Annotated in this window: 27 protein-coding genes; all 27 read left to right on the top strand. The window is 42.5% G+C overall.

The genetic code is table 11. The features are described 5' to 3' along the window. Nucleotides 1-162: 162 nt before the first annotated feature. The 27 genes from U2P89_RS12730 (at nucleotide 163) to U2P89_RS12600 (ending at nucleotide 46131) form a co-directional block, all read left to right on the top strand. The gene (locus tag U2P89_RS12730) at nucleotides 163-1290 is read left to right on the top strand and encodes an alpha/beta hydrolase (protein ID WP_322191578.1); all 1128 of its coding nucleotides are present in this window, start codon (nucleotides 163-165) and stop codon (nucleotides 1288-1290) included. After that, nucleotides 1287-4049, top strand: a complete 2763-nt coding sequence (locus tag U2P89_RS12725) for a family 78 glycoside hydrolase catalytic domain (protein WP_322191577.1) — start codon at nucleotides 1287-1289, stop codon at nucleotides 4047-4049. The genes U2P89_RS12730 and U2P89_RS12725 overlap by 4 nt, the downstream gene beginning before the upstream one ends. Before the next feature lie 102 nt (nucleotides 4050-4151). Continuing rightward, nucleotides 4152-5345, top strand: coding sequence for a FecR family protein (locus U2P89_RS12720; protein WP_322191576.1), 1194 nt, complete (start codon nucleotides 4152-4154; stop codon nucleotides 5343-5345). A gap of 186 nt (nucleotides 5346-5531) precedes the next feature. Beyond that, entirely contained in the window at nucleotides 5532-9023 is a 3492-nt protein-coding gene (locus U2P89_RS12715) for a TonB-dependent receptor (RefSeq protein ID WP_322191575.1), read from the top strand. 28 nt (nucleotides 9024-9051) lie between these two features. Then, nucleotides 9052-10659 (top strand): RagB/SusD family nutrient uptake outer membrane protein, encoded by a 1608-nt coding sequence (locus U2P89_RS12710; RefSeq protein WP_322191574.1) that lies wholly within the window; start codon nucleotides 9052-9054, stop codon nucleotides 10657-10659. Nucleotides 10660-10768: 109 nt separating this feature from the next. Beyond that, nucleotides 10769-12250, top strand: coding sequence for a glycoside hydrolase family 30 beta sandwich domain-containing protein (locus U2P89_RS12705; RefSeq protein ID WP_322191573.1), 1482 nt, complete (start codon nucleotides 10769-10771; stop codon nucleotides 12248-12250). A gap of 40 nt (nucleotides 12251-12290) precedes the next feature. Beyond that, the gene (locus U2P89_RS12700; protein WP_322191571.1) at nucleotides 12291-13217 is read left to right on the top strand and encodes a hypothetical protein; all 927 of its coding nucleotides are present in this window, start codon (nucleotides 12291-12293) and stop codon (nucleotides 13215-13217) included. Between the two features lie 61 nt (nucleotides 13218-13278). Continuing rightward, nucleotides 13279-14442: a glycoside hydrolase family 5 protein gene (locus tag U2P89_RS12695; protein WP_322191570.1), complete on the top strand. Its 1164-nt coding sequence runs from the start codon at nucleotides 13279-13281 to the stop codon at nucleotides 14440-14442. A gap of 23 nt (nucleotides 14443-14465) precedes the next feature. After that, nucleotides 14466-15944, top strand: a complete 1479-nt coding sequence (locus U2P89_RS12690) for a glycosyl hydrolase family 28 protein (protein WP_322191569.1) — start codon at nucleotides 14466-14468, stop codon at nucleotides 15942-15944. A 27-nt stretch (nucleotides 15945-15971) separates the two neighbouring features. Beyond that, nucleotides 15972-17708, top strand: coding sequence for a family 16 glycoside hydrolase (locus U2P89_RS12685; protein WP_322191568.1), 1737 nt, complete (start codon nucleotides 15972-15974; stop codon nucleotides 17706-17708). Between the two features lie 121 nt (nucleotides 17709-17829). Then, nucleotides 17830-19257 carry a right-handed parallel beta-helix repeat-containing protein gene (locus tag U2P89_RS12680; protein ID WP_322191567.1) on the top strand — a complete coding sequence of 476 codons (1428 nt, stop codon included), beginning with the start codon at nucleotides 17830-17832 and terminating at the stop codon, nucleotides 19255-19257. A 4-nt stretch (nucleotides 19258-19261) separates the two neighbouring features. Continuing rightward, nucleotides 19262-21289, top strand: coding sequence for a six-hairpin glycosidase-like protein (locus U2P89_RS12675; RefSeq protein ID WP_322191566.1), 2028 nt, complete (start codon nucleotides 19262-19264; stop codon nucleotides 21287-21289). A 110-nt stretch (nucleotides 21290-21399) separates the two neighbouring features. After that, nucleotides 21400-23172, top strand: coding sequence for an SGNH/GDSL hydrolase family protein (locus tag U2P89_RS12670; RefSeq protein ID WP_322191565.1), 1773 nt, complete (start codon nucleotides 21400-21402; stop codon nucleotides 23170-23172). A 44-nt stretch (nucleotides 23173-23216) separates the two neighbouring features. Further along, the gene (locus U2P89_RS12665; protein ID WP_322191581.1) at nucleotides 23217-25514 is read left to right on the top strand and encodes a glycosyl hydrolase family 95 catalytic domain-containing protein; all 2298 of its coding nucleotides are present in this window, start codon (nucleotides 23217-23219) and stop codon (nucleotides 25512-25514) included. A 33-nt stretch (nucleotides 25515-25547) separates the two neighbouring features. Further along, on the top strand, nucleotides 25548-26684 hold the full coding sequence (locus U2P89_RS12660) for an acyltransferase family protein (RefSeq protein WP_322191564.1): 1137 nt from the start codon (nucleotides 25548-25550) through the stop codon (nucleotides 26682-26684). A gap of 263 nt (nucleotides 26685-26947) precedes the next feature. Further along, nucleotides 26948-27595 carry a carbohydrate-binding family 9-like protein gene (locus U2P89_RS12655; protein ID WP_313381852.1) on the top strand — a complete coding sequence of 216 codons (648 nt, stop codon included), beginning with the start codon at nucleotides 26948-26950 and terminating at the stop codon, nucleotides 27593-27595. A gap of 166 nt (nucleotides 27596-27761) precedes the next feature. Further along, nucleotides 27762-28847 carry an aminoglycoside phosphotransferase family protein gene (locus U2P89_RS12650; RefSeq protein ID WP_322191580.1) on the top strand — a complete coding sequence of 362 codons (1086 nt, stop codon included), beginning with the start codon at nucleotides 27762-27764 and terminating at the stop codon, nucleotides 28845-28847. A 342-nt stretch (nucleotides 28848-29189) separates the two neighbouring features. Then, complete coding sequence (locus U2P89_RS12645) at nucleotides 29190-29762, top strand: DUF177 domain-containing protein (RefSeq protein ID WP_322191563.1); 573 nt, start codon at nucleotides 29190-29192, stop codon at nucleotides 29760-29762. Nucleotides 29763-29902: 140 nt separating this feature from the next. Beyond that, nucleotides 29903-30088, top strand: coding sequence for a 50S ribosomal protein L32 (gene rpmF, locus U2P89_RS12640; RefSeq protein WP_076929590.1), 186 nt, complete (start codon nucleotides 29903-29905; stop codon nucleotides 30086-30088). An 85-nt stretch (nucleotides 30089-30173) separates the two neighbouring features. After that, entirely contained in the window at nucleotides 30174-31172 is a 999-nt protein-coding gene (locus U2P89_RS12635) for a beta-ketoacyl-ACP synthase III (RefSeq protein WP_322191562.1), read from the top strand. Between the two features lie 134 nt (nucleotides 31173-31306). Further along, the gene (gene era, locus U2P89_RS12630; protein WP_091909574.1) at nucleotides 31307-32200 is read left to right on the top strand and encodes a GTPase Era; all 894 of its coding nucleotides are present in this window, start codon (nucleotides 31307-31309) and stop codon (nucleotides 32198-32200) included. Nucleotides 32201-32260: 60 nt separating this feature from the next. After that, complete coding sequence (gene der, locus U2P89_RS12625; RefSeq protein ID WP_076929597.1) at nucleotides 32261-33574, top strand: ribosome biogenesis GTPase Der; 1314 nt, start codon at nucleotides 32261-32263, stop codon at nucleotides 33572-33574. Between the two features lie 203 nt (nucleotides 33575-33777). Continuing rightward, the gene (locus U2P89_RS12620; RefSeq protein ID WP_322191561.1) at nucleotides 33778-36000 is read left to right on the top strand and encodes a DUF349 domain-containing protein; all 2223 of its coding nucleotides are present in this window, start codon (nucleotides 33778-33780) and stop codon (nucleotides 35998-36000) included. Nucleotides 36001-36423: 423 nt separating this feature from the next. Then, on the top strand, nucleotides 36424-39447 hold the full coding sequence (locus U2P89_RS12615; protein WP_322191560.1) for a TonB-dependent receptor: 3024 nt from the start codon (nucleotides 36424-36426) through the stop codon (nucleotides 39445-39447). A gap of 20 nt (nucleotides 39448-39467) precedes the next feature. After that, nucleotides 39468-41033 (top strand): RagB/SusD family nutrient uptake outer membrane protein, encoded by a 1566-nt coding sequence (locus U2P89_RS12610; protein WP_313381856.1) that lies wholly within the window; start codon nucleotides 39468-39470, stop codon nucleotides 41031-41033. A gap of 98 nt (nucleotides 41034-41131) precedes the next feature. Beyond that, entirely contained in the window at nucleotides 41132-42043 is a 912-nt protein-coding gene (locus tag U2P89_RS12605) for a glycoside hydrolase family 43 protein (protein ID WP_322191579.1), read from the top strand. Between the two features lie 80 nt (nucleotides 42044-42123). Next, complete coding sequence (locus U2P89_RS12600) at nucleotides 42124-46131, top strand: hybrid sensor histidine kinase/response regulator transcription factor (protein WP_322191559.1); 4008 nt, start codon at nucleotides 42124-42126, stop codon at nucleotides 46129-46131. Nucleotides 46132-46241: the final 110 nt, after the last annotated feature.

Genomic DNA, 46241 nt, shown 5'->3' with positions numbered 1-46241 from the left:
ATTATTTTAGTTAAAAACCCTGCTTAGACGGTACAGAGAATAGGGAGTATTAAAATATGCGAGTCCCATACGACCAGAGTGTAAGAAATTTAATATTATCGTATGCAAAGTATCTTTAAATATAAACTTATTTGTTTGTTTTCAGTACTGTTGTTTATTCAGATGATAACTGCACAGTCTGATAACTCCTTTGTACCTGCCGCTTCCAATATTGACGGGGCAGAATTCCCAAAAATATCGGACGACCTGAGGGTCTGGCTTCAAATTAAAGCGCCTTCGGCGGCGAGGGTCCAGGTTGCAGGAGCCCTTTTGCCGTCGCCCGATCCTGTCGACCTGGAAAGAGATGCGGAAGGCAACTGGACGATGATCACCCCTCCGGTGGTCCCCGGATTCCATTATTATTGGTTTCTGGTCGACGGTGTCCGTATGAATGATCCGGGATGTGATACTTATCATGGTTGGGCCAGGCCCACCAGTGGAATAGAGATCCCGACAGGAGATGAAGACTTCTACATGCCCAAAAATGTCCCTCATGGCGATGTCAGGGAGCATTGGTACTATTCGGATATTACCGGGAAATGGAGACGAGCATTCGTATACACCCCGGCAGAATATGAAACCAGTCCCGATAAGGAGTATCCGATCCTCTACCTGCTCCATGGCTCCGGTGAGAACGAAAGGGGATGGTCGCTGCAAGGGCATATGGGCTTTATAATGGACAATCTGATTGCCGCCCGGAAAGCAACACCTATGGTCGTGGTGATGGACAATGGCTATGCTGTTGCAAAAGACCCGGCGGCATATCCGCAGTCTACTTCCAGGAGTAACCGTTCATCTGTGCTGGCTGATGTGTACCTTAAAGAGATTATCCCTGAAATGGAATCGTTTTACAGGATCGCCCCGGGCAAGGAGAACAGGGCCATGGCCGGTTTATCGATGGGCGGTGGCCAAACTGCTTTTATCGGTTTTAATAATCCCGGGCTTTTTTCTTCACTGGGGTTCTTCAGTGGCGGCGGGGTTGCTGCAGATGCTTTCAACGACCCGTCGGCATACGGTGGACTATTTTCCGATGCAGCATCCGTCAACAATAAGTTCGACGTGCTTTGGTTTGGGGCAGGGACCGATGAACCTTCTTTTGCAGAAAGGAATGCCTACATAAAGAAAGAATTTGAGAAGGCAGGAATAAAAGGGACTTTCTACGAGTCGCAGGGTACTGCCCACGAATGGCATACCTGGCGCAGGTGCCTGCATGAGTTTACCCAGTTATTATTTAAAAAAGGAACAAAATGAAAATAAAGAATTTTTTATACTGCATTTTGGGGTTGGCCTTCCTCGTGTCATGTGGTCATCAGAGCAAACCGGATCAATTACAATGTGAATACCTGGCAAACCCCATGGGGGTTGATGAGCCTAATCCCCGGTTTACATGGAACATAAATGCGACCGGAAGGGGAGTATATCAAAGTGCTTACCGCATTATTGTCGGTGACTCCGAACGTGATGTCGATAACAGGAAGGGAAATATGTGGGATTCCCAAAAGGTAGGATCTGCCAACACCGTCAATATAGAGTACCAGGGATTACCGCTCGAAAGCAACCGGAAATATTACTGGCGTGTGTGCGCTGTCATTGACGGAAAGGAAGAGTGGAGCAGTACAGCTCATTTTCATATGGGATTGCTGGAACAGTCGGACTGGAAGTCAGACTGGATAACTACTAAAGAGGATTTGTTGAACGAAAGCCCATTGTTCCGCAAGCAGTTCGCTATCGGCAAGGAGATAAAAGATGCCTATGTCTATGTGGCGACAGCCGGATTTTATGAACTCTACCTCAATGACAGCAAAGTAGGCGATCATGTGCTGGATCCTTCAATTACCGATTATCGTAAGACGGTTCTCTATTCTGTTTTTGATGTTACCCATGAGTTGCTGAGAGGTGAAAATGCTTTTGGCGTGATGTTAGCTAATGGGGCATATAATCTGACCAAAAGGACCGGAGAACGCTATGCCTGGGCAGACGGAGGAACCCGGCTTGGCAACCCCAAGTTTATGCTGCAACTCCAGATTAACTACAAAGACGGCAGTAGCGAGAGGGTGATCTCGGACGATTCGTGGAAATATACACAGGGTCCCGTTACTTTTAATAACCTCTATGGCGGTGAAGATTATGATGCCCGCAAGGAAGTGGACAGATGGGCATCGGCCGGATTGGACGACTCGAATTGGAACGGGGCGGTTATAACCCAGGGTCCGGGAGGAAAGCTGAAAGCACAGATGCTGCCTATACGGGTAACGGACACATTGGTGCCTGTGGCGGAAACAAATCCGGCGGAAGGGCTTTACCTTTTTGACCTGGGGCAGAATATGGCCGGATGGTGGCGCATCGAAGTAGCGGGGGATCCCGGGCAAATCATCCGTGTCAGGGGTGCGGAATCACTCAATCACCAGCCGCCTAAGAAGCTGGAAGCAGCAGACCGCCTGACGGAGGATCGCAGGAGCGGTGCTATATGGACGGACTATACACTGAAAGGTAGTGAAATCGAAATCTATGAGCCGCGCTTCTTCTACAGTGGTTTCCGGTATATCGAGGTAAAGACCGGCGATGAAAAAAATCTGAAATCCCTGAAAGTCGAAGGGCGTGTAGTTCGTTCTGACCTTGCTTATAACGGGACATGGGACTCTTCGGATACATTGCTCAATAAAATACACAAAGCCGGCATCTGGGCCCAGATGAGCAACCTGGTGTCATACCCTACCGATTGCCCGCACCGTGAAAAGGGAGCCTATACCGGCGACGGGCAGGTTATAGCCGAAACCTCGATGCATGACTTTCATATGGCTCCGATGTATATAAAATGGCTGAACGACATGCGCGATGCACAGGAGCCTGACGGCAGGATACCGAATACGGCTCCTACGCTTGTCGGAGGTATGGGCGGCGGCGTGGGATGGGGCAGTGCCTATATATTGATCCCCTGGTGGATGAATCACTGTTACGACGATACCCGTATTCTTGAGGAGCATTATCCCACCATGAAAAGATATATTGAATATCTGCGGAACCTGGCCCGGATTGATGAAAAACCGGAAGAACCCTATATTATTAATTTTTTTGAAGGATTCTGGTATTCCCTCGGGGAATGGCAATCTCCGGGCATGAGCGACTGCCCTAACCACGATGTGGTCAATACTTTTTATTATTATTACGACACATGGCTGATGTCACAGATAGCAGATATGCTTGGACATAAAGAGGATGCAAAACAATTTATTGCGTTGAGCGATACTATAAAGCAGGAATTCAATACTAAATTTTTCAATCCCGCAACAAATCTCTATGGCCTCGATTCTACCTACCAAACGTACCAGTTAGTTGCACTGGTGGGGGATCTGGTTCCTGAACCACATCGCGAAGGTGTGCTGAAAACAATAACCGATGATATTCAGGCACGGGGCAATCATCTGAATACAGGCATCATCGGTACGAAGTATTTATGGCCTACACTGGCAGATGCCGGATATAACGACCTTGCATTTGAAATTGCCACGAAGGAAACTTATCCCGGTTACGGCTTCTGGATAATGAATAACTCGACAACACTTCTCGAAGCGTGGCGCAGTACTACGGGCAACCACCAGATGTTCGGGTCGGTCGTGGAGTATTTCTATAAATATCTGGCAGGTATTCAATCCCCGATGGAAGGTAAAACTACAAAAGGATATAAGCATGTACATATCCAACCCTATGTTCCCGATAAGCTCGAAGCTGCAGCGGCATCGGTCAGCACAGTTTCCGGAAAGATAGTATCTGCCTGGGAAAAGGGGACAGGAGAATTCCGGATATCGGTGACAATCCCGGCAAACACCACTGCCTCATTGGTTATACCCTGTGGAAATGGAAATGTTACCATAGCGGAGAATAATACCTTGGTCTGGGAAAATGAAGGTTACAAGACCCGGATAGAGGGAGTTACCAAAATAGAGAGAGATGCTGATCAAATAGCCCTCTCGTTGCTTTCCGGAAGCTACAGTTTTAATGTGGTTTTTTAATACCACCTTTCCCATAGGTGTCAAAAGTTAAATTTCTTATTTTTTTATTTATTTATGTCCACATAATGGAAACAGATCCGTCATTACTATAAAGTCGTTACTGTGGACAATAGAGAGGATAATAAAAACCGGTCATTTCAACACGATTACAACTTCCTTCGCGATGAAGACTTTATTCGATGGAGACTCTTTCAAACGAAGGAACTGGATGAATATTGGAACTCTTTTCTGATCGAACACCCGCATCTGGAAAAAGTGCTCCATGAAGCAATTTTGCAGTTTGATGCCGTAAAAATCAATCGGGACCAATTACCGGAAAAGGAAAGAAAAAATATTTACCAGGCTGTTTGGGTAGATATACAGCGGTATAAGAGACGTAGGTTGGTTAGGAGAATTAGTTCGGCAGCTGCGGTTTTAATGATAGCCATCCTGTCTGTTATATTCTTTACCCGTAAAGAGAACATCGGTCCGAACGATAGCCCAGGAGGAGAAATTATTGTAGGAGAAACGCTTCCCGAAGAGGATATATATATTATTTCTGGAGGAGAGAGAATTAATATAGCCCATAAATCCCATATTGGCCTCACCGGGGACGGTAAAGCGTTGGTAACGGATAGCACTGATTCGCGGAAAGAATTGCTGTTGGCTACCGCAGAACTCAACAAACTAGTTGTTCCTTACGGCAAACGAACGAATCTTACTCTTCCCGACGGCACAGAGGTTTGGTTGAATTCAGGAACCCAACTCGATTTTCCTACTGAGTTTACGGGAAGCAGGAGAGAAATAAGTGTAAATGGCGAGATATTTATCAATGTTGCCCACAATCCGGAAATCCCGTTTGTTGTGCATGCCCGGGATATGGATATTTATGTACACGGTACTTCTTTTAATATCTCGGCTTACCATGACGACAACAGGAAAACCGTTGTGTTGGTAGAAGGGAAAGTAAAAGTGAAAATGGCTGATAACCACACGGCAGAGTTACTACCCCATGAGAAATTAGAGATAACGGATAGCGATATAACAAAAGAGTCTGTCAACGTATCGGAATATACCAGTTGGACAAAAGGGATACTGGAGTTTGATGAAACACCTATATCAGAGATACTCAAAAAAATAGGGAGATATTACAATGTTCATTTTGAGAGCAGTCAGGAAATAAAACTCAATGATAAGACCTGTTCCGGTAAACTGTATCTCTCGCATAACCTGGACAGTGTCATGACCTCCGTGTCCGTACTTTCGTCCACCGTTTACCAAAGAGAAAACAATAATATTTATATCACTAAAAAATAAAATGCCTATGAGATAAGGAGTCGAATGAAATAAGAATCGGACAATGCTGCCACATTGCCCGATCATGCGAAATTAATTTACCAGTAAATCTTTAATCACGTAAACTAAATTCATAACAAATGTATGAAAGAAAAAATTAAATCTAACCTGATTGTATATAGAAAATGCAACAGAACCCTAAAAATCATGAAGATTTCAACTTTATTATTTTTTCTCTGTCTGTTTTCTTTAGTAGCGGAAAACGTATATCCGCAACAGACGGAACTTTCGTTGGATCTGAGAAATGTGACCATTAAAAAGGCCATTTCGGAAATTGAGAGGACAAGCGATTATGTTTTTCTTATTACTGATGAGGCACAACTCGAACTCAATAGGAGAACCAGCCTCCGGGCAAATAAAGAATCCATCCATGCTATTCTTGAAATTCTCCTGAAAGATACAGCGTTGGGATATACCGTAGTGGAAAGACAGGTGTCGGTATATAAAAACGCCTCATCAAAGGCAATAGAAAAGACTGAAAGTCGAAAGGTGGAGGTCGAACAACAGAAAAGAACTCTCACGGGAAAAATTATAGACGAACAGGGAGAACCGGTTATAGGAGCCAATATCCTGGAAAAAGGTACTTCCAACGGAACGATAACCGATGTGGATGGAAACTTCTCTTTGCAGGTGGAAGAGAATGCCGTATTACATATTTCCTATATCGGATATTTGACGCAAGAGGTCAATACTGCAGGCCGGAATACAATTCAGATCAGTTTGCAGGAGGATATGCAATCATTGGAAGAATTGGTTGTAATAGGATATGGGACAAGGACTCAGAGAGACATAACATCTGCGATCTCCAATATCGGATCGGAAACGATCAGCAAATCCGTAACGATGAGTGCTGAAAATGCCATGCAGGGAACCATGAGTGGTGTGCAGGTTACGGGGACTACAGGAAACCCAATGGGGCGCCCGTCCATCCGTATCCGTGGAACCAACACGTGGGGAGTCTCTGATCCGTTATATGTGGTTGACGGTATTCCCATTACAGAGATGGGTGCCGGTATAGAAGGGGAACATGCCCGCATTCAGGATGTGCGAGGCCCCCTTAATATAATGACCATGATAGATCCCAATGATATTGAATCAATCTCTGTATTGAAAGACGCTTCGGCAGCTGCAATTTATGGTGTGCGCGCAGCGAACGGGGTGGTATTGATCACTACAAAGAAAGGACGGCAGGATAAACCGTCGGTTGATTTCAGCAGTCGTTTTGGGGTACAGAATATTACGCAGGAATTAGACTGGCTGTCTACTCCCGAATATACCCGGTTTGTGCAGGATGTTTTTGCTTCTGATCCGGAGAGAAATCCAAATGAGGCCAATATAGGGCGTTTCGATCCTTCCAGTCCGCGCTATCTCGGAAATTCCCCTACCTATAACTGGGAAGATGCCGTACGAAATAAAAACGCTGCCACACAGGATTATTCCGTAAAAGTATCCGGAGGAACGGACAACACCGACTACTATGTGTCATTGGGGTACAGTGATACCGAAGGAACAATATTGGTAAATAACCTGCAAAGGTATTCCGGCGCTGTAAAAATCAATACTAAAATAAACGATTGGATCAGAACCGGAATAAATTACCGTCTGGTAAATGCTGCCGGAAGAGCGGCTCCGGATGACTATTTTGATCTTATAAGGAGTGCTCCATGGCAACCTATTTATGCTGCAGAAGGGATCCCCGGTTATAACGGGTATGCTTATGCTGTCGGTGGTATTCAACCTGACGGTTCCTATGACAACCAAAAATTGTATGGGGCAGGCACGCGCATCAACGAGGTGGGAAGAAGTAATACCAATGATCAACGGTATGATTCCTGGCGGAATATGGGGAATATTTACCTCGAGTTAACACCTTTGAAAGGATTGACGCTGAGAGGAACGGTCAGTCTTGACAGGTATATCACAACCAGATATACATTTTCCGACTATGATGCCAATGGTTTTGACTATACATCCGGAGATCCCCGTGCATTGGGAGGCGGTAAATCAGTCGGCTCATACGGAGAAAGAGATACATACAATAATAACCTGGTACAGGAACTGATGGTCAATTATGCGAACAGTTTCGGAGACCATAACTTTGATTTTCTGTTCAACTTCTCCAATCAGAAGTATGATGCAAAGTACCGGATCACAAGTACCGAGTACATGACTACCAAAAAAGACTATTTGCGCAATTTGGGAGGTGAAAGGAACTATACAAGTGTAGGAAGCGAACAGTTGCGCTGGGCATTACAAGGGTATTTATTTCGTGTAGGATATAATTTTGCTCATACATATTACCTCGATGCTACAGTACGCAGGGATGGTAGTGCCCGTTTCGCACCGGAGAACCGATGGGGTACATTCCCCTCTTTATCCGCCGCCTGGCGTATAAAGAGTGAACCTTTCATGGAAGATATCCTATGGATAGACGATCTTAAACTAAGAGCCGGTTGGGGGCAATTGGGAAATCAGGAAGTGAGGGATATGGCCTATTTATCGGCTATATCAAAAGCGCCTCATTATGCAATGGGGAATACCTCTCAAAGCGACCGTCCCGCATCAGGCGCTTTTTATGAAGGAGCCACCATTTTCGGTATTCCAAACAGAGACCTGACATGGGAAAAAACAGAAACATTCAATATCGGATTCGACTCTCAACTGTTCAGGGGATTATCCCTTTCAGCCGAATATTACTACAAGAAAACGCACGGTATATTACAGGCTATAGATATTCCACCCAGTGTCGGGGTAGTAGAAACACCTGTAGCCAATGTGGCGAAAGTGCAGAATCAGGGTATTGAGATTACAGCTAACTGGCAAAGCAGAATAGGACAATTGAATTATGCAGTCGGTGCTAATTTAACTACCACCGCCAATAAGGTACTGGAAACCTATAAGCATATTCCTACCTCCGGAGGGTCAGTGGAAGAAGGTTATTCCATGTTTTATCACAAAGCGTACAAAGTGGCCGGTATTTTCCAGACAGACGCAGAAGCGCAGGAATGGATGCAAAAATATGAAGATGTCAATTACATATCGGGTAAAGTGGGGGCAGGTGATTTCTATTTTGAAGACCTGAGAGGGGCGCCCAAAGAGGAAGGACAATTCTATTCTGAAGGAGCTGACGGTAAGATAGACTCTTATGATATGGTGAAAGTTGGAAAATCTATTCCCGGATACTTCTACGGTATTAATCTGAGTGCAGAATACAAGGGATTTGATTGTAGTGTACAGTTTTCAGGAGTCGGTGATGTGGTAAAGTATAACAGGATAAAAGCACTGACTTTTATGCCGACCGAAGGTGACAATGTGACTAAAATTGTCTATAATGCATGGACCCCTGAAAACAAACAGAATGAATACCCCCGTCTTGTTTTTGGTGATCCTGCAGCCAATCTGAGATACTCCGATTTCTTTTTCGAAAGTGGTGCTTATTTCAGGCTCCAGAATATTCAGATCGGATATACTTTGCCACAGTCCGTATATAATGCATCAAAAAACTATATACGTAATATAAGGATCTTTGCCGGAGCATCCAATCTTTTCACGGTCACACCTTATACCGGGCTTGATCCTGAAAGTGATGCATACCCCGCACCCCAGACATTTTTTATGGGGCTAACTGCTAAGTTTTAATTATGGCTATCTTTAAAACACATTGAATATGAAAATATATAGATATATAGGTATTGTAACTTTGATGATAATATGTTTTACCGGAATTTTTTCCTGTTCCTCAGAACTTGATATCAAACCCACGTCAGAGTTGGAAAATGAATATTTTGAGAGTGAATTACGTATTCAGGAAGGTGTCGGTGCCTGTTATGCTGCAATGGCGAATATGTACGGAGCTTTACTGAATGACGGAGGAGGAGTACATGAAATCCTGTTCCTTCCCGGTGATGATATTACCCATCAGGATGCAGGAAGGGCTGCTATGGAAGCTTTTTCCGGCTTAAACAGTACCAACGGTCAGGTTAGCACCTTGTGGACACGTCTCTACCAGATGATATACCGCTGTAATTTTATTCTTGAAAAGATAGAAGAAGAGGAGGTACAGGCTGTCTATGTAACTCCCGGGTTGTATGAGATAAACAAAGGAGAAGTATTATTTCTCCGCTCATGGTGTTTTTACCGTTTATGGGATTTCTTTCGCAAAGCGCCTCTGCAGGATAAGCGTATCCGTACTATTTCGGAAGCTCTTCTGCCCCCTTCCGAAGGTTTCCAGATGCTGGATAAAGCCATTGAAGACCTGGAGTTAGCGGCTACTCTGTTACCGGAAGAAACCTACTGGCCTTTGCAAACAGAGCGTGGACGGGCTTTCAATGAAAGTGCTTACGGTTTATTGGTAAAATGCTATTCGCTTCGTGCAAGGTATAATAGCGCCAACTCTGATGATTACCGGAAGGCAATCACCGCTTTTGAGAAAATCAAAACACGTGAACTGGTGCATTTTGCCGACAACTTCGACTATCATCACGAGAACAATAAAGAATCCCTGTTCGAGTATCAGGCAAGCCATGCCACCGAACAGGACAATGCCTGGCTGGATAATAATTTTGGCGGAGGCGTAGGTCAAATGGGTGCCATGTATCATTACAGTACCAACCATTGGGGTAATTATATGTCAGGAATCTACGGCCCTACTAAAAAATTAATAAGTGCTTTCGAGAACGGTGATCCCCGTAAGGAATTCACTTTTGCTAATTATACGACCAATGTATATGGAGATGTTAATGTGCCGGCAGAACCCTGGGAAAAGTTCGATAATCAGCAACTGATGAAATATGTATTTCCGGGACGTTGCTGGTTTGAACCGGTATGGGGGATCAATTCTACCAATAATCCCCGTTTGATTCGTTATGCCGATATAAAGTTACTGGCAGCCGAAGCCTATTTGCAGACAGGAGATCAGGCGAAAGCGCTCCAACAGGTAAATGATATCCGCGAACGGGCCCGGCGATCTACCAAAGACGGAAGTGTATCTGCCGTTCCTGCTGATTTTACATCCGTAACTATCCAGGATATCATGGATGAACGGTTTGTGGAATTGGCTGCCGAAGAAGGTATCCGTTGGACGGATCTGCGCAGTTGGCATGCCGCAGGATTTATTAATCTGGCAACATGGACTGCAAGAGATTTTGGTTATAATTACGATGTACAAAATTTCGAGTTCGAAGTGGCCAAGCACCTGTTATTCCCTATACCTCAAAGGGAAATGGATACGAATCCTCTGATGGCGGCAGCAGGAAATAATCCTGGTTATGAATAAATAAATGTGTAAATTAAGGCTAAAGCCTATACAAAAGCTTTAGCCTTAATTTTTAATGGTGTGATCATGCAGTCATACAGACACTATTTGTATTTTTAAACTGTTTATTATGATTCAGATGATAGTAAGGAAAGCGGTATTATCAATGATACTATCGGTCATCTTCCTGCAATGTACAAAAGGTGACCCGGCTGTACCGGAAACTCCCGATCCAACAGAGGATTATGAAAAGGTAACTGTCCGGATTGATCAGGGACAAACTTACCAGGTCATAGACGGATTTGGTTTTTTCGGTGCCCATGATGTCTGGTGGGGAAACGCCGCCGATATGTGGAATGATGCGTGGGGAGAAAAGATAATTACCGATCTCGGTATCACTATATGGCGAAATGAGATATACCCTCCTGCCATACAACAGGCACAACAGGATGCCGACTGGAATAAACAGCTGCCTGTAGTACGTGGGCTCAAAGCGAAGGCTGATCAGCATGGTGTGCCGCTCAAATTTGTTGCTACCGTCTGGAGTCCCCCGGCAGATTTAAAGTGGGCAGCTCAAATGGCGTGGGCCGGCGATACCGAAGCCACCCGTTGGGAAGATCCCAATGTAACCACTAAAAACGGTGGAACCCTTAGTCCTGATAAATATCCTGATTATGCGGACTGGCTTAACAGCCATATCCGGTTGTATGAAGACGAGGGAATAGATCTGTATGCACTCAGCCTGCAGAACGAACCGGCTTTTTCTCAATATTTCAACTCTTGTCAATATACTGTTGCCTGGTATAACGATTTGCTTATCAATGTGGTTCCGGGTATCAAGTCCGCTTTTCCCGGAATAAAGATATTCGGCTCGGAGAATATGCTGTTGACCGAGGGTCAGGATGAGAACTGGCGCTGGTTCTATCACTCAGGCATCAAAGCAAATACGGAAGCTGCGGCAAACCTGGATATCCTGGCCGTACATGGATACAACGATGGAGTATTACCTACATCCGGATCGGAGCTTGTTAAGATGTGGACTAATCATACCGAACAATTTGCAGAGCCTATGGATAAGAAAGTCTGGATGAGCGAGACTTCCGGATATACAGAATCGTGGGAAACAAAAGATGGGAAACCCGGGGCATTTGGTCTGGGACTGGATATAATGACTGCCCTTAATTACGGGAATATCTCAGCCTGGATATGGTGGCAGGGAAGCCAGTCGGACGGTATCGGCGAATATAATCTGATGAAGGGTATAACACCCGGTAATAAATATTTTGTATCGAAACATTATTACCGCTACATCCGTCCGGGTGCCGTGAGAGTAAACGCTACCGTTTCCACAGAAGAAGATGATCTGTTCACTACTGCTTTTACACATGACGATAAAGGGACATTTACCATTGTAATTGTCAACGCAGGAGAGACCAGATCCGTATCAATACAGGGAAATAATCTTCCGGATGAATTTGTAATGTATCGTACCAATGCATCGGGTTCAGAGAAATGTAGTTTGATTGAGACGGTTAAGTCGGGGAATGATAAGAGTTTTGTGCTGCCGCAAAATGCCATCGTGACCTTACAGGCGGGAGGGGACCCTTTGTAATGGTCACCGTGAAAGAATAACAAATAAAACAATCGAATAAGTGAAAAATATTTTTTTATTAACCGTTTTTCTTACAACCGTTTTACTGCAAGTCGGGTGCAGACAACAAAAGAAAAGTGAGTTCCAGGTTGCCGATAATCAGGGGGTTAAGGATATTCGTGCATTTTATATCGGGCATAGCCTCAGCAATCCCATTGTCGGTCGTGTCCACTCGCTCGCACATCATCACGAAAAGGCAGAGTTCAGTATCCGCTACCAGACCAATCCCGGATCATCGCTCCAGCAGAGTTGGGAAATCAGGAACGAAGGATATACCGCTATCGAACCCTATTATGCAGGGTATTACGATACCCGGTACGGGCTACCTGCAGGAGGATTTGATGTGCTGGTATTGACCGAATCCGTGCCGAGGCACCTGGGTGAAGGGATAGGCAGAACCTATCAGTATGCCGATAGTTTGTACCGTTTCGCTGTTGAATATAATCCAGATATACAGGTTTACCTCTACGAGATATGGCATTGTATCTATAGCGGTACACCTACCGGATGCTACTACGATATCGACGCTAATCCGTGGCGACAACGCCTTGACGATGATTTGCCCATGTGGGAAAGTGTGGTCGATACGCTGAACAGCCGGTTCAATCCTGCCAAACCTGTTAAGTTGATCCCGGGAGGGCAGGGAATGGCGGCATTATACGACGCGGTTATGGCGGGAGATCTACCGGGTGTATCTACTTTGGAAGATCTTTTTATCGACGATATTCATATCAGTGGTATATCCGCTTATTTGGTGGCGTGTATTCATTTCGCGACAATCTACGGAGAATCTCCGGTAGGACTGCCCAATGTGCTGACAGACATGTGGGGAAATCCTTATAAAGATAATCCTACTCCCGAGCAAGCGGCGATACTACAGGAAATCGCATGGAAAGTGGTAAGTGAATACACACCGGATCCTTTATGATACCCCCAAAAGAAGAGGATAACAGTTCCATGCACCCGGGATATAAAAATAAAACAATTGTATGAAACGACGTGATTTTTTGAGAACAACCGCCGTAGGAGCCGGTATAATGGCAATAGGCAGTCATGAGGATATTTTTGCGTTGCCAAACTATCCATTGGAAAAGAATAAGTTGCCTCGCTGGCGTGGATTTAATATTCTCGACTTCTTTTCCCCTCAACGGTATGTGGAAAATCCTCAGCGGTTTGCCGCGACGGAACAGGATTTCAAATGGATGGCCGATTGGGGATTCGACTTTGTCCGTATTCCCATGGCCTATCCCAGCTACCTGAAGTATGATCCGGCCACGGGAAGGGATATTACTCCCGAAGAAACGGTTGGATTCAGGGAAGAAGCGATTGAAGCTATCGAACAGATAGTCTATACGGCCAATAAATACAATTTACATGTAAGCCTCAATTTACACCGGGCTCCCGGTTTTTGTATAAATGCCGGATTCCATGAACCCTTTAACTTATGGAAAGATGAAGAGGCACAGCAGGCTTTTTACCAGCACTGGGATATGTGGGCGAAACGTTTTAAAAATGTTTCCCCTGAATTATTAAGTTTCGATCTGGTCAACGAGCCTTGTTTCAAAGAAGATATGAACGATCAGTTCGCTCCGGCCACCGCTATTCCCGGTAGTATTTACCGTAAAGTGGCTATCGGATGCTTAGACGTTATTCACAGGCAGAATGCCGACAGAATGGTGGTCGCTGACGGGAATAACGGAGGTGCCCTGGTGATTCCCGAACTGACGGACCTTCCCATAGGGCAGAGCTGCAGGGGATATTATCCGCATTATGTATCCCATTATCGTGCCGGTTGGGTATGGAAAAATCCCGATGATGCACCGCTGCCTGTATGGCCGGGTATTATCAATGGGGAAAAATTTGACCGTAAGGTACTCGAAGATTTTTATCGCCCCTGGACCGATCTGGTGAAACAAGGTGTGGGTGTACATTGCGGTGAATGCGGATGCTACAGTGAAACACCCCATGATGTTTTTCTCGCATGGTTTGAAGACCAACTGGATATATTGACAACCCACGGAATAGGGTGGGGATTATGGAATTTTCGCGGGACTTTCGGTATACTTGACTCAGGGAGAAAGGATGTGGCCTATGAAGACTGGTACGGGCATAAACTGGATCGTAAACTCCTGACTCTGCTTCAGAAGTATTAATAATTATAAATATCCATTCAATTATGAGGAAATATATTTTTTTGATTCTGATCCTGTTTTCCCCATCGATATTTGCTTCCATACGGACTTATTCCTATCCGGCAGAAATAAAGGCTTCCGATAGTTATGCGCTTACAGTGGATGGTGTTCCGGTTCATGTGATAGATAATCCCGTACCTTGTTCATTTGCCGCTTTTGAGATGGAGCAGGCTGTTTCTGTTGAAATTGAAAGTAAAGTAACGGTCAAATGGGTAGATGTCCGTCCGCTAAGTGCCGGGATTAAACCAGTGATCAAAGAGGATAAAATCTGTTTTACTATCACTGAACCGGGTAACTACAGTGTGGAGATCAACGGGAAGCTGAGTCATCCTCTTTTTATTTTTGCCAATCCGAAAGAGGTGAAACCATCCAAAGACGATCCGAATGTTCTCTTTTTTGAAGCCGGGAAAGTACATCGTCCGGGTATAATACGGCCTGAATCCGGTCAACACGTCTATATTGAAGGAGGAGCTTATGTTATAGGCGCTATTGCAGCCACAGGAGTGGAGAATGTAAGGGTTTCCGGTCATGGTATAATGGACGGTAGTTTGAACAACCGGTTGACCCGGGAGCAGACGGCAGCCATTTTCTCCGTAGACAATGGATACGGGTCGGCAGGGAAATACCAGCGGTTTATTGAGTTTATCGACGCTAAAAATATTTCAATTGAAGGACTTATCTTACACAACAGTACTACCTGGCAGGTCGTACCCATCAATTGCGAGAATGTCACTATCTCAGGGTTGAAGCTGGTCAGCGATAATCCGAGCGATGATGGTATTGATATTGTCCGTAGCCGGAATGTGCATGTGAAGGATTGTTTTGTTCGGGTGAAAGACGATTGTGTTGCTGTGAAGGCGCATCTCGATTATCCGGATAATGTGATTGTCGACAGTGTACTGGTCGAGCAATGCGTGTTCTGGAATGCAGCATGGGGGAACGGACTGGAGATCGGTTTCGAACTACATGCCGCGGAAGTAAAGAATATTACTTTTCGCGATTGTGATATTATTCATGTAGAATCCGGGGCTGTGTTCAGTATTCACAATTCGGACAAAGCCATCGTCAGCAATGTGTTGTATGAAGATATCCGGATTGAAGATGCGCGACATAAACTGTTCGACCTCGGTATTTTCAGGTCGAAGTTTTGTACGGACGGATCGTCCGATGAAGCCTATTTGGCCGAATTTATTACCCATGACGTATGGGATAACGAATTAAGAATACCGGAAGGTAAAAGAGAGGAGCATGCAAAATACAGGGGACAGATTAAAAATATAACTTTCAGGAATATTCAGGTATTGGAAGGGATTTATCCGTTTTCAATCTTTATCGGTTACGATGATCAGCACGCAATCGATGGGGTAACGATTGAAAATCTGCAACTCTATGGAAAGAGGATCAACTCCTTGGAGGAACTCAAACTGCATACCGAATTTGCCCGAAATATCCGTGTAGAATAGTATAAAACTTATCCAAACCGTCTCATTATGATACTCTTGAAAAGAAGTAATATCGCTGTACTTGTATTGGTCTTTATTTTATTTTCATGTAAAAAGGCTGAGAATGAAGAATGGGTCGATCTGTTGAATTATACTGACTTTTCGAACTGGTCTCACTTTGTCCTGAAACCGGAACAGAAAGGTGTGGAGGAATCGGAAATGCAGTATCCGCCCGAATGGTTGATACCCAAAGTCTATCTCTCTGATAATCCCGATTCAACCGTTTTCAGTTACCAGATGCATGAAGGTAAGAAAGTGCTTCATATATCGGGTGAATTGATTGGGTTTTTGACTTCCAAAGAAGAATACGACAATTATCATTTGAAATATAAATTCAAATTCGGAAAGAAATGGCAATGGCTGGGCGATCGTCCACGGGATGGCGGTATCTTCTACCATGTTGTAAACCCCGCTTCGGATAAGGAACGATCACCCCATGAATTTAATATCCATGATGGAGATATCGGAAGTTACTGGAGTTTCGGAGGCTATGGAGATATACCAGGTAAGGTATCCACTGATTTGCCGGAGAGTATTACTTCGATTATTCCGATCCTGAAACCTGTTATTCCCAGTCTGAAAGATACTATGTACCTTTTTGATCCTGCCGGAACGCCAAGCACATTCAGTTCCTCGATTACCGATATGCAGATAGCTGTCGCAAACCCGATAGCGGATAATCCTCTCGGGGAATGGAATGAACTCGATCTTATCTGTCTGGGAGATACCATTATTCATGCTGTCAATGGAAAAGTAGTCACTGTGCTCTATAATTCACGATATGAAGCGGAGGGAGGCGGATTGGTACCGCTTACCAAAGGAGCAATAAAAATACAGAGTGAAGGAGGGGAACAGTTTGTTGAATATATAAGAATCAAAAAGATCACTGAAATACCCGAAGAGTTCAGAAGTAGTCTGACAAGCTTTGAAACTCCGGCAGATGCTGTGGCATCTTCTCCCTCTACACCTGTGGAGGAAGAAGCGGACACCGAAGTAAAATGGGTGAATCCCGAAATAACACCGATGCCAGGGTTGAGTCATCACGTGTTGCAGAGCGAAGCGTTAGGCAAGGAGGTAGGCTATGTGGTATGGACTTCGGAATATTATCAAAAAGAGCGTAGCGAAGGTTATCCGGTACTATATTTCCTACACGGTGTAGGAGGGACAGAGTCTGCCGATGCCGCATCCTTTTCCCATTGGGTGTCGAAAGCCATCGCGTATGGTTTCCTGCCTCCATTGATTTGCGTGTTCCCGAACGGGGGAGTAAGTTATTACCGGGGAGAGGTGGAAAAAATGATTGTCGACGAACTGGTCCCTTTGATAGATAAGAATTACAATACTATTCCGCGGGCAGAATCCCGTGCATTGGCCGGTTTCTCGATGGGTGGGGAGGGCGCCGTATATCTTTCGGTGATGCATCCCGGACTTTTTTGTGCGGCAGGTAGCATGGGCGGAGAATTAAAACTCGACGATCCGCAACTGAAGGCTGCCATCGAAAAAGCGATTCCTCAATGGAAAAAGGTCAATTACGGATTTTATCTGGTCAATGGCGATGGTGACCAACCTGACGCATTCAAGGACTTTACCACTATTCTCACAGGGGAAGGTATTGACCACCGTGGGGTGATTCTTCCCAATACAGACCATAACTTAGGGCATTATTATGAACGCTCAATCGGTGGTCTGCTGGCGTTTCTCGCAAATCATATCAAAGATCATAATTAAATTCATATGAAACGAGCATAACACCTATTCTCAACCGAGTTCATAATTATCGCGAAACAACGTTCGACGACCGAATGGGAGTCAATTCCATACACCGACAAGAAAAAAATAAAATAATCGTATGAAAACTACATATTATCTGCTTTCTCTCTTTTTATTGTGTTTTACCCCGTATATATCAGCAAAAGAATACTTCGTTGCCCATTATGGGTCTGATAGCGCACGAGGAACAATATCGGATCCATTCGCTACTATCCAGAAGGCCTGCTCGGTTGCCCAGGCCGGGGATACCGTTACTGTGCGCGGAGGCGAATATTATATCGATGAACAAATTATCCCTCAGAGATCGGGTAAACCTGGTGCGTGGATACTTTACAGGGGAATGCCGGGAGAAAAGGCGATTATCGACGGGCAGCATGTAATTGTTGCCAACGAAAAACCGTTCTCATCACAGTCTGCGGGATTGTTCCAAATCACGGCGAAAGAATATATCCATGTGAAAGACCTCCATTTCAGGAACTCCTATTCCGTGGGAATACTTGTGGGATATTCTTCCAATCTTCCGGAAGCTGCCCCGGAGGAAAAGCGCAATACCAGATATATCACGGTGGAGGGATGTAGCGTAGACAGGAGTTTTAATTCGGGCATATCGGTCTGGTACGCCGATTCGGTCATCGTAACCGGTTGTGAGGTGATCAGGGCCAATGATATTGAGTTTCGTTTGCCCGAAACAAGGAAAGGACATGAAGCGCCTCATGAAGCGATATCGATATGCGGGGCTCGATATTTTGAGATCAGCTATAATCACATACATCATTGCTACAAAGAAGGAATAGATATCAAAGAAGTATCATCGCATGGTGTAGTACATAATAACCTGGTGCATAATGTACCGCGGCAGGCTTATTATGCCGATGCGTGGTTCGGATTGCTCGAGGATATCGAGTTCCGCGATAATATTGCCCATTCATCCGGCTGGGGATTCGCGGTCAGTGTAGAAGGTAAAGGATCGGAAGTACGTAATATCCGTATTCATCATAACCTGGCCTATAATATCCAGGGAGCAGGAATGTTATTTGGATTATGGGGTGAAAACCTCATGCGATCCGATATACATATCTATAACAATACCTTCTATAATTGTGGTTCGGATGGCTGGTTTAGCGGCAATGTAGGAAGTATCGATATTCTGTCGATGAATTGTAAAGATGTATATATCTATAACAATCTATGTGATAAAGGATTCGATTATGAAATAGGATTTGGTTTCGGCAAAGATGAATTACCCGAAGCTTTGGAAAAGCAGAATATTGTCGTGAAGGATAATCTTGTATCGGGAATTAAAAATAAGGAGATCCGGGTCGGCCAATTCGAGGCTAAAGTGGTCGAGTACATTCCCGAAGGAAATAAGATAGCTACGCCGGAATACAGGAACAGCCAACTTTTTGATTTCGTTCCGGTTTCATTGCCAAAACCGGATAATAAGAATAAATGGAAATATGCACCTTCTCCCTGGTATGGGGCATATCGTCCAGTTACAACAAAATAATTGTATGAGATATTTACCCGTTATATTAATGTTCCTGATAATGGCATTTGTTTTTTGTCAGGTTGAAGCACAAAGTGGATCACAGGCTATACCCGATCCCCTGTATTGGAATATTTCACCGGATCAGGATGCCATTACATGGAATGTGGCAGAAGAGAATAAACTCCCGCACGCGGATGATATTGAGATGTCAGGACAAAGGCTTTCGGCTATTGTCAGGTATGAAGTGGATAAGCAGAAGAACCTTACCATAAACCGTGATATCATTTTCCCGCAATTAAGGAGATTTGTCGGCTCATCGGAACCGGACTGGTATAATTACCGCGCCTATCTCCGCCGGAGTTTCGATGATCGTTTTTTACCATCGATCGTTTTTGAGGATATCATTCTCCAGCCGAAACTCGATTCGGTGAGGATAGACGGTATATTGACATTCTTCCATTCTCCTATTGAAGGGATGATCATAGAACGAGCGCTGTTCCCGTCCATGACACAAAGGCAAATGGTGGAAAAGTGGGTAATAAGGAATATCTCACAGGTTGAAAAGAGGCTTCATATCGGGCATACTGCTTTCGAACAGGAAGAGAAGGGGATGCATGGAGTGTATAAGGTTGCCATTCGTTGCGATTCAAAACCGGAAGTAGTTATCGAGCCGGGAGAGGATTATTCCTTTGGACTTTACTTCTCTGCAGGAATGAGCAATGAACCGGACGTGAACCAGTGTTTTGCGGATGCGGAAAAAGAAAGGAAGGCATTTTTACATGTAATGAAAAATAATCTTGTCCTGAAATCCCCGGATCCCGTTATCAATACCTTGTTTTATTTTTCCAAGATCAGGGCCTCCGAGAGTATTTTTGAGACTAAAATGGGATTGGTACATTCCCCGGGAGGTGGGAATTATTATGCAGGGGTTTGGGCCAATGACCAGGTAGAGTACAGCGGGCCGTTTTTTCCCTGGTTGGGTTATGGGAATGCCAATATAGCCGCTCATAATGCCTATAAACATTTTCTGAAAAATATTCCGCCGGAAGGTGAATTTATCAGGTCATCTTTCGAGATGGAAGGCGATCTGCCCTGTTGTTCCAAGGACCGGGGAGATGCAGCCATGATCAGTTATGGTACTTCCCAGTTCGTATTGGCTTTAGGCGATAAAAAAATTGCGGAAGAACTGTGGCCATTGATCGAATGGAGCATAAAATACTGCAATGCCAACCTCAACGGGCACGGCGTGGTATTATCGGATACGGATGAGATGGAGGGCCGTATCCCGACAGGTAATGCCAATCTGGCTACCTCGTCACTTTATTATGGTGGACTTATCAATGCGGCAAGAGTAGCCCGCATGCTGGATAAAAAACCGGCAGTTGAGAAAGATTTCCTTCGCAAAGCAAAAAAACTGGAAACAGCCATTGATAACTATTTTGGAACAACCATCGACGCTATTGAAACCTATCGTTATTTCGACGGGCATCAGACATTTCGACATTGGATTTGCCTGCCGCTGGTAATGGGTATCCAGACGCGGAAAGAAGGTACCCTGAATGCCCTTTTCGACAAGCTGTGGGCCGATAACGGCATATTGGTCGAGCCCGGAGACAACGTCTTCTGGGACAGGGGAACACTCTATGCTTTCAGGGGGGCTTTCAAAGCCGGTGCGGCCGACAGGGCTTTAGGCCGGCTGTCATCCTATTCCCAATCCCGTCTGCTGGGCAAGCGTGTTCCTTATGCTGTGGAAGCTTATCCGGAATACGGTATGCGTCATCTTTCGGCCGAAAGCGCCCTTTATTGCCGGATCTTTACCGAAGGAATACTGGGAATTGAGCCGCTGGGACAGGATCGCTTTAAAATAACTCCGCAGATACCTGACTCCTGGGATGAATTGTCGCTGACCTCATGTAAAATATTGAACAGAGACCTGAACTTCTTTATAGTGAAGAAAAACAATAATATTCATATGATGGTATCGGATGGTGATCGTATAGTCTGGGATAGACAGATCAATATGGGTGAATCGTTGGAGATAGAGTTGTAAAATGTGTATTTATGCATCCATAGAGCAATCGTGAGTTTGACTTTATTGCCTCGTCCTTAAAATACCGACTTTTTTATTACATTTGTTGCTTCATTAAACAGTTCTATTCTATGAAGACTCAGGTGTTATTTAATCAGATCCTATCGAAAGGTGTTGGCCTTAAAAGTATCGTTCTCATCCTGGCTGTCTCGTTTACAAGTTCCTTGTTTGCGCAAAGCCGGTGGTACAATCCTTTAAAAGAAAATTACACTATTATCCAAAACCAGGGATGGACAAACGAAATAGGGAAGACATACCAACGATTACCCAACAGGGCGGAAAAAGAGGTGAGAAAGCCGGTCTGGAATTTATCTCAAAATTCAGCCGGTCTGGCAATTCATTTTTATACGAATGCTGAAAAAATAGAAATCAGGTATGAAGTAACGGGCGACTTTGCTATGCTACATATGCCTGCAACCGGAAAATCGGGTGTAGATCTCTATGCCATTGATCCTCATGGAAAGTGGCGCCTGGCGACAGGTAAATACAGTTTCAACGATACCATTACTTATACATATGAAATTCTTCCTCAAAATCAATTTCACAAGAGCGGATTTGAGTACCGTCTTTATCTTCCTTTGTACAATTCCGTAAAATGGATGGAGATTGGCGTCCCTGATTCGGCAGAATTTAAATTTATTCCTACTCTTAAGGAGAAACCTATTGTGGTGTATGGAACATCAATCGCGCAAGGCGGTTGTGCTTCACGGCCAGGAATGGGATGGACAAATATTTTATCAAGAAAACTTGACTATCCGGTAATTAATCTCGCATTTTCAGGTAACGGGCCATTGGAAAAAGAACTGGTAGACCTTATTGACGAAATTGATGCATCGCTGTACATCTACGATTGTCTTCCCAACATGGGCTCTTTGTCATCGGAAGAAGTGGCGAAAAGAACTATTTATGGCGTAAGCAAAATAAGAGAAAAACATGATACGCCTATTCTGTTGGTCGATCATATCGGTTACAGGAATCAGGAAATGAATAACGCTTCCAAAGAGTCGGGAGATAGGATGAACAGCGCTTTGAAACTGGCATACGGCTCTCTTGTAAATCAGGGAGTGAAAAATATTTATCATTTGTGTAAAGATATGATTGATTTTCCTGAGGATGGATGTGTCGATAATATTCATCCTAATGACTTGGGAATGCAGGCATATGCCAATGCTTATGAGAAAATTATCAGGGAAATTCTGAGTATGCCGGCCGGAGATTTAAAAATTACGAAACCTGTAAGTCAACGGAGAGAACCTCATATGTATGAATGGAAAGCGAGACATGAAAATATACTGCAATCTATTCAGTTAAAACAACCGAAAAGAGTGATTATAGGTAATTCCATTACGCATTATTGGGGTGGTACTACTGAACGTAAAAATGGAAGCCAAAGTTGGAAAAAACAGATGGATCCTGCCGGTTATCTTAATTTAGGATATGGTTGGGATAGAATTGAGAATGTGCTGTGGAGAGTGTATCACGGAGAACTCAGTGGTTATGACGCAGAAGAGGTGATCCTTATGATCGGAACGAATAATCTGGGATTAAATACCGATGATGAAATTGTGAAAGGCCTGCGGTTTCTTTTAAGACAGATTAGAATCCGACAACCGAATGCTAAAATAAAAGTGATGGGATTGCTTCCAAGACGAGGTTACGAAGATCATGTAAAAGCTATTAATAAACATATTGCTAAAATGGTTTTACTCCATGATTATATTTATTTGGATGTGGGTGACCGGTTATTATTAGAAAATGGGAAAATCGATGAAACATTGTTTTTGGATGGTCTGCATCCGAACGAAGAAGGTTACTTATCTATAGTGAATGATATAGTAAAATAGTTTTCATCTTGTTAAAATATAATGTTATGAACAAGCTTTGGAATATGGAAAGCAGATTAAGTTTACTCTGTTTTTTGCTTTCCCTTTTATTGCTTAATTCTTGCAGTAATAGGAATATAAAACTTACTCCGTCTAATTATGATTTGATTTTCAATGAATTATCCCAGACATGGGATGAAGGAATGCCATTGGGAAATGGAGTAGTGGGCTCTTTGGTTTGGGAAAAAGAAAATCACTTACGGATGTCCCTTGACAGGGTAGATTTATGGGATTTACGCCCGTCCGATAGCTTATCCGGTCCAAATTATAGTTTTGAATGGGTCTATCAACAGGTAATGAAAAAAGACTATTTACCTGTCCAGAAGAAATTTGACCATCCATATGACCGTTTACCGGCTCCATCCAAAATACCGGGTGCCGGAATAGAGTTTTCTTTGGAACAGATAGGAAAACCCCAATCTGTTCACCTTTATCTGAATAATGCCGTATGTGAAATAACCTGGGCAAATAACATGAAGATGCAAACGTTTGTCCATGCTGTCGAACCGGTAGGATGGTTTTACATAGAAAATGCGGATGAATCTTTTATTCCTGAATTAGTGGCACCTGTTTATAATGATTCACAGGCCGGGGAATCTGATCTCGGTCCGGTTACCGGACAGGATTTGCGCCGTTTAGGATATATACAGGGAGATGTGGTAAAAGAAGGTAACCGTATCATATATCATCAGAAAGGATGGGGGAATTTTTATTATGATGTAGTAGTAGAGTGGAAAAAAAGTGGAAATACATTAACCGGAGTGTGGAGTATTTCTTCCTCTCTTTCAGAAGAAAAAGCAGTCGACAAAGTGCGCGAAGCCCTTTCGAGAGGTATTCAAGCCGACTACCAATCTCATATGGTCTACTGGGATAATTTCTGGAAACAATCCTCTGTTACTATCCCGGATGAAGTATTGGCCAAACAATATGCCAATGAGATGTATAAGTTCGGTTCCGTAGCCCGGGAATATTCTTATCCTATTTCTTTACAAGCTGTCTGGACTGCCGATAACGGTAAACTTCCACCATGGAAAGGCGATTATCATCATGATTTGAACACGCAACTGAGCTATTGGCCTTGCTATACGGGGAATTACTTGTACGAAGGCTTGGGATACCTGAATACTTTATGGGAACAACGGGAAGAAAACCGGAAATATACCCGTGAATATTTTGGTGAAAACGGATTGAATGTCCCCGGCGTATGTACATTGGAAGGAGTTCCCATGGCGGGATGGATACAATATTCCATGTCTCCTACGATAGCAGCATGGTTATCACAACATTTCTACTTACATTACAAATACTCCATGGATGAGGATTTTCTGAAAAAACGGGCTTATCCCTATTTAAAAGAAGTTGCCACTTTCCTCGAAGAATTTACTTATTTGGATGAGGATGGTGTACGTCAATTACCGTTAAGTTCAAGTCCTGAGATTTATGATAATAGTATAGATGCATGGTTCCATACTATGACCAATTATGATTTGTCATTGATCCGGTTTGCTTTTTCCGCTGCTTCTGAACTTGCCGGTGAACTTTCACTTACCGATGAGTCCATGCATTGGAAAGAACTATACGGACAATTGCCTGATTACGAACTGGATGAGCAGGGAGGACTCACTTTTGCCAAAGGATTTCCTTATAATGTGTCACATCGGCATTTCTCAAATGCGATGGCTATCCACCCATTGGGATTGATTGATTGGGGAAATGGAGAGAAAGACCGGCAAATCATCAAAGCGACCATAGATAATTTTGATGAGGTCGGACCTGATTATTGGACAGGTTATTCCTATAGCTGGTTTGGTAATATGAAGGCACGTGCCATGGATGGAGAAGGTGCAGCAAAGGAATTGCGGACATTCGCCGAACATTTTTGCCTGAAGAATACGTTCCATGCCAATGGAGATCAAACAAAAAGCGGTAAATCGAAATTTACCTATCGCCCATTCACCCTGGAAGGGAATTTTGCTTTTGCTTCGGGTATCCAGGAAATGTTATTGCAAAGTCATACGGGTATTGTCCGTATTTTCCCGGCAATTCCTGTTTCATGGGATGATGTATCGTTTTACAACTTACGTACTTATGGCGCATTTCTTATCTCTGCTCAAAAAGAGAATGGGAAAATATCACAAGTAACCGTTTTCTCAGAAAAAGGGGGCGTGTTGCGTATGGACTATCCTTTTGGAGATTATCCTTTTACGATTGAGGGGACAGAAGAATCTTACGAGCTGAAAGATAATATTATAGAATTGAATACTATTCCGGGACAGACTGTTGTTTTTACATCTGAAAGCTGACAATCAGTTAAAAAGGGGACTCATTTAATAAATATGGAAAAACAAAAATTACAACGCTTAGAATCTTTAGACGTACTCCGCGGGTTTGACTTATTTTGTTTGGTAGGATTAGAAGTGTTCATACACCGTATGAAGGCCCCCATAAACCAGTCGTGGTATGATAAGTTTTTGTGGAATTTCTCACATGTGGAATGGACAGGTTTTTCGCCTTGGGATCTGGTAATGCCTCTGTTCCTTTTCATGGCAGGAGTATCGATCCCTTTTGCATTGTCCCGTTACAGATCAGAGCCCAATAAATTACCCATATACCGCCGTATTGTAAAAAGGTTTCTTTTATTGTGGATATTTGGGATGATGTGCCAGGGTAACCTGCTGGGTTTAGATCCCAGCCGGATTTATTTTTATTCGAATACACTTCAGAGTATAGCTGTGGGGTACCTTGTTTCTTCCATGCTCTTTTTACATACGAAAGCAAAGACACAAATCGGAGTGGCCGCAGGATTACTCGTTATTTATTGGGCTGTTATGCAGTTCGTGACGGTAGGAAATTATGGCGGAGGTAATTATATGCCGGATGGTAATCTCGCGGAATGGATCGACAGGATTGTTTTGGGGCGTTTCCGCGATGGTGCGAAGGTGGTTGACGGCGAAGTCGTATTTTCCCCGTGGTATAGATATACCTGGATTCTCAGCAGCCTGAACTTTGCCGTAACCGTACTCACAGGCCTTTTTGCAGGGCATATCCTGAAAAATAAGGAAGCTGATCCGAAGAAGAAATGGCAATTATTACTCGGAATAGGTATTGCTATGGTTGTGGCCGGTTGGTTGTGGTATTTCCAGATGCCTGTAATCAAGAAAATATGGACCAGTTCCATGGTGTTGGTCAGTAGCGGATATTGTTTCTTATTGATGGCGATATTTTATTATTGGATTGATTATAAGGGGCATCGGAAGTATTTGACATGGCTCAAAGTCTATGGCATGAATTCTATCGTGGCTTATATGTTAGCTATGTGTATAAATTTCAGCTCTGTTGGTCAATCTCTTTTTCAAGGGACGGAACAATATATAGGCGCTTGGTATCCGGTATTGATAGCAGCTTCAAATGCAGTTATTATTTACCTGATTTTATGGATGATGTATAAAAGAAATATTTTCCTTAAGGTTTGAAATTGCCAATCAAAATCATACGGCACTATCGGACTGTTGCCGGATAAATTAATCCTTCATGGTGATGGCCGGATGACATCCAGGGTTATACACTGATTTAAAAGTAATATTTTTGTCTGTTTTGGCTAAAAAGAATATCTTTGGGGAAATTTTATTGATGAGGTAATTGGGTAATGCGACGGTTTGTTGATTGATGAATCATTTAACTTTCGGTTTATAATTCTTAGATACTCCATGTGCCGGTAAGAAAAAGTAAAAAATATATGAGAACACTACAGGTGCCCAAGCAAAATGTTTCACAACTTGAAACGGTATTTGATAAGATAAAAATGCTCCACGAAGGAGGGGCAGAAGCTCCAATCGATCAGGTGAACTGGAAGGATGATTTCCCTAAAAGTCTGCCCGTAACAGTGCGGGTGGCGCATGATGGAGAAAAGCTTTACCTCTACTATACAGTGATCGGTGAAGCTGTCCGTGCAGCAAATACCGAAGATTTCGGATCGGTATGGGAAGATAGCTGCGTAGAGTTTTTCATGCAACGTGAAGGAGAAAACATATATCGCAATTTCGAATGCAATGTATTGGGAGTGTTACTTTCCCGGCAGAACGAAAGAAAGGGGAAAGGTGAGAACCAGACGCCTGAAATGCCTACTATTTACAGATATGGTACTGTTTGCCACAGATATGAAGGGAACCGGCAGGTGAGTGATTGGAACATGTATTTGGAGATACCCAAAAAAGCCCTGGGCTTTGATGCCCATGAATCGCTTTCGGGGCAAAAGATAAAGGCTAATTTCTATAAATGTGGTGATGAAACACCTGAACCACACTTCTTAAGTTGGAATCCCATCGATCTACCCCAACCGAATTTCCATGTCCCCCAGTTCTTCGGATTGTTGGAATTGGAGTAACAACAATGAGGGTATCTTTTTTCGAGGAAATAAAAACTAAAATAACGTTTTCGTTAAGCTAAATGAGCAAAGTCAAACTTGTTTGAACTTTGCCATAGCGAGAATTGGAAATCGAGGAGCGAAGGCGACTCAAAATGACTAATGTAATTGAAATATAATGGACGAGATGAACAAATTGAAAGAGATCGTTTCCCAATTCATCGGAGACGATACTAACGTGGAGATTAAACCGCTTGGTAAAGGACATATCAATGACTCATACAAAGTGGTATCGGGTGATAAGGAGTATGTATTGCAACGGATCAATCACCATATATTCAAGAATGTGCCGGAATTGCAAAACAATATCCAAAGGGTGACGGAACATATTCGTAAGAAACTGGAAGAACAAGGTGTCCCTGATGTGGATCGCCGTGTACTAACCTTGGTTCCCACACTGGATGGCGCGCTTTATTACCAGGATACCATAGGTGATTACTGGCGGGTAATGGATTTTATCAAAGAGAGTAAAAGTTACGATGAGATCAATCCCGAATTGGCATACCGTGCTGGAATGGCTTTTGGCGATTTTCAGAAAATGTTGGCAGACCTGCCGGGTGAACCCTTGTTCGAGACCATTCCCAACTTCCATAATATGGAAGCTCGTTTAGAGACATTCCGTGAGGCTGTGAAAGCAAATAAGGCAGGTCGACTGGATAAAGTAGCCGGATTGGTAAAAGAGATTGAAGATCGTGCAGAGGAGATGTGCAAAGCGGAGAAATTACACCGTGAAGGTAAGTTGCCCAAGCGGATCAACCATTGCGATACCAAAGTGAATAATGTTCTCTTTGATAATGGCGACCAGGTACTCTGTGTGGTGGATCTGGATACCGTCATGCCGGGCTATGTGCTTTCAGATTTTGGTGATTTTATCCGCACAGGAGCCAATACGGGTGCCGAAGACGATAAAAATCTGGAAAATGTATCTGTCGATCTGGATATTTTTGAAGCTTATGCGAAAGGTTACCTGAAAAATGCAGTATCTTTCCTTACTGATGTGGAGATAAATAATCTGGCATTTGGAGCCAAACTGCTGACCTATATGCAGATGGTACGCTTCTTTACAGATTATATTGATGGGGATACATACTATAAGATCGCTTATCCGGAACATAATTTTATGCGGACCAAAGCGCAGTTCAAATTGTTGCAAAGCCTTGAGGAAAACTTTGAGAAAATGCAGCAGATTGTAAAAGAAGCGGCAAGGGGTTGAAATTCAAGATTTAAAATTCAAGATTTAAAATTCAAGATTTAAAATTCAAGATTTAAAATTCAAGATTCAAAATTTAGGATTCAAAATTGAGTCTACTTGAATAAGTCGAATTTAAGAGAATATGATGCCCTATAGATGCTTCTGGAAGGGGTGAAATTGAAAAAATATATTTTTTAAAGGGGACTCAAAATTTAGGATTTGAGAACCAAGAACCAGGATTCAAGACATTGGTAATTAGTAATTAGTAATTGCTAATTGGTAATTAATAAATATATTAACCAAAAACAGGCGGTGTAAAGAAAAAATTACTATCTTTGCACCGCTTTATTTTGAGGAAAAAACGTGGCAAAATTTAGTTTGTACAATATTTCCCTGAAAAATCTTTCTGAAGGAGTGCATACCTTTGAGTATGAATTGGATAGAAAGTTCTTCGATGCCATTGATGGAGACGAAGTACGGAAGGGTAATGTGAAGGTGACGGTCAAAGTACGGAAAACGTCATCCACTTTCGAATGTATTTTCGATCTTAAAGGAGTTGTCCAGGTGCCTTGTACACGGTGTCTGGATGATATGAATTTAGATGTGGATACGCAGAGCCGGTTGATCGTGAAATTTGGTAAGGAATATTCTGAGGAAAGCGATGAGATAGTGATCATCCCCGAAGAGGAAGGAGAGATCAATATTGCCTGGTTCCTGTACGAATTTATTGCCCTGACCATACCTATAAAACATGTACATCCAACAGGAGAGTGTAACAGGGCGGTATCCTCCAAATTACGTAAACATCGGGCGGTCAGTGTAGACGATACCGATGATGATGACGGAGAGATTCCGGATGATGATTTTTCCGACGAAGAAGAATCCCAGGACAACGATCCCCGTTGGGATGCACTCAAAGGATTGAATCTGGAATGAAACCGACATGTTTAAAATAATTATTAAACATCCGAAGGGAATGATTATTTTAAATATTAAAGGTTCCATACACCAAAATGTAAGAGTGAAATAATCGTATGAAAATTGAATATATAAATAATTAAAAACCAAATATAGAAATGGCACATCCAAAAAGAAGACAGTCTTCTGCGAGACAAGGTAAAAGGAGAGCGCACGATCATGCCAAATTGCCTACAATGGCAATCTGCCCTAACTGTGGTGCATGGCACATTTATCATACCGTATGCGGTGAATGTGGTTACTACAGAGGTAAACTGGCTATTGAAAAAGACGTAACGGCATAATTATCCTTTAGTTTACAGAAATAGTAGACCCTGAAACGTCAGAATTGCCTTTCAGGGTCTTTTTCAATAATTATTTTTTACCACGATGAGACAATTAAACGCCGTAATTACTGGAATCACAGCCAAAGTGCCGGATTACATCCTCACCAATGAAGAGCTCGCTACCATGGTCGATACCTCTGATGACTGGATCATGACCCGGGTAGGGATAAAGGAGCGGCGGATTTTAAAAGGTGAACAGCAAGGGATTTCGGTATTGGGTACCCCCGCAGTTAAAGAGTTATTGGAGAAAACAAATACGGCTCCCCAAGAGGTTGATGTGGTAATCTTCGCTACCTCCACTCCGGATCATTTCTTTCCTTCAGCAGCCTCTATCGTGGCAGAGAACAACGGTATCAAAAATGCTTTCTGTTTCGATATGGAAGTGGCCTGTTCAGGATTTGTTTACGGATTGGAGATCTGCAATGGTCTCATCCAGACAGGTAAGTATAAAAAAATCATCCTGTTGGCCGGTGATAAAATGTCGTCCATTACCAATTATAAGGACCGTACCACATGTCCCCTTTTTGGTGACGCAGTAGGGGCGGTCATGATAGAACCTACCGAGGAGAATATAGGTATCATTGATGCCGAACTTCATTCGGATGGAGTGGGCTATCAGCCATTGCAGATGAAGGCCGGAGGTAGTAAATTCCCGGCGACACATGAGACGGTGGAAAATGCCGAACATACCGTACATCAGGACGGCAAAGTGGTATTTAAGCACGCAGTCTCACGTATGGCTGAGGTGTCATTGAATATTATGGAGCGCAATAATCTTTCCATCGACGATGTGAACTGGCTCGTTCCACATCAAGCCAATATGCGTATTATTGATGCGACGATAGACCGTACCGGGCTGCCCCGTGAGAAAGTGATGATCAATATTGAGCGTTACGGAAATACCAGTGCCGGTACTATCCCGCTTTGTTTGTGGGAGTGGGAACCCAAACTGAAAAAGAGAGATAATATAATCCTGGTTGCTTTCGGAGCCGGTTTCTCCTGGGGTGGCGTTTATCTGAAGTGGGGATACGATGGGAAATGAAAAATGAATAGTGAAAAGTGAAAAATTATACACTATAACGCATCGGGAACGGTGCGTTTTTTGTCTTTATTGAGAAATGATGGGGTAAAATCGTTCACTAGTTGTTATCTTTGTCCTATTAACGGGTTATATATATGTCACAGAATAAACATCGTTCCGGTTTTGTCAATATAGTGGGTAATCCCAATGTAGGTAAATCCACACTGATGAACAGGTTGGTGGGAGAGAAGATATCGATTATCACATCAAAGTCACAGACCACGCGTCACCGTATTATCGGTATCGTGAACAAGCCCGAGTATCAGGTCGTCTATTCCGATACGCCGGGGGTACTACGTCCCAATTACAAGTTACAGGAATCGATGTTGAATTTCTCCTTGTCGGCACTGGATGATGCTGATGTGTTGCTCTATGTGACCGATGTGGTAGAGAAAATCGATAAAAATGACGAGTTTTTGGGTAAAGTGCAACGATTAAATTTGCCGATTCTCCTGCTGATCAATAAAATAGACCAGACTAATCAGGATGAGCTAGAGAAAATGGTTACGCAATGGAGAGAATTGTTGCCGCAGGCTGAGATCTATCCCATTTCGGCACTGAATAATTTTAGTATCGATGTGATACAGAATCGCATTCTGGAACTGTTACCGGAATCGCCACCCTATTTTGAAAAGGATGCGCTTACTGATAAACCCGCACGCTTTTTTGTTACTGAAATTATCAGAGAGAAAGCGTTACTTATCTATCAGAAAGAGGTTCCCTATTCCATAGAAGTGGTCGTGGAGGAGTTTAAAGAAGAAAATGATATAATCAGGATAAGGGCGGTTGTGATGGTAGAGCGTGATTCTCAAAAAGGTATAGTGATTGGACACAAAGGAGAATCATTGAAAAAACTGGGTACGATGGCACGAAAGGATATTGAACGGTTCTTTGAGAAAAAGGTCTTTTTGCAGCTTTATGTAAAAGTGGAAAAAGATTGGCGTAATCGAGATAATATGCTGAAAACTTTCGGGTATCGGCTGGATTAATGTGAATAATTACCAATTACCAATTAGTCTTGGTTCTTGGCTCTTGATTCTAAAAAAAATATGCAAAACTTAGTAGCGATAGTAGGAAGACCCAATGTGGGGAAATCGACCCTCTTTAATCGGTTGACACAGAGCCGTCAGGCTATTGTAACAGAAACCGCAGGTACCACGCGTGATCGGCAGTACGGAAAAGTGATCTGGGGCGGACAGGAATTTTCGCTGGTTGATACAGGTGGTTGGGTAGTCAATTCCGATGATATAATGGAAGATGAGATCAATAAACAGGTTCGCATAGCCATTGAAGAGGCGGATGTGATACTGTTTGTAGTAGATGTAATGCATGGTCTGACCGATCTTGATGAAGGAGTGGCCCAGATGCTGCGTAAATCGGGTAAGCCGGTAGTGGTAATATCCAATAAATCAGATAATTTTGAGTTGGGACACCAGTCTGCAGAATTCTATTCCCTGGGATTAGGTGATCCGTTTAGCATATCTGCAATCAATGGTTCGGGAACCGGCGACCTGTTGGATCACATACTCACATTGTTCACAAAAGATAACACCGAGGAGGAATTGGATGATGTACCTAAATTTGCCGTAGTAGGTCGACCTAATGCCGGAAAATCTTCCATGGTCAATGCTTTGGTCGGTGAAGACCGGAGCATTGTAACCGATATTGCCGGTACAACACGTGATGCCATCAATATGCGCTACAATAAATTTGGTATGGATTTCTATCTGATCGATACTGCCGGTATCCGTAAAAAGGGAAAGGTGACAGAGGATCTGGAGTATTTCTCTGTGATCCGCTCTATCCGGATGATAGAGAATGCCGATGTATGTATCCTGATGCTCGATGCTACACGTGGGATTGAAAGTCAGGATCTGAATATCTTCTCACTTATACAGAAGAACCGGAAAGGATTGGTTGTTTTTGTCAATAAATGGGACACGGTAGAAGAAAAGGACAATATTGTGATTAAGACTTTTGAAAATGCGATCCGTGAACGTCTGGCACCTTTTACCGATTTTCCGATAATCTTTGGGTCTGCGCTCACTAAACAACGAATTCTCAAAGTGATGGATACCGCGAAAGAAGTATATCAGAATAAAAAACGTAAAGTACCTACCAGTAAGTTAAATGAGGTGATGTTACCGATTATTGAAAGGACACCACCTCCATCTAACAAGGGAAAGTTTATAAAGGTCAAATATATCACCCAATTAGCCAATACTCAAGTGCCTTCATTTGTTTTCTTCTGTAATCTGCCGCAATGGGTCAAAGAACCATATAAACGGTTTGTAGAAAACAGAATGCGCGAAAATTGGAATTTCTCAGGAACTCCGATAAATATTTTTTTCAGGGAAAAATAATAAAAGTGAGAAAATGGGACAGTGGGAAAGTGAATAATGAAAAAAATGAACTAATCGTATGAAATCACAAAAATATTGCGTTAATTTGTATTATCTTTGCAAAGGTAGGCGAATGATAAAAACTGCTATCTTGTTTTAAAAAGGATAAAAATCGAAACGCAACACATAGGCATTAAAAGCCTGAATAAACTAAGGGACTACTGATGAATACGAAAAACAATCCTGACAACGAAAAATTACCTGTTAAAGAAGACCAAAATAATAAAGACCTGCAGTCTGAACTCCCGAAAGAGGATTCAGCGGTAGAGATCCCTCAAACTGAGATTCCTGCTGTAGAAGAACCCGAAAAAGATGATCTGCCGGAAACGGGAGATATTGCTTCTGAAGAGGTAACCGGGGAAGAGTTGCCCGAAAGCAAAGGGCAAGAGGATGAGACGGAGCAAACTGTCGTCAAGAGCACGAATTTGAATTTGGAAGAAGTTATTCCGGAAGAAAAAACTACACAAGAGAGTACTACCACAGAAGAAGTTATTGAGGAAGAAAAAGGCAGCGAAGAAAAAACTGTAAAGGAACCGGAGCCGATAGATGTTAGCGAAGAGGCAACTGTTGAGGAAGAATCCACCATTGATTATGATTTGGATGACGGTAACGGTGTCCCGGATTCAGAAGATGAAGAAGATGCTGATGAAGACTCGTTTGCAGATGATGTTTCCGTAACCTTGCTCCCCATTGAAGAGATCGTTCGTAACCTGCGTGATCTGTTGACCTCTGAGAGTCCCAAACGCAAGGATGTGGATGAGTATAAAAATCAATTCTATCGTTCTTTGCGGAATGAAACAGAATCACAAAAACAGGAGTTCCTCTCAAAAGGAGGAGAAGAGATTGATTTCATAGGTAAAGAACCGGAAATCTATACCGAAGGAAAGGAATTAATCCAGAAAATAAAGGAAAAGCGGGCGGATATCCTCGCAAAAGAAGATGCCGAGAAAGAGAAAAATGTAGCCAGAAAACTGGCTATTATAGAACAGGTCAAAGTATTGACCGAGACCCAGGGGCAGGAGGATTTTAATAAAATCTACCAAGAGTTCAAATCTCTTCAACAGGAGTGGAACGAGATTAAACTGATACCCCAGGAAAAGGTGAACGAATTATGGAAATCGTATCAGCGTTATGTGGAGAAGTTCTATGACCTGGTGCGTATCAATAATGAGTTCAGGGAATATGATTTCAAGAAAAATCTGGAGATAAAGACTGAATTATGTGAAGCTGCGGAGAGACTCAATGATGAAACGGATATCGTTTCGGCTTTCCATCAGTTACAAAACCTGCATCAGGAATGGAGAGAGGTCGGACCTGTTTCCAGAAAGGAGAGGGAAGAGATATGGAATCGATTCAAAGAGGCTTCAACCCAAATCAATAAAAAATACCAGGCCCATTTTGAACAGTTAAGGGAAAAAGAAAATGAAAACCTGGAATTAAAGACCGCGCTTTGTGAGAAACTCGAAGCAATTGATTACAGCCAGCTTAAATCAGTCAAAGATTGGAATAACAAAGTAAAAGAGGTTCTCGAAATACAATCGCAATGGCGCCAAATAGGATTTGTACCGAGAAAATGGAATACAAAGATATATAAACGTTATCGTGCTGCCTGTGATTTCTTTTTCAGGAGTAAAAACGAGTTCTACAAATCTCTTCGTGGGGAGATGGAAGAGAACCTCAAGAAAAAAACTGCTCTTTGTGAACGTGCTGAAGCCCTTAAGGATAGCCAGGATTGGAAAAGTACGACAAGGGAAATGATTGAAATCCAGAAAGAGTGGAAAACTATTGGTATTGTTCCTCACAAATATGTCGATAGTATCTGGAAACGGTTTATCTCAGCTTGTGATTACTTTTTTGAACAAAAGAAATTGCACACTTCATCGCAATATGAACAGGAACAAAAGAATCTGAATGAGAAAAAAGCCATTATCGATAAAATAAATCAGCTGGATACCAGTCTTGAAACAGAAGAGGCATTGGCCCAGTTGCATGAGTTGATGGATAAATGGTATGAGATTGGGCATGTGCCTTATAAGATGAAGGATCGTATTTATAAGGAGTTCTACGATGCGACCGAAGCCCAGTTCGACAGGTTGAATATTGGTAAGGCTGAGAGGAAACTGGAAGCTTATAAAAGCACGATTTCCGATATGGCACGATCCGACAACTCGAAAGGTCAACTTCTCAGGGAACGCGAAAAACTGGTACGCCAGTATGAGCGCATAAAAAATGAATTGCAGACTTACGAAAACAATATCGGGTTCCTCTCGGTTTCTTCCAAAAAGGGAAATCACCTGTTGGACGACATGAATCAGAAGGTGGAAAAAATTAAATCAGAGTTGATCTTATTGGAGAAGAAAATCAGGGCAATCGAGGATGAATTGTAGCGATATATCCTCTAGAGAATAGTAACCGATCAGGTCAGTAAATTTGCTACGGTATTTTCAGGTATAATCAGGAGATCAAAGGGGAATAACCCTTTATTGATCTCCTGATTTTTTTTGTTTACCTAATCTGCTGTTATGTTAATTTGATATATTTTACTTCTCCCTAACGGGATATTAGTCAATAGCATATAAAATTATGATAAATTTTTAATACATTTTGAGACGATTATGACATGACAAGTGTAAAGAAGAAAGTTCTTTTGCTAATATAATAATTGCAAAAAATGAGAGGCGAGGCATTAATCTATTCCACCCGGAGGAAATACATTTATTCCTTTTAACAATAGAGGCGATAAGCGTCTGATTAGCACTTATTTTTATAAATCTTTTTTACTTAATTTATAATCTAAACAAAATGTGAGAATGAAAAAACAAATTTTCAATTTATCGAAAGGGGTCTTGTCCGTACTGTTGTGGACATTATCCTTATGTTTGTATGCACAGGGAATTACCGTAAGAGGTGTGGTTACTGATACCCAAGGAGAACCACTGGTCGGCGTAACGGTGCAGGTAGAAGGCACATCTACCGGAACCGTTACGGATATGGACGGTAATTTTGTCCTGCAAAATGTACCTTCAAATGCAACCTTGGAAGTATCGTATGTGGGAATGACAACGCAGGTTGTTTCTCTTAATGGAAGAACATCCGTAAGGATTACATTGGACGAAGATGCAGAACTGTTGGAAGAAGTGGTAGTCATCGGTTACCAGACAATCCGTAAGGCTGACCTGACAGGATCTGTTTCCGTATTTAATCCTGACGAGATGAAAAATACGATCGTAACCGGTACGGTGGGTGACGCATTGGGTACTCTTCCCGGGGTAACCGTACGTACTGCCGGTGCACCGGGTAGGGAAGGAAAAGTGGAAATTCGTGGTACGGGTACATTTGGAAATAGTACTCCACTGTATGTTGTCGATGGGGTTGTCTCCGGTGCAAACCGGGATTTCAATTTTAACGATATTGAAAGTATTCAGGTATTGAAAGATGCATCAGCAGCAGCTATTTACGGATCAAGAGCCGGTAACGGGGTAATTATTATTACCACCAAACAGGGGAAGGAAGGCAAAATGAAGATTGATGTATCTTCGCGTGCCACCATGCAATGGTTACCCAGATACAACCTCACGAACCGGGATCAATGGATTGAGCTGAACGACTTGGCTTTTGCCAATGCCGGACGGCAGCCGGCCAACCATTTCGATGGAAATACCGACTGGCAGGAAGAGGTATTTAAGACCGGTATCGTACAGGATCACAATATATCTTTCTCGGGGGGTAATAGCGGTAGCCGCTATTTTATATCAGGTAACTACCAACACAATTCGGGGACAACTATCGGAAGCCAGAGTGAGCGTTTCACGTTGCGATCAAATACATCAGCTTCACGTGATTTTGGTGATTATGTTACATTCCGTATTGGTGAAAATATTGTGTTAAGCCATTTTGCTGTGGATGAACTGAATACAAATCCTATTATCGATGTATACCGTATGCTTCCCACTATTCCTATATACGATCCGAACAATGCAGCCAGAGGCGGATACGGTTATGGTGATGGAAGCAGGGATGTTACTTTTGGAACAAACCCTTTTGCCAAGGAAGACTTTGAAGATACCAAAAACAGTAACTTGCGGGTCAGGGGGAATCTCTTTACCGAACTGGAATTATTGAAAACTTTGAAATACAGGTTTAATCTTGGATTTGATTTTAGTAATGATAAGCATTCTTATTTACGGAAAGAAGGCTATTGGACATATAATCAACCTTATGATCCCTCTTCTTTGAATAAGAATCAGGCTCAGTATCAGGGATTGGTTTTTGACAACACGTTGGAATACAATAAAAAATTCGGGAAACATGATATTTCTTCCGTATTTGGGCTTAGTTACCAGACATCGACGTATGAACAGATATGGGGTACAAAGAATGATGTATTGATGAATAGTGCTTCTGGATTGTATTATGAACAATTAGATGCGGCACTGAGAAATCCAAAAACCGGAAGTTATAAAGATTTAGAGAAATTATTTTCGATGTTTGGGCGAATCAATTATAATTTTGGTGAAAAATATCTATTGAGTTTTACAATGCGTCGAGATGAATCTTCTAAATTTAGTTCAGACAATAGAGTCGGCTATTTCCCTTCTGTTTCAGGTGGATGGAGAATAAGTCAGGAAGATTTCTTTGATGTGTCATGGATAAATGACCTGAAACTAAGAGCCAACTATGGTATTTTAGGAACGTCAAATATCGGATATTGGGATTATGTAGAGTTAATCAATTCGTTTCCTCAGGCAATATTCGGTGTAGATCAATCTGTGGCGACAGGTATGACGCAGGTAAAACTGGTTAATACAGATCTGAGGTGGGAGAAATTAACCCAACTCAATGCCGGCTTCGATGCCATGTTACTTAATAACAGACTGAATTTTTCCGTGGATTATTTCCTGAAAGAAACCAAAGATGTTCTCACTCCGATGCAGATATTGATGGTGACGGGAAATAATGGTGGTAATCCCTATGTGAATGCTGCAACATTACAAAATACGGGGCTTGAGATTTCTGCTACCTGGAGAGATAAAATTGGCTCCGATTTCGGTTACAGTATCAATGTAAATGGTTCTTACCTTAAGAACAAGATATTGGAATTAGGATACGGTCGCAAAGAATTTACCCAATGGGATACTAAATCTATTGTCGGACACCCTATTGGTGAATGGTATCTTATCAAGACCGACGGATTGTTCCGTACGCAAGAAGAGGTATTCGCTCATACCAATAGCGAGGGGAAAATTATTCAACCTGACGCTAAACCCGGTGATGTGAAGTATATAGACTATAATGATGACGGGATAATAACGGATGCCGACAGACAGCATAGCGGATCTACCATCCCTAAATTTCAACTGGGAATGAATCTGGGCTTTGAATATAAAAATTTCGACCTTCAATTCCAGTTGGGAGGAGCATTCGGACATAAGTCGTTCAACGGCCCACGAAGCGGGTTCGACCGGTTTGACGACAACTCGAATTACCGGGCAAATTATGATCCATGGACTCCGGAAAATCCAAATGCGAAAGATCCTCGTCCTATTTATGCTGATTCCCGTAATGTGCGGGGCGATCAGGACCGCTGGTTGGAGAACGGAAGTTATCTCAAGGTAAAACAAGTGGCGCTCGGATATAACCTGCCAAAATCGATACTTGGCAGCACATTCAGTAATATTCGTGTATATGTAAATGCGCAGAATCTGATTACCTTTACTTCATATACAGGTTTGGATCCTGAATTCCTCAATACCAATATCTGGGATCGTAGCTATGACGGAGGATCATTCCCGAATCCTTACGGAGTAACTTTTGGAGCACAAATATCATTCTAACCCTCAGAAAACTTATTACAATGAAAAAAATCATATATATATTATTTGCTGTTTTCCTGCTAAATGCTTGTGATGTGAGTGTGGAGAATCCAAATTCGATCATGAGAGAAAATTTTTGGAAAACAGAAACTGATGCGCAATACGGCATCAATGCTGTGTACAATATGTTTTATAAACCCGGAACATATAGCCGATGGATATGGTTCCGCTTCGATCTTACTTCGGATGAGGGATTTAGCCAAAGTCCCTGGGCAGAATTGAAAGAATGGACCGATTTCAGGTATAATAACTATAATTTTTGGGAAGGTAACGGCTGGACCTACAGAGACTGCTATGAAGCAATATTCCGGGCCAATCAGGTATTACATTTTGTCCCTGATATACCGTTTGCAAATGAAAACGACAGAGCCAGGATACTCGGACAGGCCTATTTTCTGAGAGGACTTTATTACTACAACCTTGCATTGTTGTGGGGTGGCGAAAATAACAGTCTGGCTATTGTGCTGGAACCATCTACTCCGGGTATGCAACCCGAGGGACATACCGGTACCGAAGTATATCAACAGGCAATCAGTGACTTTACAGAAGCCGAGAAAATGTTGCCTGAAGAGTGGGACGGTGCCAATAAAGGACGTGCAACAAAAGGAGCCGCACTGGCGTTCAGGGCTAAATGCTATATGCAACTGTACCAATGGGACGAAGCAAGGAGTGATTTACAATGGTTGGTGGAAGGTGCCGGCAAGAGTTATTACGATCTTACTGCCAATTATGCCGATAATTTCAGGAGCAATACGGAAAATAATATCGAATCTGTTTTTGAGATACAGTATTCTGATGTGAATAAAGCACCTGCAGGAGACGGAGATTTTGATGTAGACCCGAACCTGGGGTTGAACCGTGGTCAATTTTTTGCTCCTCCCGGAATAGGATGGACCGATGGTGAAATACGCCCGTGGCTCGTGACTGAATTTAAAAAGGAAAAAAACCTGAACGATGACTATGATATCCGTTTGAGACACACTGCATTTTACAGTGAACAACATCTGGATTTTCCTGATAACGAACGGATATATGGTGAGGTCAGCAACGAAGATACGTGGAACAGGGACAACTGGAAAGGACGTGTATTTTACCGGAAATACAGTTCGGAACATTTTCGCGACTTTGATGATTATCATAATCCCACCAATGTAAGGCTTGTACGGTTTGCAGACGTATTGTTGATGTATGCAGAGTGCATTGTTCAGTCAGGAGGAAATCTTGCTGATGCCGTTGCACATGTCGACAGGGTAAGGGCAAGGGTGAATATGCCGGCACTTGCTGTAAACCATGCTGCTGCGACTTCCGATAAAGATGCTTTCCTGAAACGCCTACAGATGGAGAGAGCGCTTGAACTGGCGACCGAAGGGCATCGCTGGGCTGATATCAAGCGTTGGGGATTGCTTGACAATCAGACCGGCATAGACGAATTGAAGTCGCGTGATCCGGATTTTAATAATTTCGTGATCGGTCGTCATAGCCGATTGCCTATCCCGTCTGATGAAGTGAATAATAACCCCAATATTTCACAAAATCCTAATTATTAATAACAATAAACCTTCCTGGCTTTCGGGTCAGGAAGGTTTAAAAAATTTCTATAGTAATGAAACAATACTGGTATCTGCTGCTTATATGTGTATCCGTTATGACAATATCCTGTAAGGGAGTTGATAAACCGGAGGAGACTAATTCTGATGCAGCTCCTGTAAGATTGGCCGACCCGTTCATTATGTTACACGATGATGTCTATTATGCTTACGGCACCAATGCCAATGACGGAATTGAAGTATATACATCGGATGATTTGAAAGAATGGAAAAAAGCACCGGAACTGGCACTGCACAAAGATAATTCATATGGTGACAGATGGTTTTGGGCACCGGAAGTGTATTATGTCAACGGAAAGTTTTACATGTATTACTCCGCTGAGGAACATATTTGTGTTGCGGTGGCAGACTCTCCGTTCGGCCCCTTTAAACAGCCTGTTCAAAAACCGATGATCGAAGGTGAAAAAACGATTGATAATTCGTTGTTTATTGATGATGATGGTAAACCCTATCTGTTTTTCGACCGTTTCAATGACGGATTAAATATCTGGGTTGCTGAATTAGAAGAGGATCTGATGACCATAAAAACGGAAACATTGCATCCCTGTATTCATGTTTCTCAGGAGTGGGAACAGGTCTGGCCCCGGGTCAATGAAGGAGCTTTTATTGTGAAACACAATGGAATATACTATATGACCTACTCTGCAAACAGTTATGAAAGCCAATTCTACGGTATCGGCTGTGCCACCGCGACAGATATTTTCGGTGAATGGACAAAATATCCGGACAATCCCCTCTTGCAAAAACCAGGAGATCTGGTTGGGGTAGGGCATAGCGCTATGTTCCGGGATAAACAGGGTGATTTACGTATTGTCTTCCACGCACACCATGATGAAAATAATATTCATCCAAGAAAAATGTATATCGGAAGAGCCGGATTTGAAAAGGTAGATGGCGTGGATAAGATGTATATTGAAGAACAATACGATACGCCGGTGATGGCTGAATAAAAATATTTCCTTATCTTGTTGTCGGAAAATTGCTGGATATTTTCCGGAATATATGACAGGTGGTTTGTGCTTTTGGTTCAATGAGTAAGAAGAAACAGAATTTGTACTATATCATTTTGTTGTTCATTATTTTGATGATGAACAGCGGAGAGTTATTCTGTTTACCAGGCTATTCCTTTAAGCATTACAATATCAATAACGGGCTGTCTCAGAATACCGTCTTTACCATTTTTCAGGATAATCAGGGATTTATGTGGTTCGGTACAAAAGACGGTTTAAACCGTTTTGACGGTACTTCATTCAAGATCTTTAAATTCTCTCCCGGTGGAAACCTGCGTGACAATGTGTTTCATCGTATTCTTCAGGATAAAAATGATAATCTCTGGGTAGGAACGGACGACGGGATCTATATTTATAATCCCCGTAGAGAGGAGTTCAAACGTTTCGAACAGACTACGGCCGATCATGTATCGATGGATGGAGTCGTCAGTGATATCCTGCTGGATAACGACGGTGATATGTGGATCTCCGTGGAGGAAAAAGGTGTTTTTTGTTATAATTTCAAGGCTGATGCGCTAACCTATTATCCTATTCCCCAGACTCCCGGAGGGATGCGGATGATAAGCCTGTGTCTTGGCAGGGATGGACATGTTTGGGCGTTCCCCTATAATCTCCCTTTCATCCGGATCGATAAGAAAACAGGAGAGGTTTCCGAGTATCATTTAAAAGATGATCCGGATTTGGTATATGATACAGGTGAAATATGGAAAGTGGTGGCAGACGAGTATAACCAATTGCTGATTGCTTCTTCTACGAAAGGTATTATAAGTGTAAATACCGTTAATATGACACATCGTATTTTATTGGATGAAGACGCATATGGTGAACCAATATTTGCCCGGTGTTTGGCGAGGATTGATCCGCAGACGATCTGGATCGGTAGTGAATCGGGATTGTATATCTATAACACTGAAACCGGAGAGGTTGGCAATCTCCGTCACAACAGGTATATCCCATACTCCTTATCCGACAATGCGATCTATTCCATTTATAAAGACCGGGAAGGAGGAATCTGGATCGGCTCGTTTTTTGGAGGAGTCGATTATTATTCCAACCAGTATAACCAATTCGAGTTATTCTATCCTGTTGCCCAGGATAACGGTATGAAAGGTAGCCGTGTGCGTGAATTCTGCAGCGCTCCCGACGGAAAAATATGGATAGGAACGGAAGATAACGGCCTGAATTTGTTCGATCCGGTAAGGAATGAGTTTTTGCCGTTACCGTCCGTCTTGCAATCGCTTTATACGAATATTCATGCTCTGTATGCTGATGGAGATTATCTATGGATTGGTACCTTTTCGAAAGGATTGAACCGGTATAACCTGAAAACAGGAGAATTGGTTACTTACATACAGTCTGATGACCCGAACTCTATCAGCCATAACAGTACTTTTGCCATCCATAAAGACCGCCAGAATACATTGTGGATAGGCAACCTGTCCGGGTTGAATATTTATAATTATAATGAAGACAACTTTACCCGTATTGAGGAATTTCAGGGGATTTATATTCAGGATATTTTTGAAGACACAGATGGGAAGATATGGGTATCTACTTTTACTAAAGGTCTTTACCGGTATGACCCTGCTACCCGTGAGTGGGACGTTTTCCTGTATGATCCTTCCGGTGCAAGAAACACGTTATACAATAAGTTGACAAGCGTTTTTGAGGATAGCCGGAAACGGTTGTGGGTTACCACGGAAGGCGGAGGATTTTACCGTTTTGATAAACAGACTGAAGAATTTATTACATTCAACAGTGCCAAAGGGTTGCCAAACGACGTGGTGTATCAAATAGTAGAGGACGATAATGCCAATTTATGGCTCTCCACTAATTCAGGGCTTGTCTGTTATAATCCTTTATCGGGAACTTTCAGAAATTATACAGTGGATAATGGATTAAAAACCAATCAGTTCAATTATAAGTCGAGTTACAAGGCTTCCGATGGAACTATCTATTTCGGTTCTACCGATGGTTTTGTGCGTTTTAATCCTTCGTCCTTTAGTGAATCCAAACTTGACGTACCCATTGTTTTTACGGAACTATTTGTAAAAAATGAACGGGCAAGTCCTGCGGACGAACGATCCCTATTAAAGGAAAGTATCCTCTATACCGATGAATTGATCTTACCTTACAGTAAAAATTCGTTCAGATTGGAATATGCTGTACTCAACTATTCCAATTTGAATTCAAATTATATTGTATACAGGCTCGAAGGGTTTGATAAAGAGTGGATCAATGCGAAAGATAAGCAGGATATTGTATATTCCAATCTGATGCCGGGAAAATACAGGTTGACAGTCAAATTGAATGGAGATGAAGAAAATGAAAATGCAGGGAATATAAAGACGCTTGCCATTCAGATACGTCCGCCGTTCTGGTTAAGTGGTTGGGCTTATTTGATTTATTTCTTGCTGCTTACATTCTCAATTATACTATTATTCCGTGTTTTGAATATGCGTGAACAACGCGTTCAACGACGTAGAATGAGAATATTTGAGCAGGAAAAGGAACGGGAACTATACCGGTCGAAGATCGATTTTTTCACCAATGTGGCGCATGAGATCCGTACACCTCTATCATTGATCAAAGCGCCTCTCGATCATGTGATCATGACTGGACAGGTATCCGATAATGTAAAGGAGAACCTGCAGATCATGAGCAAGAATACCGATAGGCTGCTCAACCTGACCAATCAGTTATTAGATTTTCGGAAGACCGAATCGGATGCCTATTTAATGAATCTGCACAGGCAGAATGCTTCGGAACTGATCAGGGAGACATTTCTGCGTTTCACCCCTCTGGCAAGGCAACGTAATTTGACCTTTGAACTTGATCTGCCAGATAATGATATTTTTGTGCTGCTTGATAAAGAAGCTTTCCTGAAGATAGTCAGCAATTTATTGAATAATGCCATTAAGTATTGCGATAGTTGTGTACGAGTGAAGGCATATATTTCAACCGATGAAGAGAACATCACGTTTCACCTGCTTACAGAAAACGACGGAGAAAAAATTCCTGATGAATACAGGGAGGAGATCTTCAAACCTTTTGTGCATCTCGATAAAGAGAACGATGGTAAAACTGCAGGTACTGGTATCGGGTTGGCGCTTTCCAAATCTTTGGCTGAACTACATAAAGGAAGTCTGGTTTTGGAGAATGAGGATGAATGGATCCTTTTTCATCTTACACTGCCAGTTGGTGAGACCGATCAAGTGGTATCCGAAGCAGAGAGAGAATTAGGGAAAAAGGAACCGGATGCAAATGTTGAAAAAACAGTAGCGGCTTATACCATACTTTTGGTCGACGATGATGTGGAATTGTTGCGGTTTGAAGAAAAGTTTCTATCGTCACATTATCATATAAAGACGGCAGAAAATGGGATGCAGGCACTGGAAATACTCCGTGAGGAAAATGTGAGTCTTATTGTGAGCGATATTATGATGCCGGAAATGGATGGTCTGGAACTGACCAAAAGGGTGAAACTCGATATTGAATTCAGCCATATACCGGTGATACTGCTCACGGCAAAAGTAAATGTAGAATCTAAAGTACAGGGATTTGAGACAGGCGCCGATGCCTATATTGATAAACCCTTTTCTTTGGAAGTGCTGATGGCGCAGATCGCTAATCTGCTGCAGAACCGGGAAAAGCTACGCGAAACATTTCTGAAAAATCCGTTTATCGGTGCCAACAGCATAGTACGCACCAAATCGGATGAAGAGTTTATTAAGAAATTACATGCTATCGTACATGAAAATCTCGACAATTCCGAATTTATTGTGGAAGATATATCGGAGCAATTCAATATGAGCCGTGCCAGTTTTTACCGAAAAATAAAAGGTGTGCTGGATCTCACTCCCAACGAGTATATCAGGGTAGAACGTCTGAAAAAAGCAGCACAGTTACTCAAGGAAAAAGTTTACAAAGTAAATGAGATCTGTTATATGGTTGGATTTAATTCACCTTCTTACTTCACCAAGTGTTTTCAACAGCAATTTGGGGTTTTACCCAAAGATTTTGAATAAAAGAAGTCAGAATGAGATTGTATTTGTACTTTTTGACTAATTTGTACTTTTTTGTTTATTTATAAACATCTATTTTCGTAAACTCGAAATTGTAATTTTATTTAAAATAA

This window comes from Proteiniphilum sp. (assembly GCF_034331125.1).
GTDB lineage: Bacteria > Bacteroidota > Bacteroidia > Bacteroidales > Dysgonomonadaceae > Proteiniphilum > Proteiniphilum saccharofermentans.
The sequence above is the reverse complement of the archived record's forward strand: the minus strand, read 5'-3'. Positions and strand labels throughout refer to the sequence as shown.

Bases quoted from the DNA above. Each gene is read 5' to 3' on its own strand.
- U2P89_RS12675 (WP_322191566.1), top strand. From the start codon at position 19,262: ATGAGATATTTACCCGTTATATTAATGTTCCTGATAATGGCATTTGTT.
- der (WP_076929597.1), top strand. From the start codon at position 32,261: ATGCAAAACTTAGTAGCGATAGTAGGAAGACCCAATGTGGGGAAATCG.
- U2P89_RS12605 (WP_322191579.1), top strand. From the start codon at position 41,132: ATGACAATATCCTGTAAGGGAGTTGATAAACCGGAGGAGACTAATTCT.
- U2P89_RS12635 (WP_322191562.1), top strand. From the start codon at position 30,174: ATGAGACAATTAAACGCCGTAATTACTGGAATCACAGCCAAAGTGCCG.
- U2P89_RS12650 (WP_322191580.1), top strand. From the start codon at position 27,762: ATGAACAAATTGAAAGAGATCGTTTCCCAATTCATCGGAGACGATACT.
- U2P89_RS12715 (WP_322191575.1), top strand. From the start codon at position 5,532: ATGAAGATTTCAACTTTATTATTTTTTCTCTGTCTGTTTTCTTTAGTA.
- U2P89_RS12725 (WP_322191577.1), top strand. From the start codon at position 1,287: ATGAAAATAAAGAATTTTTTATACTGCATTTTGGGGTTGGCCTTCCTC.
- U2P89_RS12615 (WP_322191560.1), top strand. From the start codon at position 36,424: ATGAAAAAACAAATTTTCAATTTATCGAAAGGGGTCTTGTCCGTACTG.
- U2P89_RS12685 (WP_322191568.1), top strand. From the start codon at position 15,972: ATGATACTCTTGAAAAGAAGTAATATCGCTGTACTTGTATTGGTCTTT.
- era (WP_091909574.1), top strand. From the start codon at position 31,307: ATGTCACAGAATAAACATCGTTCCGGTTTTGTCAATATAGTGGGTAAT.
- U2P89_RS12690 (WP_322191569.1), top strand. From the start codon at position 14,466: ATGAGGAAATATATTTTTTTGATTCTGATCCTGTTTTCCCCATCGATA.
- U2P89_RS12710 (WP_322191574.1), top strand. From the start codon at position 9,052: ATGAAAATATATAGATATATAGGTATTGTAACTTTGATGATAATATGT.
- U2P89_RS12655 (WP_313381852.1), top strand. From the start codon at position 26,948: ATGAGAACACTACAGGTGCCCAAGCAAAATGTTTCACAACTTGAAACG.
- U2P89_RS12660 (WP_322191564.1), top strand. From the start codon at position 25,548: ATGGAAAAACAAAAATTACAACGCTTAGAATCTTTAGACGTACTCCGC.
- U2P89_RS12680 (WP_322191567.1), top strand. From the start codon at position 17,830: ATGAAAACTACATATTATCTGCTTTCTCTCTTTTTATTGTGTTTTACC.
- U2P89_RS12610 (WP_313381856.1), top strand. From the start codon at position 39,468: ATGAAAAAAATCATATATATATTATTTGCTGTTTTCCTGCTAAATGCT.
- U2P89_RS12695 (WP_322191570.1), top strand. From the start codon at position 13,279: ATGAAACGACGTGATTTTTTGAGAACAACCGCCGTAGGAGCCGGTATA.
- U2P89_RS12600 (WP_322191559.1), top strand. From the start codon at position 42,124: ATGAGTAAGAAGAAACAGAATTTGTACTATATCATTTTGTTGTTCATT.
- U2P89_RS12670 (WP_322191565.1), top strand. From the start codon at position 21,400: ATGAAGACTCAGGTGTTATTTAATCAGATCCTATCGAAAGGTGTTGGC.
- U2P89_RS12705 (WP_322191573.1), top strand. From the start codon at position 10,769: ATGATTCAGATGATAGTAAGGAAAGCGGTATTATCAATGATACTATCG.
- U2P89_RS12730 (WP_322191578.1), top strand. From the start codon at position 163: ATGATAACTGCACAGTCTGATAACTCCTTTGTACCTGCCGCTTCCAAT.
- U2P89_RS12620 (WP_322191561.1), top strand. From the start codon at position 33,778: ATGAATACGAAAAACAATCCTGACAACGAAAAATTACCTGTTAAAGAA.
- rpmF (WP_076929590.1), top strand. From the start codon at position 29,903: ATGGCACATCCAAAAAGAAGACAGTCTTCTGCGAGACAAGGTAAAAGG.
- U2P89_RS12665 (WP_322191581.1), top strand. From the start codon at position 23,217: ATGGAAAGCAGATTAAGTTTACTCTGTTTTTTGCTTTCCCTTTTATTG.